The 57671-nt window shown below is 73.9% G+C and carries 48 protein-coding genes (1 of these 48 only partly in view); 32 read left to right on the top strand and 16 right to left on the bottom strand.

Annotation, left to right across the window (positions count from 1 at the left end; translation table 11 throughout):
• Positions 1-449, top strand: partial view of a glycoside hydrolase family 68 protein gene (locus AB0H75_RS33880; protein ID WP_367803541.1) — the end only. 751 nt of this gene lie to the left of the window's left edge; the window shows 449 of its 1200 coding nt (coding positions 752-1200); its start codon lies beyond the left edge, outside the window; the stop codon is at positions 447-449.
• A gap of 28 nt (positions 450-477) precedes the next feature.
• Here AB0H75_RS33880 and AB0H75_RS33875 read toward each other — a convergent pair whose 3' ends face one another.
• Positions 478-1695 (bottom strand): serine hydrolase domain-containing protein, encoded by a 1218-nt coding sequence (locus AB0H75_RS33875; protein WP_367803540.1) that lies wholly within the window; start codon positions 1693-1695, stop codon positions 478-480.
• A gap of 165 nt (positions 1696-1860) precedes the next feature.
• Here AB0H75_RS33875 and AB0H75_RS33870 point away from each other — a divergent pair, with 165 nt between their 5' ends.
• Complete coding sequence (locus tag AB0H75_RS33870) at positions 1861-3426, top strand: alpha/beta fold hydrolase (protein WP_367803539.1); 1566 nt, start codon at positions 1861-1863, stop codon at positions 3424-3426.
• Between the two features lie 164 nt (positions 3427-3590).
• The gene (locus AB0H75_RS33865) at positions 3591-3773 is read left to right on the top strand and encodes a hypothetical protein (RefSeq protein ID WP_367803538.1); all 183 of its coding nucleotides are present in this window, start codon (positions 3591-3593) and stop codon (positions 3771-3773) included.
• 18 nt (positions 3774-3791) lie between these two features.
• On the opposite strand, the gene AB0H75_RS33860 is transcribed toward AB0H75_RS33865, so the two are convergent.
• Both AB0H75_RS33860 and AB0H75_RS33855 read right to left on the bottom strand, forming a co-directional pair.
• Positions 3792-4958: a macrolide family glycosyltransferase gene (locus tag AB0H75_RS33860; protein WP_367803537.1), complete on the bottom strand. Its 1167-nt coding sequence runs from the start codon at positions 4956-4958 to the stop codon at positions 3792-3794.
• The gene (locus tag AB0H75_RS33855) at positions 4937-5242 is read right to left on the bottom strand and encodes a hypothetical protein (RefSeq protein ID WP_367803536.1); all 306 of its coding nucleotides are present in this window, start codon (positions 5240-5242) and stop codon (positions 4937-4939) included. Before AB0H75_RS33855 ends, AB0H75_RS33860 begins: the two co-directional genes overlap by 22 nt.
• 141 nt (positions 5243-5383) lie before the next feature.
• Between AB0H75_RS33855 and AB0H75_RS33850 the strand changes: the two genes are divergently transcribed.
• Positions 5384-6082, top strand: a complete 699-nt coding sequence (locus tag AB0H75_RS33850; RefSeq protein ID WP_367803535.1) for a TetR/AcrR family transcriptional regulator — start codon at positions 5384-5386, stop codon at positions 6080-6082.
• 192 nt (positions 6083-6274) lie between these two features.
• Here AB0H75_RS33850 and AB0H75_RS33845 read toward each other — a convergent pair whose 3' ends face one another.
• Entirely contained in the window at positions 6275-6871 is a 597-nt protein-coding gene (locus AB0H75_RS33845; RefSeq protein WP_367803534.1) for a TetR/AcrR family transcriptional regulator, read from the bottom strand.
• Positions 6872-6909: 38 nt separating this feature from the next.
• Between AB0H75_RS33845 and AB0H75_RS33840 the strand changes: the two genes are divergently transcribed.
• Both AB0H75_RS33840 and AB0H75_RS33835 read left to right on the top strand, forming a co-directional pair.
• Positions 6910-7884 carry a dienelactone hydrolase family protein gene (locus tag AB0H75_RS33840; protein ID WP_367803533.1) on the top strand — a complete coding sequence of 325 codons (975 nt, stop codon included), beginning with the start codon at positions 6910-6912 and terminating at the stop codon, positions 7882-7884.
• 139 nt (positions 7885-8023) lie between these two features.
• A complete protein-coding gene (locus AB0H75_RS33835) occupies positions 8024-8170 on the top strand; it encodes a hypothetical protein (protein WP_367803532.1) in 147 nt (48 codons plus the stop codon).
• A gap of 31 nt (positions 8171-8201) precedes the next feature.
• Here AB0H75_RS33835 and AB0H75_RS33830 read toward each other — a convergent pair whose 3' ends face one another.
• Positions 8202-8942 (bottom strand): alpha/beta fold hydrolase, encoded by a 741-nt coding sequence (locus AB0H75_RS33830; RefSeq protein WP_367803531.1) that lies wholly within the window; start codon positions 8940-8942, stop codon positions 8202-8204.
• A gap of 242 nt (positions 8943-9184) precedes the next feature.
• Here AB0H75_RS33830 and AB0H75_RS33825 point away from each other — a divergent pair, with 242 nt between their 5' ends.
• Positions 9185-11185, top strand: a complete 2001-nt coding sequence (locus AB0H75_RS33825; RefSeq protein ID WP_367803530.1) for a hypothetical protein — start codon at positions 9185-9187, stop codon at positions 11183-11185.
• 13 nt (positions 11186-11198) lie between these two features.
• On the opposite strand, the gene AB0H75_RS33820 is transcribed toward AB0H75_RS33825, so the two are convergent.
• The 6 genes from AB0H75_RS33820 to AB0H75_RS33795 form a co-directional block, all read right to left on the bottom strand.
• Entirely contained in the window at positions 11199-12005 is an 807-nt protein-coding gene (locus AB0H75_RS33820; RefSeq protein ID WP_367803529.1) for an NAD-dependent epimerase/dehydratase family protein, read from the bottom strand.
• Between the two features lie 166 nt (positions 12006-12171).
• Positions 12172-12945 carry a M23 family metallopeptidase gene (locus AB0H75_RS33815; RefSeq protein ID WP_367803528.1) on the bottom strand — a complete coding sequence of 258 codons (774 nt, stop codon included), beginning with the start codon at positions 12943-12945 and terminating at the stop codon, positions 12172-12174.
• Between the two features lie 371 nt (positions 12946-13316).
• On the bottom strand, positions 13317-14504 hold the full coding sequence (locus AB0H75_RS33810; RefSeq protein ID WP_367803527.1) for a sugar ABC transporter permease: 1188 nt from the start codon (positions 14502-14504) through the stop codon (positions 13317-13319).
• The gene (locus tag AB0H75_RS33805; RefSeq protein WP_367803550.1) at positions 14501-15220 is read right to left on the bottom strand and encodes an ATP-binding cassette domain-containing protein; all 720 of its coding nucleotides are present in this window, start codon (positions 15218-15220) and stop codon (positions 14501-14503) included. The genes AB0H75_RS33810 and AB0H75_RS33805 overlap by 4 nt, the downstream gene beginning before the upstream one ends.
• Before the next feature lie 11 nt (positions 15221-15231).
• The gene (locus AB0H75_RS33800) at positions 15232-16308 is read right to left on the bottom strand and encodes a sugar ABC transporter substrate-binding protein (RefSeq protein WP_367803526.1); all 1077 of its coding nucleotides are present in this window, start codon (positions 16306-16308) and stop codon (positions 15232-15234) included.
• A 30-nt stretch (positions 16309-16338) separates the two neighbouring features.
• Positions 16339-18456 carry a PIG-L family deacetylase gene (locus AB0H75_RS33795; RefSeq protein WP_367803525.1) on the bottom strand — a complete coding sequence of 706 codons (2118 nt, stop codon included), beginning with the start codon at positions 18454-18456 and terminating at the stop codon, positions 16339-16341.
• Positions 18457-18592: 136 nt separating this feature from the next.
• On the opposite strand from AB0H75_RS33795, the gene AB0H75_RS33790 reads away from it, so the two are divergent.
• Positions 18593-19738 carry an ROK family transcriptional regulator gene (locus AB0H75_RS33790; protein ID WP_367803524.1) on the top strand — a complete coding sequence of 382 codons (1146 nt, stop codon included), beginning with the start codon at positions 18593-18595 and terminating at the stop codon, positions 19736-19738.
• 57 nt (positions 19739-19795) lie between these two features.
• On the top strand, positions 19796-22513 hold the full coding sequence (locus AB0H75_RS33785) for a TIM-barrel domain-containing protein (protein WP_367803522.1): 2718 nt from the start codon (positions 19796-19798) through the stop codon (positions 22511-22513).
• Between the two features lie 42 nt (positions 22514-22555).
• On the opposite strand, the gene AB0H75_RS33780 is transcribed toward AB0H75_RS33785, so the two are convergent.
• Positions 22556-23500, bottom strand: a complete 945-nt coding sequence (locus AB0H75_RS33780) for an NADP-dependent oxidoreductase (RefSeq protein ID WP_367803520.1) — start codon at positions 23498-23500, stop codon at positions 22556-22558.
• Positions 23501-23647: 147 nt separating this feature from the next.
• Between AB0H75_RS33780 and AB0H75_RS33775 the strand changes: the two genes are divergently transcribed.
• A complete protein-coding gene (locus AB0H75_RS33775; RefSeq protein ID WP_367803518.1) occupies positions 23648-24076 on the top strand; it encodes a LysR family transcriptional regulator in 429 nt (142 codons plus the stop codon).
• A gap of 55 nt (positions 24077-24131) precedes the next feature.
• Here AB0H75_RS33775 and AB0H75_RS33770 read toward each other — a convergent pair whose 3' ends face one another.
• Together AB0H75_RS33770 and AB0H75_RS33765 are read right to left on the bottom strand one after the other, a co-directional pair.
• Positions 24132-24512, bottom strand: a complete 381-nt coding sequence (locus AB0H75_RS33770) for a VOC family protein (RefSeq protein ID WP_367803516.1) — start codon at positions 24510-24512, stop codon at positions 24132-24134.
• A 71-nt stretch (positions 24513-24583) separates the two neighbouring features.
• A complete protein-coding gene (locus AB0H75_RS33765) occupies positions 24584-25468 on the bottom strand; it encodes a hypothetical protein (protein WP_367803515.1) in 885 nt (294 codons plus the stop codon).
• A 116-nt stretch (positions 25469-25584) separates the two neighbouring features.
• On the opposite strand from AB0H75_RS33765, the gene AB0H75_RS33760 reads away from it, so the two are divergent.
• From AB0H75_RS33760 to AB0H75_RS33670, 19 genes are read left to right on the top strand one after another with little or no spacing between them, the layout of a single operon-like run.
• Complete coding sequence (locus AB0H75_RS33760; RefSeq protein WP_367803513.1) at positions 25585-26181, top strand: DUF4255 domain-containing protein; 597 nt, start codon at positions 25585-25587, stop codon at positions 26179-26181.
• Positions 26178-27095, top strand: coding sequence for a carboxypeptidase-like regulatory domain-containing protein (locus AB0H75_RS33755; RefSeq protein WP_367803511.1), 918 nt, complete (start codon positions 26178-26180; stop codon positions 27093-27095). The genes AB0H75_RS33760 and AB0H75_RS33755 overlap by 4 nt, the downstream gene beginning before the upstream one ends.
• Before the next feature lie 22 nt (positions 27096-27117).
• Positions 27118-28956 carry a phage tail sheath family protein gene (locus AB0H75_RS33750; protein WP_367803509.1) on the top strand — a complete coding sequence of 613 codons (1839 nt, stop codon included), beginning with the start codon at positions 27118-27120 and terminating at the stop codon, positions 28954-28956.
• 31 nt (positions 28957-28987) lie between these two features.
• Positions 28988-29446: a phage tail protein gene (locus AB0H75_RS33745; RefSeq protein WP_367803507.1), complete on the top strand. Its 459-nt coding sequence runs from the start codon at positions 28988-28990 to the stop codon at positions 29444-29446.
• On the top strand, positions 29443-31314 hold the full coding sequence (locus AB0H75_RS33740; RefSeq protein ID WP_367803505.1) for a phage tail sheath family protein: 1872 nt from the start codon (positions 29443-29445) through the stop codon (positions 31312-31314). Before AB0H75_RS33745 ends, AB0H75_RS33740 begins: the two co-directional genes overlap by 4 nt.
• A complete protein-coding gene (locus AB0H75_RS33735; protein WP_367803503.1) occupies positions 31301-31813 on the top strand; it encodes a phage tail protein in 513 nt (170 codons plus the stop codon). Before AB0H75_RS33740 ends, AB0H75_RS33735 begins: the two co-directional genes overlap by 14 nt.
• The gene (locus tag AB0H75_RS33730) at positions 31810-33138 is read left to right on the top strand and encodes a hypothetical protein (protein ID WP_367803501.1); all 1329 of its coding nucleotides are present in this window, start codon (positions 31810-31812) and stop codon (positions 33136-33138) included. The genes AB0H75_RS33735 and AB0H75_RS33730 overlap by 4 nt, the downstream gene beginning before the upstream one ends.
• 58 nt (positions 33139-33196) lie before the next feature.
• Positions 33197-33367 carry a hypothetical protein gene (locus AB0H75_RS33725; RefSeq protein WP_367803499.1) on the top strand — a complete coding sequence of 57 codons (171 nt, stop codon included), beginning with the start codon at positions 33197-33199 and terminating at the stop codon, positions 33365-33367.
• 7 nt (positions 33368-33374) lie between these two features.
• A complete protein-coding gene (locus AB0H75_RS33720) occupies positions 33375-34460 on the top strand; it encodes a phage late control D family protein (RefSeq protein ID WP_367803497.1) in 1086 nt (361 codons plus the stop codon).
• The gene (locus AB0H75_RS33715; protein ID WP_367803495.1) at positions 34460-35113 is read left to right on the top strand and encodes a phage baseplate assembly protein V; all 654 of its coding nucleotides are present in this window, start codon (positions 34460-34462) and stop codon (positions 35111-35113) included. The genes AB0H75_RS33720 and AB0H75_RS33715 overlap by 1 nt, the downstream gene beginning before the upstream one ends.
• Positions 35114-35119: 6 nt before the next feature.
• A complete protein-coding gene (locus AB0H75_RS33710) occupies positions 35120-36697 on the top strand; it encodes a hypothetical protein (protein ID WP_367803493.1) in 1578 nt (525 codons plus the stop codon).
• The gene (locus AB0H75_RS33705; RefSeq protein WP_367803491.1) at positions 36694-40104 is read left to right on the top strand and encodes a hypothetical protein; all 3411 of its coding nucleotides are present in this window, start codon (positions 36694-36696) and stop codon (positions 40102-40104) included. The genes AB0H75_RS33710 and AB0H75_RS33705 overlap by 4 nt, the downstream gene beginning before the upstream one ends.
• 46 nt (positions 40105-40150) lie before the next feature.
• Entirely contained in the window at positions 40151-40537 is a 387-nt protein-coding gene (locus AB0H75_RS33700) for a GPW/gp25 family protein (RefSeq protein ID WP_367803489.1), read from the top strand.
• 10 nt (positions 40538-40547) lie between these two features.
• Positions 40548-42686 carry a putative baseplate assembly protein gene (locus AB0H75_RS33695; RefSeq protein WP_367803487.1) on the top strand — a complete coding sequence of 713 codons (2139 nt, stop codon included), beginning with the start codon at positions 40548-40550 and terminating at the stop codon, positions 42684-42686.
• A complete protein-coding gene (locus tag AB0H75_RS33690) occupies positions 42686-44761 on the top strand; it encodes a phage tail protein (protein WP_367803485.1) in 2076 nt (691 codons plus the stop codon). The genes AB0H75_RS33695 and AB0H75_RS33690 overlap by 1 nt, the downstream gene beginning before the upstream one ends.
• Positions 44761-46491, top strand: a complete 1731-nt coding sequence (locus tag AB0H75_RS33685; RefSeq protein ID WP_367803483.1) for a hypothetical protein — start codon at positions 44761-44763, stop codon at positions 46489-46491. The genes AB0H75_RS33690 and AB0H75_RS33685 overlap by 1 nt, the downstream gene beginning before the upstream one ends.
• Entirely contained in the window at positions 46484-48586 is a 2103-nt protein-coding gene (locus AB0H75_RS33680; protein ID WP_367803481.1) for an AAA family ATPase, read from the top strand. Before AB0H75_RS33685 ends, AB0H75_RS33680 begins: the two co-directional genes overlap by 8 nt.
• Entirely contained in the window at positions 48583-49974 is a 1392-nt protein-coding gene (locus AB0H75_RS33675) for a hypothetical protein (protein ID WP_367803479.1), read from the top strand. The genes AB0H75_RS33680 and AB0H75_RS33675 overlap by 4 nt, the downstream gene beginning before the upstream one ends.
• Positions 49971-51584 (top strand): hypothetical protein, encoded by a 1614-nt coding sequence (locus tag AB0H75_RS33670; protein WP_367803477.1) that lies wholly within the window; start codon positions 49971-49973, stop codon positions 51582-51584. The genes AB0H75_RS33675 and AB0H75_RS33670 overlap by 4 nt, the downstream gene beginning before the upstream one ends.
• An 80-nt stretch (positions 51585-51664) precedes the next feature.
• On the opposite strand, the gene AB0H75_RS33665 is transcribed toward AB0H75_RS33670, so the two are convergent.
• Together AB0H75_RS33665 and AB0H75_RS33660 are read right to left on the bottom strand one after the other, a co-directional pair.
• A complete protein-coding gene (locus AB0H75_RS33665) occupies positions 51665-52447 on the bottom strand; it encodes a BTAD domain-containing putative transcriptional regulator (RefSeq protein ID WP_367803475.1) in 783 nt (260 codons plus the stop codon).
• 79 nt (positions 52448-52526) lie between these two features.
• Complete coding sequence (locus AB0H75_RS33660) at positions 52527-52736, bottom strand: hypothetical protein (protein ID WP_367803473.1); 210 nt, start codon at positions 52734-52736, stop codon at positions 52527-52529.
• 158 nt (positions 52737-52894) lie between these two features.
• Here AB0H75_RS33660 and AB0H75_RS33655 point away from each other — a divergent pair, with 158 nt between their 5' ends.
• The 3 genes from AB0H75_RS33655 to AB0H75_RS33645 all read left to right on the top strand — a co-directional run.
• Positions 52895-56044: a BTAD domain-containing putative transcriptional regulator gene (locus AB0H75_RS33655; protein ID WP_367803471.1), complete on the top strand. Its 3150-nt coding sequence runs from the start codon at positions 52895-52897 to the stop codon at positions 56042-56044.
• Positions 56045-56105: 61 nt separating this feature from the next.
• Positions 56106-56765, top strand: coding sequence for a M15 family metallopeptidase (locus AB0H75_RS33650; protein WP_367803469.1), 660 nt, complete (start codon positions 56106-56108; stop codon positions 56763-56765).
• A gap of 162 nt (positions 56766-56927) precedes the next feature.
• A partial coding sequence (locus tag AB0H75_RS33645; RefSeq protein ID WP_367803467.1) for a CHAP domain-containing protein occupies positions 56928-57671 on the top strand: 744 nt, incomplete at its 3' end.

Below are 57671 nucleotides of genomic sequence, written 5' to 3'. Positions count from 1 at the left end.
AGCTCGAACGCCCGCACGTCATCGTCCACGACTCCTGGTACTACCTGTTCTTCTGCACCCAGCGCCACGCCTTCCACCCGGCCGGCCGCGCGCCCACCGGCCTGTACGGCTTCGCCGCGCCCGCCCTGACCGGACCGTACGAGCCGCTCAACGGCTCCGGGCTCGTGATCGCGAACCCCTCCGGCCGGCCCGACCAGGCCTATGCCTGGCTGGTGCTGCCGGATCTGCACGTGGTCAGCTTCGCCAACTACCGATCACCCCAGGGCCTGGACCTCCGGTACGCGCAGGCCGCGCAGGCGCGGGCCGGCTTCGGCGGCACCATCGCCCCGGCACTCAAGCTGACCCTGGACGGCCTGAGCACCTCCGTCGTCCCGGTGGCGGAGGATCCCGGAGCCCAGCTCCCAGGGGTCCGGGAGAAGAAGCCGAGCGCGACACCGCTCACCACCTGAGGCGGCGGAGCCGTTGTCCCCCGCCGTCTCATCCGCCCTTCGGGCAGAAGACCGCTTCGGCGGCCTTCACCAGGAGCGCATCCAGCGACGGGTCGGTGTTGGAGATGGCCAGGGTGGCCGACAGGGCGAACTGCGTCCGGCCGTCGGGCGAGACGAAGGTGACCGCGTTGAAGCCGGGGGCGCTGCCCTTGAGCGACATGATCGCCGGCTGGCCCCCGCACGGCTGCGCGGGCGGCTGCTGCTGGCCGCCCCCGCCCTCGGACGGCTGTCCCGACGGCTGTCCTGAGGGCTGCCCCGACGGCTGCCCCGAGGGCTGCGGCGCGCTTCTCGGCGGTCCCATGAGCACCCTCTTCAGCTCTTCTGGCAGCAGCCGGTTCTGGGCGAAGGCCCGCTGGAAGGCGCTGATGTCGTGCGCGGTGGAGATGACGCCGCCGGCCGCGTAGCCGTAGCTCATGTTGAGCCGGTCCACATCGCGCAGCTTGCCCGTGCTGTCGGGGAAGTAGCCGTGGCCGTGCGGGCCCTTGATGCCGCCGGGGAACTTGGTGGGCAGGTAGGAGTCGTCCATGCCGACGGGATCGAAGACGCGCCGCTCGAACTCGTCGGCCAGGGTGTGCTTGGTGTACCTCTCGATGATCAGGCCCAGCAGCAGGTAGTTGGTGTTGGAGTAGGAGAACTTCTCTCCCGGCTCCTGGGTCCGGGGCAGGGTGCGGGACTTCTTCACCAGCTCCATCGGCGGGTAGTAGGTGGTGAAGTCGAAGGTGTCGACCAGCTTGTCGTCGAAGAAGTTGGGGACGCCGGAGGTGTGCTGGATGAGCTGCTGCAGGGTGATCTCGCCGGCCCGCTCCACCAGGTCCTTCTCGGCGACCTCCGGGAGCAGGTCGCTGAGCTTGTCGTCGAGCTTGAGCTTGCCCTCCTTGACCAGTTGCAGCACCACGACGCCGGTCATCTGTTTGGTCTGGGAGCCGACCCGGAAGCGCGCGCCGGTCGGGATCCTGCCACCCTTGCCGTTCAACAGGCGGGTGCCGGCCGAGCCCTTGCCGACGCGCTTGCCGTCCACGTAGACCTCGCCGATGGCGCCCACCACCTCGGGCGTCTTGGCCAACTCCTCCAGCGCCCTCTGCACGTCCCCCGGACGGGGCCGGCTCGCGGTGGGCGCGGCGGTGGACGCGGCCGCGGCGGGCAGGCTGCTCAGCGCCAGCACGACGCATGCCAGTCCGGTGACGCCGGCTACTGTCGCACGATTCACGAAAAGAATCCTTCCTTCAGGCAGTCATCACGACCGGCGGGTTCCGCCGGCCACGACGTTCAAGGTCATGCCTAGACCAGGCGAGGTTTCCTGCCTGTTTCCGCGTTCGCTCCGCGCCTCGGAGCAAACCGGGAGGAAACATTCGCCGGTGTAGGGATGACGGTCATGACCTTCTCCGAGACACCGCTACGCCGGCTGACCGCCCTGGCGTGCCTGACGTTCCTCGCGGCGGCGGGGCCCGCGGGCCCGTCACCCGCCGTGGCCGCCACCGCCGCGGGCCGTTCCGCTCCCGTCGTCGAGTGGAAGCCCTGTCCCGCCTACAGCGACGAGGTGGCCCGCGGCATGGGCGTGACCGCCGAGCAACTGCCGGCCTTTCGCGCTCACATGGAGCGGCTCCAGTGCGGGACGGTCAGCGTCCCGCTGGACCATGACCGCCCCGACGGGCGGAAGATCAGCATCGCGGTGACCCGCCTGCCCGCCACCGACACGGGACGGCGGCTCGGCGCCACCGTGATCCTGCCCGGCGGGCCCGGCAACAGCGGATACCTCGATCCCGTCCTGCGCGTCAGGCTCAGGAACGAGGAGATCGCCAAGCTCAACCAGCGCTACGACGTCATCGGCTTCGACCCCCGCGGGGTGGGCGCCAGCACCAAGGTCGCCTGCCCGCCCGAGCAGGGCCCCCGGCCGGAGCCCGGACCGCTCACCCAGGAGACGGCCCGCGAGCTGTACCAAGCCCAGGCGGCCGCCAACGACGCCTGCGGGCGCTCCGACCCGTCCTTCCTCGGCGCGCTCACCACCGAGAACGTCGCCGCGGACCTCGACCTGATCAGGACGGCGCTCGGCGAGCGCCGCCTCAACCTGCTCGGCGTGTCCTGGGGCACCCACCTCGGCATGGTGTACCGCGGAAACTACCCCCGCAACACCGGCCGGGTCTTCCTGGACAGCACCGCGCCGCCGTGGACCCGCCAGGACGACCATCTCGCAGGCAGCGCCGCCGCCGCCGAGCGCGACTTCGGCCGCATGGCGACCTGGCTGGCCCGCAACGACGGGATCTACGGCCTGGGATCCACCGCGCGGCAGGTCCGTGACACGGTGCTGAAGCTGGTGCGCGACCACGACAAGACACCCAGGACGTTCACCGACCTTCAGCGGCCCATCGACGGCGCGGCCGTGGCCGACCTGGCCCGCCGCAACTCCACCGAATGGGCGCGAGCGGGCAAGGCCCTGGCCGAGCTGCGGGACGCGACCGGCACCACCGCCCCGCCCACCGTCAAGGAGCTCTTCGGCCCGCCCGGGGGAGCACCCGTGCCCGGCATGCCCGAGACGCTGAACCTGACCATGAACCGCGCGGTCAAGTGCAACGAGGACGCCAGCCGGCCCACCTTCGCCGCCGCCTGGAACGCCTACCAGGAGCGGATCAGGCGCCATCCGGTCACCGGCCGGGCCTGGGGCCTGGGAGCGGAGTGTCCCGGCTGGCCGCTGCCCGTACAGGAAAGCCCGGTCAAGCGCGCCAAGGGCTCGCTGGTGCTGTCCGGGCACCTGTACGAGTACATGTCGGCGTACGAGTGGACGCTGCAGACGCAGCGCGCCATCGGCGGCACCGTCTACACCGTCCGCGACGACGTCCACGGCTCCGTCACCCGCGTGCCGCAGTGCGCCGCCGACGTGGTCGGGTACTTCACCACCGGCCGGATCGACCGCGGCTGCGAAGGCAGCCCCCTCCCGAGCTGACAGCCCGGCACACCGGCACCGGCCCGCGGCTCGGCCGCGGGCGGACGTCGCGCGCGGACACGGCCGCCACCCTGACCAGGGACCTCGGCCTGGCCCACCCGGCCTGGGGAGCCACTGGGGGCCGCTCCGCCATTACTGGGTGGCGGTCAAACTGGGTCCTGCTCGTGGCCGTCATCTGCGTGGGCATGTTCCTGTCCGGCCCCGAGGGAATGGCCGCCACCGCGGGCGCCGGGCGGGCCGTCGCGGCTCGCCGGCGGGGCCAGGTCGCGGTGCTGGGCGCACAGATCGCCATGCTGCTGATCGCGACCGTGCTCTCGGTGTTCAAACCCCGATGGGGACTCCGGTGACCGGCTGGGCCGCCGGCGCTACCGGAGCCCCCTGGGCAGGCGGGCCTCGATCGCGTCGGCGGCGCGGAGCGCGCCGCCCGCCGCGCGCACGTCGTCCTGCATGGCGCGGAGCCGCCGCCGCACGGCGGGCTCGCCGAGCAGGCCGCGGACGGCTTCGCGCAGGCGCTCGGCGGTCACGTCGGTGGGAACGAGGACCGAGCCGAGGCCGAGGGCGGCGAGGCGGTCGGCGGTGGTCCGCTGCTCGGGGGTGTGGGGGACGGCCACCATCGGCACGGCCGCCGCCAGGGCCTCCATCGTGGAGTTCATGCCGGCGTGGGTGACGAAGGCGTCGGCGTGCGCGAGCACGGCGGGCTGCGGGACGTGCTGGTGGGCCTCGATGTTCGCGGGCAGCGGCCCGAGCTCGGCGGGGTCGACGCCGCGGCCCACGGACATCACGACGTGGTACGGCTCGCCGGCGAACGCCTGGACGCAGGCGCGGAAGAAGTCCGGGCGGCTGATGATCGTGCCCAGCGACACCAGGACCAGCGGGCGTGCCGGGGGCGTCCAGTCCTGCGCGGCGGGCAGCCGGGTGGGGCCGACGAACGCGTAGCGGTCGTCGAAGGTCTCGTTGTGCACGTGGAAGGACCTGGGCTGGTAGACGAGGTTGAACTCGGCGGGCCTGTAGAAATCGTGCAGCCGGAGCGGGGGGATGCCGTGCCGGCTGAGGACGGCGGCGAACAGGGTGTCGAACTCGGCCTTGACGGAGCCGGCGGCGGCGAACATGCCGGCGATGAACTCCCCGAAGTCGTAGCCTTCGCCGGCGGCGTGGGCGGACCAGGACTGGATCCTGGGCAGGCGCCATTTGGCGGCGAGCATGGGGCCGGCCCAGGCGAGCCAGTCGTTGACGATCAGATCCGGCCGGTCGCCGGCGTATCCGGTCTCGATCTGCGGCAGGACGTGCTCCAGTTGCCGGAGCACGGCGAGGGTGGCGCGTGCGGCGGCGTCCATGCTGTCGATCACGATGGCCTCGACGGGGCGGGGCTCGTAGGAGATGATCTCGGCTCCGGTCGGGCCGATGCGTTCGGCCATCCACGCGTCGGCGGGAAAGGTGACACGGTGGCCGCGCTCGACCAGCTCCTGGGCGATCGGCAGGAGGGGGTTGAGGTGACCGGCCTCGGCGAGGCTCATGAAGGCGAGGTGGGCCATGACGGATCTCCTTGACGACGAGGGTCGGGCCGCCCGATATGGAGGGCGGGATCCCTGCCGGGCGGGCCCAGGCGGAGCGCGGCACAGGCGAGGAAGGCGCCGATCACCCGGGGAACCGCGTGGGCGATCGAGTGGCCCTCCACCAGCGGCAGCACGATCGCCATCAGGCACGGCGCGAGGATCAGGTTGCCGGCCACTCTCCGCACCGCGCGGGCGGAGATCAACCGACCCGGGCCGGAGGAGGCGGCGGCGGGCTCGGCCCCTCGGTCACGCGCAGGGGACATGACCACTCCTTCTGGAGACCACGCCCGGCTCTCGGGCGACAGCGCCGAACCAGTTGCCCGTAAGGCAGTATCAATTCGCAAACTGGAATAGTCAAACGAGTATTTGATTAGCTCCTGCGGCCGTGTGACAGGATCAAGGGCATGACCTCACAGCACCCGTCCCCGGACCGGGAACCGGCCGGGCGGCAGCGGACCAGGCGATCGCCCGCCCCGCACGAGCGGCTGCGCGACGCTGAGCGCACCAAGGCACGCATCCTCGATGCCGCCGTGGAGGTCTTCTCCGCCAAGGGCTTCGACCGTGCCAGGGTCGCCGACATCGCCGCACGTGCCGGCGTGAACCAGCAGCTCATCTCCTACTACTTCGGCAGCAAGCGAGGGCTGTACCGGGAGATCGGCCGCCGCTGGCGGGCCTACGAGGCCGAGGCGATCCCCGAGGGGCTGGAGTTCGCCGAACAGATCAAGCGCGGCGTGCGGGCGAGCGTCGACCCCCGCTTCGGCGGGCGCCTGCTCGCCTGGGACGGCCTCTACGACACCGGCGAGGACGACGAGGGCGACGAGGAGACGCGGGAACGCAACGCCCAGCTCCAGCGCGAGGTGCGGGCGCTGCGCGAGCGGCAGCGCGCCGGTGAGCTCGACGATCGTTTCGACCCGGCCGCGCTGATCCTCATCGGCCTGAGCGCGGGCAACGCCCTCGCGGTCTACCCGCACCTGGCCCGCGGCCTGTTCGGCACCGACACGATCTCGCCCGAGCTGGTCGAGCACTACGCCGAACAACTCGCCCGGGTGATCAGCTCCCTGCCGGCAGCGGCTCCGCCCCGCGTGCCGGACTCTTCCGAGTGAGCACGAACAGGACGGTGACTCATCCCCCGGCGCCGCCACGACCTCATCCCGACCCGTGGCGTCCTGCGGCGTCCCGTGGCGTCCCGTGGCGTTCCAGTGGCACCGCCGTGCCGACCCGCCCGCCCCGTGAACCGGTGGACGACCGGGCCTCGACGGGTCCGCCTGCTCGGCTGCGCCTCCTGAGATCTCCCGTCAGCAGTCCCGCATCGCGGCGCGGGTCTGCGGGATCGACATGGGCGGCACCGGCAAGGGGTGGGCTGCGACGGCACGCAGGCCGTCCAGGGTCAGGGCCAGGTGCCGGCGCCAGGCGCCGGGCGCCGACCCGCGAGTGGCTCTGACGGTCGCCGCCACCCCCCAGACGACGAAGGCCATGTCGGCGAGGCTGACATCGGGCCGCAACTGTCCCGATCGCTGGGCGCGTTCGAGAAGCTCTCCCATCAGGCCGTATCCGCGGTCCTCGCCCACGGGAGCCGTTCGCGCGGCCAGGTCGTTGTAACCGTGGTCGGCCGCCTGGAGCTCGCACACGCTGGTGAGGAACGTGACGAACCCCTCCCAGGCGTCGTTCATGGCCAAGGACTGCTCGGCCAGCGCGGTCACCGCGGCGACCCGGTCCTCGAAAACCGCCTCCACCAGGGCCTCCCTCGTGGGGAAGCGGTTGTAGAGCGTCCCGATGCTCACCCCGGCCGCACGTGCGATCTCTTCGAGCGGCACGTCGAGCCCCTGATCCGCGAACAGTCGCCGTGCCGCGTGCAGAAGCCGCTCACGGTTCCGCATGGCGTCCTTGCGCATGCCCGCCAGTGTAGCTAACTTGAGGGAAGCCTCAATCTATGGATCGCCCGATCGTGACCTGTGGCGCTACGAGCGGCATCGGGGCGCGGCAGCGCATCGAACTCTTTCACGCGCGATATCCGTGGTCTTTCAAGAAGGGCTCGCGCGGACCTGCGGGCTCGTTCTTCACTGGATTGCTGCATGCATATGGACAACCGAAATCTGTGTCGCCTCCGATACGGTCATCACAGGGATCGGCGCCGACACCCCATTCGACTGAACCGGGAGCTTCTATGCCGCACGTACAAGTGTCCGTCGACACTCACGATGGAGTGTGCGCGGCCACCCTGCACACCCCTTCGGACGTGGGGGCCTGGCCGGGAGTCATCCTCTATCCCGATGCCGGCGGAGTACGCGGGACCTTCGCCGCGATGGCCGACCGGCTGGCCGGCATGGGATATTCCGTGTTGCTGCCCGATGTCTACTACCGGACCGAATGGGCTCCCTTCGACATCGCCACCGTATTCGACGACCCCTCGGAGCGTGAGAGGCTGGCCGCGCTCTCGGTGAGCGTCGACGCGGATATGGTGGTCCGCGACGCAGGGGCTTTTCTCGCGTATCTGGCGCGTCATCCCGCGGTCGCCGGAACCAGGGTGGGCACGGTGGGTTACTGCATGGGAGGACGTATGTCGCTCACGGCGGCCGCGCATCACGCGGATCGCATCGCGGCCGCGGCGTCGTTTCACGGTGGCGAGCTCGCCGCGGCCGGCGACCCGGACAGCCCGCACCTGCTGGCGCATCTCATGCGGGGCACGATTTACGTCGCGGCGGCCCAGGACGACAAAGTCTTCCCCGCCGACCAGCACGAACGGCTGCGATCGGCCCTCTCCGGCGCCGGGGTGCGATATACCCTGGAAACCTACGCGGCCGCGCATGGATTCGCCGTTCCGGACATTCCGCCGCACGATGCCGACGCTGAACGGCGACACTGGGACGCGTTGGCGAGATTGTACGGCGAAAACCTGTCCGGTTGATCGCCCGGCCGAATCCAGGACCGCGAAGGCATCTCGGAAGAGGAATATCGTGTTGATAGGGCACGGCCGGCGCGGACAGGATGTCGTGCGTGCGCGCTGACGTGACACTGCGACGCCTCAGGAAACCACGTACGCCATCGTGGTCGGCACGACAGCCGGCAATCTCGCCGCGCAACGCGTCCTCACCGCCCTGGGCGTTCCTCTGACCCGCGAGGATGACGAGGTGACGGGCTGGGCGGACCTCGGCCTGCCCCGTGGACAAGGGCCGGTCACGGCGGCCGACTGACGAATCAGGGGCACGGTCGGCCGAACGGGCATCAGGAGTCCGGCGCCCCGGGGTGGTCGTCGAGAAAGGCGCTGGTCACGCGCCAGAACTCCTCGGGCCTCTGGGAATGGACGCGATGCCCGGCGTCCGGAACCGTCACGAGCCGGCAATCCGCGATGATCTGGTTCATGCGGGTCAGGGCGTCCAGTGATACGTGGCTGGTCGGCCCGCCGCTGACGAGCAGCGTACGGGCGCTGATCGTCCTCAGACGTTCCCACCAGTCCGGTCGCGGAGTCCGGAACTCCGTGATGATCGGTTCGAGCGAGCGCCAGTCGAACGGCAACGGCTCGGACGGTTCGGCCACCGGCGCGGCCTCCACGCTCACCGGCTCCCGCGGCGGCGGGGGAGTGTCCTCGACGACCAGACGCCGAACGCGTTCCGGCTGACGTTGCGCCACCAGGACGGCGACCGCGCCGCCCATCGAGTGCCCGACCAGGTCGACGTGACCGATGCCGCAGGCGTCGAGGAATCCGATCACGTCGTCGCGCATCAGCTCCATCGAATACGTCCCGGTCCACGTGCTACCGCCGTGCCCCCGCAGGTCCGGGGCGAGCACGTGACGCCCCCGGCCCGCCAGCCGGATCGCGAAGCGCTCCCAGGTGCCGGCATCGCTCCCCAGCGCGTGCAGCAGCATGACCGGCAGGCCGCCGGGCGCGCCGGCTTCGCGGTAGGCGATCGTCACGCCGTCGAGCGCGACCGTGCCGTGCCGGAGCTCCGGCGTCACCGATGTCATGTCGAGATCGTACGGCCGCCCGGCCGCCCGGCCGGCCCGTCCTGTGGGCCGCGCCTGACCTGGTTCGAGCCCCTGAACCGAGGCCCCTGCGCCGCCATGAGCGCGGCGTCTCGGCCTCGGCCTTGCCGGAATCCGGTGGTGATTGGCCGCAAGAGAGCTGGATCGATCGGACTGCGCTTGGCCAGAATGCTCGCCTGGCCGTGCCGGGCCGGGGCCGGAACGATCGAATGGGTTGGAGTGACGTGGGGATTCGTTCGAGCATCGTGGTGCTCTCGCTGCTGGCGCTGACGGCGACGTCCGTCGCGGACGCCGCCGCCCGGCCCGCACCAGCGGCGGCGGCGGAGGCGGCGACGGTGACGACGATGGCGGCGGCTGCGGCCGGCTGTGACGGGGTGGCCGTCGGGCCGGAGGAGGTCGTCGTCTCCGCCGCGACCCGGGACCGCCTCGGGCTGAAGGGCTGGCCGGACAGCGCCATCAGCGCGGAGCGAACGTCCGACGGCCGCTTGCTCTTCCACGCCCCGGACGCGTTCGGCGGCCCCGCGGGCGGGCCGGCGCAGCGGAACGTGGTCACCGCCGGCGACCTGGAGGATCCGGTCTCGGGAGGGATCGTCAAGGCGGCACCCGTGCGGAACGCGCCGGACGGCTACGCATGGATCGGCGGCGGCCCGATCTGGAAGGCGCCGGACGGCACGGTGTTGAAGGTCCTGCACCTGGAGAAGTACAACGCGGCCGGAAACCTCTTCTACGCGGAGCTGCACCTGGGCAGGCACGACCCCGCGACCGGCGTCACCACCTACCTGGGGCCGGTGGCCAGGCCCGACAACGACCTCCGGACCGCGTTCGGGCTGAACCAGATCGCCGACATGGGGATGTCCAGCCTCACCCGCCGCGGCGACCACCTGTACGTGTACTTCCCCGACTTCACCGTGGACTCGCGGGGGCGTCCGGCCAGCACCGCGCTCTCCGTGGCGCGGGCTCCCGTCGCCGAGGTGCTGGCCGCCGCCGCCGCGGGCAAGGCCACGACGTGGAACAAGTACCACGACGGCGGCTGGGACTCACCGGCCTACGGGGACGCCGCCACCGGCGCGGGCCCCTCCACCGACCTGCAGCCGGGCCTGTCCATGGCATGGGCCCCGCACGTGGCCCGCCTTGCCTCCGGCGGCGTGCTCATGGCGGCCGCGGTCAGTACGCGCGAGATCGTCATCTCCACCTCGCCGGACGGGGTGCGCGACTGGTCGGCCCGCGTGCCGCTGTTCCGCGAGGCCGAGGACCGCCACGTCGCCTACGTGTCGGTCGTCGGCACCGGTGCCGACCCCGCGACCGTCGGACGCAGCTTCTACGTCTACTACACGCAGTGGCTGAGCCCGAACCCCGACTGGACCAGGGCCCAGCTCGTCCGCAGGCATGTCCGCTGCACCGCCACCCTGGCCGCCGAGGCCGTGCCGCTGATCCGGCACCTGAACGCCGGTCATCACCGCGTCACCACCAGCCTGCTCGCCGAGGCCGGCACCTACCCGCAGTTCGGCGGCATCTGGGGGCTGCTGTCCGCGCGACGTCCCGGCACCCGGCCGTTGTACGAGTGCCGCGCCGGCGCACACGACTTCTTCGTCTCCAAGGACGCGGCCTGTGACGCCCCGGGCAACGCCATCGTCCAGACGCTGGGCTGGATCCACACCGCCAGGCCCGCCGCGCCTTCGACACCGCTGTACAGGTGCGACCAACCCGGCAAGGGCCACCATTTCGTCTCCATCACCGCCGACTGCGAGGGCGACGGCACCCCCGAGGGCCTGCTGGGATACGCCCTGTCCACCACCCGGACCCCCTTCGTGCGCTACTACAACGGCTGGGAGCACCGCGAGACCACCGACAGCGTGACCTCCTCCTACAAGCGCGAGAAGCAGACCTGGTACCTGGAGAACGCCGAGCGTCCCGGCACGATCCCGCTGTACGGGTGCTCCTACGCCGTGCCGCGGGGGATCAACCACTTCGTCTCGGTGACCGCCGACTGCGAGGGACTGACGCGGGTGCGCAAGGAGGGCTACCTCCACACGCAGCCGCCGTCGAGCGACTACCGGCCGCTCTACCGCTGTTTCTGGCCCGCCAACCACGACCACTTCCTGTCCACGGAGGCGGACTGCGAAGGGGTGCAGGGCGGGGCACGGGAAGGCCGGCTGGGCTATGTCGCCACCAGCCCCGGCTTCACGGACGACGCGGCGGCGGCCTCGCCCGCCGGACGGGGTTGAACGCCCGCCCAGGTCAGCTTCGCGCGCGCAGCCAGTCGAGGAGGGAGGTGTGGGCGGGGTTCCAGCCGAGCCGGTTCCTCGTCTTGGTGGCGGAGATCTGCTGGTCCAGGACGAACAGGTCGGCGATGCCGCCGATCTCGGCCCGTGCCTCCTCCAGCGGCCAGGAGACGGTACGGCCGTCGCCGAGGACCGCCGCGAGTTCGTCCAGGCGGACGGTCTCGCTCATGCCGTGCCAGATCCCTGGGCCGGTCCTGTCGAGGACGGCGACGTACAGGCCGGCCAGGTCCTCGGCGTGCACGACCGGCCAGCGCACGCCGGGCTCGCCGATGTAGACGCCGGCGCCTCGCTCGGCGGCCTTGGGCGCCAGCAGGCCGGCGACGAGCCCTCCGCCGTTGCCGTACACCATGCCTGGCCTGACCACCTGGCCGCCCGCGGCGAGGACGCGTCGCTCGGCCTCCGCCCGCCAGCGGATCAGCGGGTGCGGGTCGGGGTCGCTGTCCTCGTCCGACGGCTCGCTGCCCAGGACGGCCGCGCCGGTCGTGTAGACGACCGGGACGCCGGCCGCCGTCAGGGCGTCCACGCCTGCCAGGTCGGTCTCCTCGCCGAGCGGCGGCCCGACGTGGACCACCCGGTCGAACCCCTTGGCGACGGCCGTCAGGGACGCCGGGTCGGCCAGGTCGCCGTCCACGGCCCGCACGCCTTCCGGCAAGGGGTGGCCGCCGGGATGGCGCAGGCCGGCGACCTCGTGACCCGCACGCCGAGCGGCGGCGGCGACGGCGCGGCCGATGTACCCGGTGACCCCGATGATCAGAACGTTCATGCCGGCTCCTTGTCCACAGTGCCCGACCCCGTCGGCGTCGGTGCGTGGGGAAACAGGAGAAGGGCCCGGCGTATTTCCGGCCGCGGCGTCCTCGTTCTCCACCTGGGCGCGGGCGCCCGGCGCCGTTGCCGGGACCACGTGAAGGCCGGCCGCACGGCGAGCGGCGTCACGAGCACGCCGGGATGTCGTTGCCGTTGTTGTCCTTGGCCTCGTCGTCGCCCCAGCGCGACAGGTAGTAGGCCGACACCCACTGGTTCTGCCAGGGGCTGCCCGAGTCCAGGTCGGTCTTCAGCCACCAGTGGTTGTAGGAGCCTCCGGACTCGACGACGGGACCCCAGACCCGGCAGTAGACGTAGTTCGTGCCCCGGTTGAGCGTCCCGGTACGGGTGCCGCCAGGGGTGCTGTAGCCCGGCGCGTCGGCGAAGGTGTCGACCCAGTACCTGCCGGGCGTGCTTCCGCCGCAGTTGTTGCTGGTCTCGAAGTGCTGGTTGTAGGACCAGGTCACGGGGACGCTGTGCCCGTCGATGGTGGCCTGCACGACGGCGCCGTTCAGCCGCTGCTCGTAGTGCAGGTGCGCGCCGGTCGTGGCGCTGCCCGTGTTGCCGACGGCGCCGATCTGCTGGCCCTGGGCGACGAAGGCCCCGACGCCGACCGCGCGTTCGGCCAGATGGAGGTAGCGCGTCACCCAGCCGCCTCCGTGGTCGACCACGATGGTGTTGCCCGCGTCGCTGAAGTAGGTCGAGGTCACCACGGTGCCGGCGGCGGAGGCCAGAGCCGGGGTTCCGTAGGTGGCACCGCTGGTCGAGACCATGTCCACCATGTACTGGCTGGCGTGCCCGGAATGGGTGGAGGTCGTCCAGCGCTGGCCGCAGGGCACGGGGAGCTGGAACGGCGGGACGGCGGCGCTGGCGCTGGTGCTGGTGACGAGTACGCCGGCCACGATGACCGCCAGAAGCGTCAGGGTTCGCGATAAGCAGGAAGGGAGGGAGGATTTCATGGTGATTCCCTGAACGAATCGAATTCTGGTGATGGGATCAGGCCGAAGGCCCGAAGGGGCCCGGCGGCAGGAGCGCGGACGGGATCCGCGAAGGGGCACGTGACGTGGCCCTTTGACGTCGTCGAGCTCGTGCCCCGGGGCTCCCGCCGCTCGCGACCATCGGACTCGCCAGGCGGTCGCCGTCCGGACGGCGACCGTCGCCTTGACTGTCCTCGTGAGGAAATCGGACGATACCGCGTCATCGTGTCGCGCCGTGCCGACCCTGTAAAGGGCGATTTCCTGCCATTTTTCGGCTTCTTGCGGAGTGGCGCGCGTCAGCCGGGCCGCCCGCGGCGGGCCGTGGCGTCAACGGCGACGGCGACAGCCAGGACGGCACCTGTCACCATGAGCCGGACGGACGAGTCGACGTTGAGAAGCAACATGCCGTTGGCCACCGACTGGATCACCAGGATGCCGAACAGCGCGGCATAGGCACGCCCCCGCCCGCCGAACAAGCTGGTGCCGCCGATGACGGCCGCGGCGATCGCGTTCAGCAGGATGTCACTGCCGCCACTGCTCTGGTTGACGGCGGCCAGCCGGGAAGCGGCCAGGACGCCTCCGGTGGCGGCCAGCGCCGAGGCGACGGCGAACACCGCGACACGGATCCTCGTGACGTTGATCCCCGCCCGGCGCGCCGCTTCGGCGTTGCCGCCGACCGCGTACACGCGGCGGCCGAACACCGTGCGGCGCAGCAGCAGATCGCATCCGATGACCAGGGCGCAGAAGATCAGGAACGGCAGCGGCACGCCCCGGTCCGCGCTCAAGACGGCGACCGCCGCCGCCAGCAGTCCCGCGAGCGCGACGGCTCGGCTCGCGACCCGGGCGATCGAGGGCGCCTCCAGGCCCGCCTGGAGGCGCCGCCACCGCCGGCTCAGGGCGGCCGACAGGTGAGCCACGACGAGTCCTGCCGCGAGAAGCCAGCTCAGCCACGCCGGCAGCCACACGCCGCTGAGCACGGCCAGCCCGTGTTCGAAGGGAAGGTTGAGCGTGCCGTCCGGCTTGAGCAGGTACAACATCAGCCCCAGCCAGCCGATGAGGCCGGCGAGCGTCACCACGAAGCTCGGCATGTGCAGGAGGGCTGACAACAAGCCGTGCAGGGCGCCGATGGCCGCCGCGACCCCGATGGCGACCGCTACGGCGACGAGCGGATGCCAGTCCTGGCGGACGTAGAGCGTGGTCGTCACGACGGCGGCCAGGCCGCTGATCGAACCGGCCGACAGGTCGATCTCACCCAGGAGCAGGACCAGCACCAGGCCGAGGGCGATGGTCCCGGTGGAGACCATCTGCAAGGCCAGGTTGGTGAGGTTCTCTGCGGTCAGGAAGTGCGCGTTCATGGACTGGAACACCACGGCGATCAGCACCAGCCCGATCGCCACCGGTGCCTGGCCCATGTCGCCGTGACGTAGCCGTTCCCGGGTCGCTCCCAGCGCGCCGAGGGTGCTCCTGATCGGCCATGCGGTCATTGATCGGCTCCCGTGATCGAGGCCACGATGGCGTCCTGCGTGGAGTCGGCGGTGACGAACTCGCCCGCGTTGCGGCCTCTGCGGAGCACCACCACGCGGTCGCTCACCGCGCGTACGTCGGACAGATTGTGCGAGACGAGCACGACGGCCAGCCCGCGGTCGCGGAGCCGCTTGACCAGGGCGAGCACCTGCGCGGTCTGTTCCACGCCCAGCGCCGCGGTCGGCTCGTCGAGGATCACCACGCGCGGGTCCCCGAGCAGGGCCCGTGCGATGGCGACCGACTGGCGTTGCCCGCCGGACAGCGCGGCCACGGGGGCCCGCAGGTCACGGATCCGCACGCCCAGGGAGGCGAGCAGGTCGAGGGCCGACCGCTCCATCGCCACCTCGTCCAGCACGCTCCTGCGGCGGATCTCGGTGCCGAGGTACAGGTTGGCGACCACGTCGAGGTTCTCCGCCAGGGCCAGGTCCTGGAACACCGTCGTGATCCCGAGCGAGCGCGCGTCGTTGGGCCGGCTGATGCGCGCGGGCCGCCCGGCCACTTCGATCGTCCCCTGATCGGCCTGGACGGCCCCGGAAAGGATCTTGACGAGGGTCGACTTGCCGGCTCCGTTGTCGCCCATCAGGGCGACGATCTCGCCGGCGTTCAGGTCGATGCGGGCGTCGCTCAGCGCCTGCACCGCGCCGTAGCGCTTGGTGATGTCGCGCGCCGACACCATCGGACGGCTGTTCACCGCAGGCCCGCCTCTTCGCACGCCTTCTCGAAGTCGGACGTGCAGATCTGCTCCACCGTGTAGAAGCCGTCCTTGACGATGGTGTCCTTGATCCGGTCCCTGCCCACCGGAACGGGTTCGAGCAGGAAGGCGGGGATCTGGGCGGTGCCGTTGTCGGCCGTCGTGGGCGCGGCCGGCTTCTGCCCGCGCACCAGTCCCACCGCCAGCTCCGCGGACTTCTCCGCCTGGGCGCGGATGTCGAGGTAAACGGTCATGCTCTGCTCGCCCGTGAGGATGCGCTGAACGGCGGCCAGCTCGGCGTCCTGGCCGGTGACGGGCGGGAGCGTCTGGTAGCCGGCTCGCTTCATCGCGGCGATCACCCCGCCGGCCATCCCGTCGTTCGCCGAGTAGACCCCGACGATCTGGTCCTTGCCGAGGGCGGTGATGGCCTGTTCCATCTGCTGCTGCGCCTTGTCGGGGCTCCAGTCGGGGGTGTCGAACTCGCGCCCGATCGTCACCTGCCCGTCGAGCGCCTGGTGCGCGCCCTTCTTGTAGTCACCGGCACTGGGATCCGTCGGCGATCCATTGATCATCACGACCTTCCCCTCGCCCCTGGTCCCGCGTTTGTCCAGCTCCTCCAGCAGGGCCCTGCCCTGGGTCTCACCCACCTTTACGTTGTCGAACGAGACGAAGTAGTCGTACGCGATGCCCGAGATGAGCCGGTCGTAGGCGATCACCGGCACGTTCTTCTGCCGGGCCTGGTGAACCGAGGCCGCGACCGCGGCCGCGTCGACCGCGTCCAGCACCAGGACGTCGGCGCCTTGGGTGAGAGCCGACTCGATCTGGCTCTGCTGCTTGGCCGCGTCCTGGTCGGCGTTCGCGTACAAGACCGCGCACTCGCCGCACAACTGCTTGACCTTGGCTTCGAACAGCGGCCTGTCGAAGGACTCGTAACGGGTCGTCTTGGACTCGGGCAGGAGAAGAGCGATCGTCTTCTCGTCGTCATCCGGGCCGGCACCGCCGCCGGTGCCGCCGCCGCACCCCACGGCGCAGGCCAGGAGCATGGACGCGGCCGCCAACCATCCTCGATGCATCAGTGCCCTCTTTCTTCCATGGTGCTCGGCTCAGGTGCCGACCACGCGCCACTCGGTGAAGGGCAGGCCACCGCCGGGACCGGTCTGCTCCTTGACCAGGAGCCTGCCGTCGCCCGAGATCGCGAGGACCGCGATCGATCCGTTCGCGGCGCTGACCACCGCGGGCTGGTCGGCGATCAGACCTCCGGTGTCTGCCCAAATGGTGTCGAACACATCGGATGCGGCCCCGCTCTGTCGGGTCATGCTCACGCCTCCGGCGCGGTTGCGTACGACCATGACGATGCGGGGATCGGAGACGGCCGCGACACCGTCGCGCGGATGGGGGGCGTTGGCGACGGCCACCGGGCCGATCCCGCCGTGTCCCGCGATCGGAGGCAGTCTGGTGAAGGAGCCGCCCACGCGCGTTTGCTTGGTGTGCCCGATCTCCTCGGCGTGGTCGCCGTCGCGGCCGTCGGCGAGCCGGTAGAACACCGACAACCGTCCGTCGGCGTTGGTGGCCACCGTGGGCGGGCCGGCGGCGTCCCACGCGGGCAGGGACGCCGGGGCGGCGAACCGGGAGCTGTTCGGGGCGAGCTGGGACCACTGTGTGATGGAGCCGAGGCCGGTGCTCGCGACCGAGTGGGCGAACAGTTCGATCTCGCCTTCGGGAGTGGTCGTGGCCGCCAGGCCGTCCTGGACTCCGGGACCGCCGCCCAGGTCGGCCCACCCGGAGAAGGCGTCATTCACCCTGAGCTGGACGGCGGTGCTGACGCCACCGCCGCCGTTCCTGACGAAGATCTGGATGCGCCTGTCCTGGTTGAGGGCGGCCGCGGGTTGTCCCACGTTCCGGGCGGCCGGGGTCGTGCCGTTGGGATTGCCCAGGCCGTCCCAGTGGCCGACCCAGTCTCCCTTCGACGTCTCGTAGGTGGTGACGACTTCGAAGGTGTCCAGGCGGGTGGCGAAGACCTCGAGCCTGCCGTCGGCGTTACGGGCTGTGGTCACTCCAGGGGCCAGCGGGCCGCCGGGATCGCCCCAGTCATGTGGTCCCTGCCAGGCACCGCCGGCGTCCTGCTCCCAGGTGAGCAGGCGACCGCTCTGCACGGCGAAGGCCTGCAGGCGCCCGTGAAGGTTGCGATCCGCCCACCGGGTCCCGGCCCAGAAGCGGGGGTAGAGCCGCTTGGACCAGGCCCCGTAGCCGGGATGGGTGTCGAAGTCCAGGGGGATGTCCTGGTCCATGGCGACATAGGAGGCGAAGGCCGAGCGCTTGCCGTCGCGCTCGGGGGCCGCCAGGTTCACGGGGCTCGTGCTGGTGTTGTAGTTGCGGTAGTGAACCAGCTGCAGGCGGGACGAGTATCCGCCACCCTGCACCGCTGCGGCGGTCAGGCGTGCGGTGATCACGTGGTCGCTGTGGTCGTGCAGCCAGTCGGGATTCTCGTACCGAGGGTCGGGCTCGGGATCCTGGGTGCGGACGACGGTGGGCTGGAACAGGCGGAAGAGGCCATTGAGCAGCGCGAGGACGTCACCACGGTTGTACTGCTGCCGGACGGTGACCTTCCCTCCGGCCGGGATGATCGTATGACGCGTGCTGTTCTCGGCCCAGATGTGGTACAGCGACGCGTCGTTGCCGGTCGGGTCGTTGCGAGGGTCGAACTTGGTGTCCGCGTTGCCGTCGGCCCAGTCGGGCAGGTTGACGAAGACAAGGCCGGCTTTCCGGTCACCCCTGGTCAGGGTGTTCACTTCCACCTGGCGGGCGAAGCCGCCGGGCGCGGTCACGCTTACCGCTCGAACGTCCCATGAGGGACGCTCACCCTCCTGGTAGCCCAGCATCTTCTCCCAGGCGCGCCGGACGCCGAGCATCCTGCACCCCGCGTACTGCTCGCGGCCCAGGTCCTGCGCGGGCCGGCAGGAGGCGGGCGGAGTGTGCGGGTCCCCGCCGACAGCCTTGTAGCCCTCTCCCGCCGTCAGGTAGACGGTGGTGACCGGCCGTCCGGCCTCCAGCGAGTGGGCCATGTCCGGGTTCATGAACAGGATGTCGTCGTCTTGATGGGCCACCACCTGCAGATAGGCTCCGGCCGGGGCGATGGTGGTGAGCGCCGCGCTCGTCGCGGGAGTGACGAGGGCGAGGGTCGTCGCGGCTGACGCCGCCAGGGAAATCAGCCTGGACTTCATCGGCACCTCCGCTGAGGGGGTATGACGTAAGTTAAGCAGCCTTACTAATGACCCGGCAAGATGTAGTGAGAACCTAGACAGACGCCCATTTTGGGGCGCACTTTAGTTAAGTCACTTTCCTCTACATGGGATGCGCATGACCAGTGAGATCCGCGTGCTCGACACTCTGCTACGAGATCGGGCCGTGACCAGGCCGCAGATCGCCGCGACCACCCAGTTGTCCAAGCCTGCTGTCTCCGAGGCGATCCGGCGCCTCGAGCAGATGCGGATCGTCCGCGCCATCGGCACCCGGCGCGGGGACAGGGGCCGGTCGGCGGTCGCCTACGAGCTGTCCAGCGACATCGGAGCAGTCGTCGGGATGGACCTGGGAGGCATGAACATCAGGGTGCGGATCGCGAACCCGCACGGGGATCCATTGGCCGAGGCCACGGAAGCCACCCGCCGGCTGGGCGCGCCGGAGGTGGCCGAGCAGGCGATCGCGTTGATGTTCCGCACGCTGGCCGACCACGCGCTGGAGGGCCTTCCGCTGCTGGCCCTGGGCATCTCCACGCCGGGAGTGGTCGATCCCGTGACACACCGGGTCACGCTCGGCTACAACATCGACGCCAACGGCACGTTCGACCTGCTGCCGCTGATCGCCGACCGCTTCCCGGGCATGGCGGCGGTCGACAACAACGTCAACTGCGCCGCCAGGGCCGAGCAGCGCCGAGGTCACGCCCGAGACGTCCCCACCTTCGCGTTCGTCTCCGTGGGAGCCGGCATCGGCATGGGGGTGGTGTACGAGGGGACACTTCTGCGCGGGCGCCGCGGTGCCGCCGGAGAGATCGCGTACATGCCGCTGGCCGTCGATCCCTTCTCGCCGGAGCACCGCCGGCGGGGCGCGCTGGAGGACGACGCGTCGGCCGCCGGCATGCTCGACGCGGCGGCACGCCGCATCGGCTGGCCCAGCGGCCCCCCGCAGACGGTGGAACAACTCTTCGCGCTCGCGGCGAGCGGCGTGCTCGCCGCGCAGGAAGTGATAGATCGCGAGGCGAAGCTGCTCGCGATGGCGATCTCCGGCGTCTGCACGGTGATCGACCCCGACCTCGTGGTGCTGGGTGGCGGGATAGGAGCCAACCCGCACCTGCTGCCCGCGGTCACGAAAGGAGTCGACCTTCTGCTGCCCGTTCCACCACGCATCATGACCACGGCACTCGGCGCACAAGCCAGCGTCGTGGGCGCGACCGAGCTGGCACTCGACCTCGCCCATGACGAACTGCGCCGCAGAGCGTCGCCGAGCTGAGATCCCCACCCCCCAGGAGACAGCATGAAACGTGCTTCACTCAGACGCTTACCCGTCATGACAGCCGCCTTCGTCCTGGTCCTCGAGATGGTCGTCGTCATCCGACCGGCACAAGCGGCCGCCGGAGTCGTCATCGACGGCCAGGCCCGCTTCCAGGTGCTCACCCCGACCCTCATCAGGCTCGAATACGCCCAGGACGGCACCTTCGAAGACCGCCCCACCTTCAACGCGGTCGTCCGGGACTTCCCCCCGCCGTCCTACACCACCGGCGTCGAGAACGGTTCGCGGGTCATCCGGACCGGCAAGCTGACCCTCCGGTACCGGCAGAACTCCGGTCCCTTCACCCCGGACAACCTCACCGTCGACCTCCAGGCCGGTACCCAGGCCGTCACGGCGAGACCCACGTGGCCACTGGCCGGTCACTGCGGGCCGTCCACCGTCTGTGAGGCGGAGACGGCGGTGTTGTCCGGCGGCGCCGAGGGCATGAACGACGAGCCCGGCTACGCCGGCCCCGGCTTCGTCGCCGGTATGTGGAACGTCGGCGCGCAGCTGTCGTGGACGCAGCGCGGCATCAACGCGGCCGGCCAGTACCGGGTGCACCTCCGTTACTCGAGCGCCCCCGGCAACGGCGTGCAGCAGTCCGTCACGCTGACCGCAGGGAACCAGCGCAAGGTCCTGAGACTGCCCGCCACGGCGACCTGGGGAACGTGGGCCACCACCAGCACGCTGATCGACCTGCCCGCGGGGGACTCGACGCTGTCGCTCCGATGCGAGGTCGCTGACCAGTGCCACTTCAACGTCGACCACGTCGCGGTGACGCCTCCCGCGGCCGGCTACCCCACCCATGTGGCGGCGGCCCACCAGGCCGCGAACCTGGGCGGCTGGCGGCGCAGCCTGGACACGGTGGAGGCCGAGGACGGCCGGCCCCTCCCGGTCATGATGCACGAGGGCCTTCTCAGCAGGGACGGCTGGTACCTGCTCAACGACACCGAAACCGCCGTGACCGATCAGAGCGGCACGACGACACCGCGACCTCGGCGCACCTCGCCCTACCAGGACGGGTACTTCTTCGGTTACGGACACGACTACAAGCGCGGGCTGCAGGACCTGCGAGCCCTCACCGGACCGCCCGTCATGCTGCCGCGCTACGCGTTCGGCGTGTGGTGGTCGGAGTACGCCGAGTTCGACGAGGCGTTCTACCGTGACACCCTGCTCCCGCTGTTCCGCTCCGAACGGGTCCCCCTGGACGTCCTGGTGGTCGACACCGACTTCAAGTCCCCGAACAAATGGAACGGCTGGTCCTGGGACAGGAACCTGTTCCCTGACCCGGCGCGGTTCCTGTCATGGGCCCGCAGCGAGGGCATGCAGGTCGCACTCAACATCCATCCCAGCATCACCACCCAGGACCCGCGGTACGCGGAGGTGCGGGCCAGGCTGAACCGCGATCTCGCGCGAGGCGAGTGCGGGCCGCTCGGCGCCGGTCTGGACTGCCGGGTGTTCAACATGAGCGATCCCGCCGAGGCCGAAGCCTACTTCGCCCTGCACGACGGACTGGAGAAAGGCCCCGTTCTCTGGTGGCTGGACTCCTGCTGCGACTCCAGCCGCGCCCGGCCGGACGGCATCTCACCCGACACGTTGTTCAACGCGCTCTACGCGCGGCGTGCCGACGCCCAGGGCCGGCGCGGCTTCTCCTGGAACCGCAGCGGCAGCGGGTACACCGGTTACGGCGGAGGCAACCAGCTGTACCCGGCCGGACCGTGGGCCGAGCACCGGTACACCGTGGACACCTCGATGGACACCACGTCCACCTGGAACATGCTGGGCTTCGCCTCCACCTACACCATCCGGCGCGGCAACATCGGCATGCCCTACGAGTCGCACGACATAGGCGGGCACAACTACGACGGCGACGCCTCGAACCTGCTGCCCCCCGATCTGTACGCCCGGTGGGTGCAACTCGGTGCCTTCCAGCCGATCCTGCGGCTGCACTCCAATCATGGGTACCGGCTGCCCTGGGACTACCCCGAGCCGGCCCGCTCGGCCGCGGCGGCCTTCCTCAGGCTGCGTGAGGCCCTGCTTCCCTACACCTACAGTCTCGCGCGGGAAGCCCACGAGACCGGCCTGCCCATGAACCGCGGGATGTACCTCAACTATCCGGAGCACAACGAGGCCTACACCTACGACAAGCAGTTCCTCTACGGTGACGACGTGCTCGTGGCCCCGGTCAGCACTCCTGGCACGGGGACGGTGCAGACACAGGTGTGGATCCCGCCGGGCACCTGGATCGACTACTTCACGGGCCGGGCGCTGACCGGACCGGCTGTGCACGACGTCAGCACCACTCTGGCGACCATGCCGGTCCTCCTGCGCGCCGGCGGCATTCTGCCCATCCGCACGGACTACGTCGATCACCACGCGCAGCGTCCCCTCGCTCAGGTGACCCTGGAGGTCGCCGCAGGAGGCGCCGGGTCGTTCAGCCTCTACGAGGATGAGGGCGAGGGCCACGGCCACCGCGACGGGCAGGCCGCCCGCACCCGGATCACCTACGAGCAGTCCAGCCGCAGCCTCACCATCGCCGCCCGGGCCGGCACCTTCCCGGGGGCGGTGAGCACCCGGACCTGGACGGCGCGCTTCCGCAACGTCGCGCAACCGGCGGGCGTCCAGATCGACGGCCGGCCCGTGTCCGGCTGGACGTACGAGCCGGCCACCAGGACCCTCACCGTCCGTACGTCCGCGCTGCCCGTCACCGCCCCCGTGACCATCACCTATTCCTGACGACGCCACAGATCGGGGCGAAGCCGGACATCCGGCTGAGCGTCACGCTGCCGGACCCGCGGCGGGCATCTCCAGGATGACCTTGCCGCGGGTGCGGCCCCGCTCTGCGTGAGCGTGCGCGGCCGCGGCCCGCCCGAGAGGGAACCCCTTGTCGACGGCGATGGTCAGGTCACCGGCGGCCAGCAGCTCCGCGATGCGCGCGAGCTGGCGGCCTTCCGGGTGGACCAGCACCGTACGCGTACGGAACCCCCGTTCCCGCAGGTGTCCGAGCTGGGCGGAGACGATCGAGACGAAGGTGCCCCGCGGCCGCAGAAGCGCCGCCAGGCCGGCCTCGGCCCCGCCGTGCGTGTCGACCACTAGGTCGACCTTGTCGGCGCCGGCCTGCGCGGCGAGGTCTCGCGCGCGATCCAGGACCCGCGCGGCGCCGAGTCCTTCGACGAAGGGGTGATGACCGGCGGACGCGACACCGACGACCTCGGCGCCGGCCCAGCGGGCCAGCTGGACGGCGACGTGCCCGACACCGCCCGCCGCCGCGTTGACCAGCACCTTCTGCCCGGCTTTCAGAGAGCCGGCGGTGAACAGCGCCTGCCAGGCGGTCAGCGCGGCCAGCGGCGCCCCGCCGGCGGCCCTGAACGGGACGCGGTCCGGCAGCGCCGCGAGATCGTTGACGTGCGCCGTCACGTACTCGGCGTACGCCCCGGCCAGGCGCGGGAAGGCGGGCATGCCGAAGACCCGGTCACCGACGGCGAAGGCGTGCACCCCGAACCCGGTCGCGGTGACCGTGCCGGCCACGTCCCACCCCAGGATCGCGGGAAAGCGCGGCACGTAGGCGGCGTTCAGCCCTTGGCGGGTCTTCCAGTCGGCCGGGTTCACCCCGGCCACCGCCATCCTGACCTGGACCTCGCCCGGCCCGGGCTCCGGCCGGGGGACCCGCGCCACACGCAGCACGTCGCTGCCGCCGTAACCGTCGAAGATCACGGCTGTCATGTCAGACACCGACCGAACCGACATACGTCCTCCTCCGCCCTGCCTGCCTGCCGGACAGTCTCGGACCGGGAGAACGCGCAGATCAACGCCGATTCGCAGGACGATCGTGCGGTCACGCGAAACGATCCATGACTAAGGTGAGCGAGTATGGACATGCGGGAGATCGAGGCTTTCCTCGCCGTCGCCGAGGAGCTGCACTTCGGCCGGGCCGCCCGACGCCTGCGGCTCTCCACCTCACGGGTCAGCGGCCTCGTCCGGACGCTGGAGCGGCGGGTCGGCGCACCTCTGTTCGAACGGACCAGCCGCCGCGTGCACCTGACGGCCAAGGGGGAGCTCTTCCTCGCCGAGGTCCGTCCGGCCTACCGGCGGCTGAACCAGGCCCTGCACTCCGCTCGCGACCCGCGGTCCCGCTGCACGTCACGGCTCGTCGTCGAGATCACGCCGATCGAGGCCGGTACCGTGCCCCCGAGCGACCAGCTGTACCGCATGCGAGCGCTCGACGACCCCGGCAAGCCCGAGCTGTGCTTCACCGGCGGCCAATGGGACACGTTCGTACGCGACGCCACCCGCTCGTGAGCCCGGGCCCCTGGTGACCTCGGTGCGGCCGGCGTTCCGGCCGCCCGTGGCGGGGCTACGGCCAGACGCGGGAGTGCGCCGCGAAGAACTCGGGATCGCTGTGGATCGGGACGACGCACAGCAGGTGGCCGCCGGGAGCGCGCAGCACCCGGCACTCCAGCCACCGCGCCACCTCGCTCGCCCCGAGCGCGAGCAGCCGCGCCGTCTCGGCCTCCACGTCGTCGGTCTCGATGTCCAGGTGGTATCTGGGCGCGTCGTCCACGGCCTGGACCACGGCGGCCAGGCCCGGCAGCGCCCCGTGCAGGATGGTGAACTGGTCCTCGTCGGGGTCCGGCTCGGCCGGGACGCCGAGCGCCGAGGACCAGAACGCGGCGGCCCGCTCCGCCTCGGCGGCCGGCGCGTCGATCAGGAGGGCGTAGACACGAGTGCGATGCATGCCGCCACACTACTGATCACCACTGACCACTACGGATCACTACTGACCACTGCTCCTGACCGCACGCCGCGTCACTCGCCGTCCTCGTCCGAGCGTTCCAGCTTGGCGTAGTGGGTCAGGACGTCGTCCACGGGGTTCTCGCGCAGGCGCTTGCAGTAGGCCTTGTGCGCCTCCTGGCGGCACTTCTGCGCCGCGATGGCGCCGCCGAGCACGGCGAGCGCCCGGTGCCCGCGCAGCGAGCAGGTCAGCCCCTTGCACAGGCAGTCCATGAAGGCGTGCACGTTCGCGAAGCCCCGCCAGATCTGGGCCTCGCGCAGCTCGTAGGCGGCCACCACGGCCCTGACGTACAGCCGGTGCAGCTCCTCCTTGGTCTTGGTCTCGCCGCCGAGGTCGCTCTCGATGGCGGCGATCCTGGTCTGCAGGCCGGTCACCCGCAGGGGCAGCGCCGTGGGCTCCTCGGCGACCTCCTTGAAGCACTCGGCCGCCGTGTCGGTGCGGCGCTTGACGTCGGCCTCGCGCTCGACCAGGACCTTCAGCGGCACGCCCTCGACCTCCAGGTCGAAGTCGCAGGGGTCGTGGACGCAGCACCCGGTCAGCCCGGGGCAGTCGGCGAGATCCTGGGCGACCCGCTTCCACGCCTGGTCCAGCCGCCTGATCTCGTGCTCCTCCAGCAGGCACCGGATCTTGTTGATCAGGTTGGCGGCCTTCTTGGTGAGCTCCTGGACGACCGGCGCCGCCTCGCCCCGGGCCTTGACGTAGGAGGAACGCGCGCCGTCGTACTTCTGGCGGAACTGCTGCAACGTCTCGGCGGCCGCCTGCGTCAGCTCGGCCTGGCGGATGACGCCCTGGGTGCGGCAGTTGAGGTCGTCCAGCTCCTCGAGCCCGCACTCGGCGCAGGGCCTGCCCGTCGTCTGCTCCTGCTCGGGTTCCGGCTCGGTGCGGTAAGCGGCCGCCATCGTTCCTCCTGCTGTCGTCGCCGTCGCGAGGAGTGTCCGGCGCGCGGCGTCACCTCGCCGTCGCCGGGCCCGCCGCCGGAGACGGCACGGTGACGGCGCCCGCCGAGCATCGCCTCATGGCCGGGTTCCAGGCGCTCGCGGCGGCGGGCCGCAGCATCAAGACGCTGCTCAATCTCCGCATCGGCGAGGAGCTGGGCGCCGCGCGCCGGCCGACCGCCGTGCTCGTCGGCAGCACCGACCTCGACGAGGTGGGCAAGGTGGGCGGGGTGATCCAGTTCCCCGCCATCTCGGTGTTCTGCTACCGGCTGTCCATCGACAGGGAGACCAGGGCCGGCTGGTCGGCGGTGGCCAGCGCCGACGGCATCCCCCGGCTCCCGCTGCGCATGCACATGCTGATCTCCGCCTGGGACGACAACGTGGAGTTCGAGCTGGAGTGGCTCGGCCTGGCGGTGCGCATCCTGGAGAGCGAGCCGACGCTCACCGGCCCGCTGCTGCACCCGAGCGGCGGCTGGGACCAGGGCGACGCCATCCACGTGGTGCCCGACGAGCTGGCCCTCGACTCCATCAGCGACGCCTTCCAGGCGCTGACCGCCGACTTCCGGTTGTGCCTGCCGTACGTGACGCGGGTCATCCGCGTCGACGGGCGTCGCGAGCCGGTCGCCGGGCGGGTCGGCACCGTCGGGGTGCGGCAGGGGACGGCGGCGCGGCCATGACGATGCGGCTGAGGTTCGTGGAGACGAGGACGGCGCACCGGCTCGCGCTCGGCGTCGAGCCCGTCGACGCCGTGACCGGCCGCCCCAGCGGCCACCCGGTCCAGGCCGGCCTGCCCCTCCCCGCCCCGCCGGAGCCCGCCGGCCTCCCCGGCGGGCTCCCCGGCGGGCTCCGCGGCGACCTTCCCGCCGGCCTCCCCGGGGCGCTCCCCGACGACCTTCCCGCCGGGCACCACGACGTCCTCCCCGACGGGCCGGTCCTGGCGCTCGACGGGATCGGGAACGGGCGGTTCACGCTGCGGCACGGCGCGCAGCGCGACCCCTGGCCCACCCCGCGCGCGGCCGAGCTGCGGATCCTGCTGCGCGACCCGTGGCGCCGCTACGTCCCGCGCCTGCTGGCGGTCTCCCTGTGGCGGCGGCGCGAGCTGGAGGACGCCGAGGCGGCGGGCACCCCCGTCCCGGTCCTGGCCCGCACGCTGCGCCCCTGGCTGCTGCCCGGCAGCGCCTACCCGCTGCCGCGCGGCACCACCGCCGTGCGCGGGACCGTACGCACCCCGGCGGGCGCGCCCGTCCCCTGGGCCCGCGTCGAGGCGGTGGTCGCCGGCACGGCCACCGTCGCGGGCCGGGCGCACGGCGACGAACGGGGCGAGTTCCTGCTCGTCGTCGCCGGCCTGGGCGACGCGGGCCTGAACGTCGAGAACCTGCCGGTGATCACCATCGACGTGACGGTGCGCGCGCGCCGGCCGCCGCCGCGGGGCGTGCCGGAGGAGGCCGTCCCGCGCGCGGAGCCGCCCGACACGCCGCTGTCGCGAGGGCAGACCCCTCCTCCCGGGTACGAGGCCGCGCCGCCGCGGACCCTGCAGATCCCCGTGGCACGGCTGCACGCCGAACCGCTGCCGTTCCCGTTCCCCGCCTGACCGTGACCGAGGAGGTCCGCGCATGCCCGAGTACCTGACGCCCGGCGTCTACGTGGAGGAGACCAGTTTCCGGTCGAGATCGATCGAAGGCGTCCCCACCAGCACGTTCGGCATGGCCGGGTCCACCCGCTACGGTCCCGTGTCCTACGTCCTGCCGGCCGTCGCCGACGCCGTGCTGGTCACGCCTCCGCTCGTCACCAGCCACACCGAGTTCGAGCGGGCCTTCGGCGACCTCGGCCGCCTCGGTGGCCAGGTCAACTACACGGCCCACGCCGCCCGCTGCTTCTTCGCCAACGGCGGCAGGCGCCTGTACGTCTCGCGCGTCTTCCCCTGGCCCCGCGACGCCTCGGGGCAGATCGACCCCGACGGGCAGGAGTCCTGCTTCGCCCGCCTCGACGTCGGCGACCCCGCGCTGGCCCGCTGGCGGGCCCGCTGGCCGGGCGCCTTCGGCCGGGAGATCAGCGTCCAGGTGGAGTTCCGGCGGGGCCGCGACATCGTCCGCGACCGCACGCTCACCGGCGTGCGGCCCGGCTGCCTGGTCGAGATCGGCCCCGCCGGCCCGCCGCCTCCCGACGCCACGCCGCCCGTGGAGGGCAACGTGCGCCTCGTGGCGGAGCGCGACGGGCGGCTCGGCCTGACCCCGCGCAGGGGAGGCCCCTTCGAGCCGGTCGCCGCCGGGCAGGCGGTCTACCGCATCCGCCTGGCCGTGACCGTCCGCGCGGGCACCCGCGCCGACGTCTACAACGAGCTGGAGCTGGACGAGAGCCACCCCCGCTCGATCTTCACCGTGCTGCAGGCGCGCGACCCCGCCGACGAGTTCTCGCTCGTCTGCCTGCTGCCCGTGCCGCCCGCGGCGGGCCGGCAGCCGCCCACGGCCGGGCAGCTGCTGACCCGGCTGATCGGCGGTCCCGCGTTCCTGTCCGGCGGCTCCGACGGCGCCGCGCTGACGGCCGCCGACCTCGTCGGCAAGGAGGCCGACCCCGCCGACGCCCGCCGGCCCGCCGCCGGCCTGGAGGCGCTCGGCGAGATCGACGACATCGCCATCGTGGCCATGCCGGACGCCGCCACGCTGGCCGAGGACGAGCGGACGACCGCCGTCTCCGGCCTGCTCGGCCACTGCGAGCGGCTGCGCTACCGGATGGCCGTCGTCGACCCGCCCCCGGAGTCGTCGATCTCGGAGGTGCGGCAGTTCCGGGCCGGCTTCGACAGCAAGTACGGTGCCCTGTACTACCCGTGGATCGAGATCGTCGACCCGGACGCTCCGGTCGAGCCCGGCGCGCCGCCGCCCCGGCTGCTGCTGCCGCCCTCCGGCACGGTCGCGGGCATCTACGCCCGCAGCGACATCGAGCGCGGCGTGCACAAGGCCCCCGCCAACGAGGTGCTGCGCGGCCTCGCGCGGTTCGAGCGCAACGTCACCGACGGCCAGCAGTCGGTGCTCAACCCCGAGGGCGTCAACGTCATGCGCTTCTTCGACGGGCGCGGCAACCGCGTGTGGGGCGCGCGGACGATGAGCTCCGACCCCGAGTGGAAGTACGTCAACGTCCGGCGGCTGTTCATCTACCTGGAGCACTCCATCGACAAGGCCACCCAGTGGGCGGTGTTCGAGCCGAACAACGAGCGGCTGTGGGCCTCGGTCCGCCAGACCATCGAGGACTTCCTGCTGGTCACCTGGCGCACGGGCGCGCTGCTGGGCACCCGTCCCGAGGAGGCCTACTTCGTGCGCTGCGACCGCACCACCATGACGCAGAACGACCTGGACAACGGCCGGCTCGTCTGCCTGATCGGGGTGGCGCCCACCTACCCCGCCGAGTTCGTCATCTTCCGCATCGGCCAGTGGACCGCCGATGCCCAGCGCAGCTGATCAATGCAGCTGATCGATACGGAGGCGGAGCATGGCCCAGCGCGACAACCCCTACGGCGCGTTCAACTTCCTGGTGAAGCTCGGCGACGCCTGGGACGAGACCCAGATCTCCGGCGGCTTCTCCGACGTGAGCGGCCTCGGCAACGAGGTGAAGTTCTCCGAGTACCGCTCCGGCAACGACGCCGCCAACCACGTCAGGAAGGTGGCCAACGTCAACTCCACCGACGACGTCACGCTCAAACGCGGCCTCATCGGCGACACCCGGCTGTTCGACTGGCTGCGCGAGACCCGCAACGGCAGCTTCGACCCGCGTACCGTGACCATCGCCCTGCAGGACGAGGCCCGCACCGGCACCGTGTGCCAATGGGTGCTGGAGAGCGCGCAGCCCAAGAAGTGGGTCGGGCCCACCCTCGTCGCCAAGGGCGGCGGCGAGGTCGTCATGGAGGAGCTGCACCTGGTGGCCGAGAGCATCGAGTTCAGGTCACCGTGACGATCGGGCTGCGGCTGGGCGCGCCCGGCCTGTACCGCGCGGCGGAGCCGTCCCGCCCGGCGCCGGCCGGCGTGCGCATGGACATCGCCGGGTTCGCCGGCATCGCGCCCCGGGGCCCGGTCGACGAGCCGGTGCCCGTCACGAGCTGGACCGCCTACCGCCTGCGGTTCGGCGGGTTCGAGGGGCCGGGGCTGCTGCCGTACGCGGTGTCCGCCTTCTTCGAGCAGGGCGGCGAGCGCGCCTACGTGCTGCGCGCCGGCCCGCGCGACCCCGCCGGGCGGGCGCTGTTCGAGCTGGACGGCGGCGCCCGGTTCACCGCGCGCGACTGGGGCACGTGGGGCGACCACCTGTCGGTGCGCCTGGAGTACGTGCCCGGCGCGCGGTTCCTGGCCGCCGCGCGGGGCGAGCGCGTCCCCGTCGAGGCGGGCGTGCCGCTGCGCCGGGGGACCCTGCTGCGGGTGCGCGGCCCCGGGCTCGGCCCGTACGGGGAGCTGCGCTGGGTACGCGAGATCGACCGGCGCACGGCGGTGCTCGACCGGCCACTGCCCGGACCCGTCCAGGCCGAGGTCGTGACGGCCACGCTCGCCGTGGACGACGGCGACCACGGCTTCCCGCGCTCCGAGCGCTTCACCGGCCTCGCCCTGACCCCCGAAGGCGGCCGGGACGTCGCGGGGGTCGCCGAGGCGGAGTCGCTGCTGATCGTCCCGGTGGGGACGTGGCACGACCACCCGACGGCTCCCGCCGGGCCGCTGCTCGAACCCCGCGTCGCGCGGCTCGTCACGCCGGGCGCCGACCGCTACGCGGAGATCGGCCGCGCGTCCTTCTTCGACGACGGGGCCTTCGACGGGGCCTTCGACGGCGGCGAGGCCGGCGGCTTCGGGCCGGCCGACCCGCAGGAGCACCGGGGCGTCGCCCGGCTGGCCGCCGTGGCCGAGCTGGGGCTGCTGGCGGTGCCCGACCTGCTCTGGTCCCACACCGACGAGACGACGGAGATCGAGCTGACCTCCGGCTCCGGCGGGTGCGCCGACCCGGTGCTGACCGCCCAGCGACGGCCCCGGCGGCCGGCGCCGCTGCTGGATCCCGCCGACCCCGAGGTCGGCGAGCGGCAGTCCCGGCTGGTGGCGCTGGCCGAGCGGCACCGGCGCTGCACCGCGCTCCTGGACGTCCCGCCGGGCCTCGACGCGCGTGCCATCGTTCGCTGGCGGGCCGCGTACGGCTCCGCCTTCGCCGCCGCCTACCATCCGTGGCTCATGGTCCGGGGCCAGGAAGGGCGCGGCGTGCCCGTGCCGCCCTCGGCGTTCGCCGCCGGCATCATCGCCGCCCGCGAACGCCGCCGCGGCCTGCTGTGGGGCCCGGCCAACGAGCTCGCCCTGGGGGCCGTGCTGGGGCTGGACCAGGTGACGGACGCCGAGCACGACCTGCTGTTCGAGCAGGGCGTCAACGTGTTCAGGCAGGAACGCGACGGCTTCCGGCTCACCTCCGCCCGCACCCTCGACACCGGCCACGAGTACCGCCAGCTCAGCGTGCGCAGGCTGCTCACCATGCTGCGGCTGTCGATCGAGCGCCAGGCCCAGTTCCTGGTCTTCGAGCCCAACACGGCCGAGCTGCGGGCCCTGCTCGGCGACGTGCTCGACACGTTCCTGCGCGGGCTGTTCAGGGCCGGGGCGTTCGCCGGTCCGACCGAGCGGGAGTCGTACTTCGTCCGCTCGGGCGACGAGCTCAACCCCCGGCAGTCGGTGGAGCTGGGGCGGCTGGTGACCGAGATCGGGGTCGCGCCGGCCGAGCCGATGGAGTTCCTGGTGCTGCGCCTGTCGCGCGACGGCGACGGCGGCGTCCGCGTGGAGGAGGTCCCCGATGCCGGCGCCTGACCCGTTCCACGCCGGGGTCGTGCGGGCCTTCTGGTTCGACGTCGCCCTCTACCGCAGCGCCGCGGACGGGCCGGGCGGCACCGCCGACCGGCTGTGCGACGGCGCCTTCCAGGAGTGCTCCGGCCTGGAGCTGGCCGCCGAGATCAAGGAGTACGCCGAGGGCGGCCGCAACGACGGCGTGGTCCAGCGGGTCGGCCGGGTCAAGCTGCAGCCGATCGTGTTCAAGCGCGGCATGTTCACCAGGAACGGCGACGGCCAGGTCCGGTCCGAGCTGTGGGACTGGTTGCAGGGCATGGTCGCGGGCGTGCGCCCGGTGCCCCGCTACAACGGGCGCATCGAGGTCCGCGCCGGGTACGGCAGGCCCGTCCAGGCGGTCTGGACGTTCGAGCGCGGCCTGCCGCTCAAGGTGCTCGGGCCCGCGCTGCACGCCAGGACCGGCGAGATCGCCATCGAGGAGATGCACATCGCGCACGAGGGACTACGGCTGGTGACCCGGTGACCGAACCCGCCAAGGCCAGGCTCTACCCGCTGACCAAGAAGGGCGAGGGCCCCGGCGGCCGGCCCGTCTACCGCCGCGAGGAGGCCGGGTCCGTCACCGTGCAGTTCAACCCGGCCACGCTGACCCTTCAGCACCCCAACAGCAAGGACGAGGGCGGCAGGACCACCGGCACGCAGAAGCGGCAGCACCCGTCCGTCAACCCGGCGACGCTCGGCTTCTCCCTGGAGTTCGACACCGCCGAGCTGGCCGACGGCGGCGGCCCCGACGGCGTGCGCGAGCTCACCATGCCGGTCCTGGCCTTCGCCCGCCCCGACAAGAGCGGCAACTCGCCGCCGCCGATGTCGTTCGTGTGGGGCACCTTCGAGTTCAGCGGCATCGTCACGCAGATCACCGAGGAGATCGACTTCTTCGACGCCCAGGGCGTGCCGCTGCGGGCCAAGCTCACCCTGGCGATCACCGAGCAGAACCTCGACTTCGAGGCCGGCGCCAACGGCCCCGCCCGCCGGACCCAGCGGGGCGCCACCCCGCCCGGCGGCACGGGGGCGGCCCCCGGCCGCAGCGGCAGCGCGGCCCCCGACTCCGTGATCGAGGCCCTGGACGGCGAGAGCGCCCAGCAGCTCGCCGCCCGGGCCGGCGGGGACCCCGCCGCCTGGCGGTCGGTGATGAACGGCCTGGCCTCGCCGCTCGGCCTGCGCGCGGGGACCGCCGTGCAGCTCGGGCCCGAGCTGCACGCGAACGGGTCGCCGGGGCGGGCGACCGGCTTCGCGGCGGCTCCGCCCGACGCCCTCGCCGGGCCGGTGCCGGCCGACGCCGCCGAGGCCGCCGGGTTCGCGCTCACACAAGCGGGCGGGCTCGGCCGCGCCGCCGCCAGAAACGCCCGGGACCGCGCCGAGCAGGCGGCCGACGCGGCCCGCGCCGCTTTCGGCGTCGCCCGCCCCCGGCCCCCGGCGGTCGGCCCGGGTGGCTCCGGTGCGGGTGGCGTCGGCCCGGGTGGAGGCGGCCCGAGTAGCGCCGGTTCGGGTGGCGCTGGTTCGGGTGGCGTCGGTTCGGGTGGCGTCGGTCCGGGCGGGGCCGGTTCGGGTGGCGCCGGTCCGGGTGGCGCCGGTCCGGGTGGGAGCTCGCGGTTCGGCGCGTCACCCGGGTCGCTGTCTGATTCGCTGCCCGATCCGAGGGCGCTGACGTACGGGCTCGCCGTGCCGCTGCGGGCCCGCGTGCGCACCCCTGTGCCCGCCGAACCGGACGCGTCCTGCCACCCAGGCGCGTCCCGCTGCCCGGGCGCGCCGTGCGCCTGCGGGCGGCGCGCCCGGGGAGCAACGCCCGCGTGACGCCCGGCCGGGCAGCATCGCGTCAGGAATCGCGTCAGGAGACGAGAGGAGGCGCGTCATGAGCGTGCACATCGAGGAGCTGCACTCCGACATCGTGCCGGTGGAGCGCGCGCAGGCCGGGGGAGGGCCGCCGGAGAGCCCGTGGGCGGCCGAGGAACGCTGGCGCGAGCTGCGCGGGCGGGCCGAGCGCCTGGCCGAGCGCGTGCGCGCCACGGACTTCACGGACTGACCCGCCGATGACCGAGCCGCTGTTCGCCACCGCCTCACCCGTCTTCACCGTGGACGACGGCCTCGTGCGTGAGCTCGCCCGCGACTGCGTGCGGCTGGAGATCAGCGAGGACGTCCGCGGCCTGCGGACGCTGCGCGGCCACTTCACCGCCGTCGGCGGCCCGGCCACCGGCCCGCCGGGGGAGCTGCTCTACCTCGACGGCGACCGCGCCGACTTCGGCCGGCGGCTGCGCGTCAGCGTCGGGGCGCCGGGGGTGCAGCGCTACGTCTTCGACGGCGTCGTCTCGGCCATCGAGGTGGAGCTGGGCGACGGTGAGCCGCCCCTGGTCGTGCTCCACGCCGAGGACGCCCTGATGCGGCTGCGGATGACCCGCCGGATGCGTACTTATCGCGACATGACCGACGCCGACCTCGCCAGGGAGGTCGCCGACGCGCACGGCCTGAAGGCCGACGTGGCCGCCGAGGGCCCCCGCTACGACGTCGTCCAGCAGCTCAACCAGAGCGACCTGGCCTTCCTGCGCGAGCGCGCCCGCCTCGTCCAGGCCGAGCTGTGGTGCACCGGCGACGAGCTGCACTTCCGCACCCGCGCCCGCCGCGAGGGCACCTCGCTCACCCTCGTGTACGGCGACCACCTGCTGTCGGCCCGCCTGTGCGCCGACCTCGCCCACCAGCGTGACTCCGTCGTCGTCACCGGCTACGACGCCGCGCGCGAAGGCGGCCTCCAGGAGCGGGCCGGCCCCGAAGCCGTCGAGGCCGAGGTCACCGGCGGGCGCACCGGCCCCCGCCTCGTCGCCCGCGCGCTCGGCGGCAGCGTCTCCTACCGGGTCCGCGAGGCCGCGCTGACCAGCGAGGAGGCCGCGTCCTGGGCCCGCGCCGAGATGCTGCGCCGCGCGCGCCGCTTCGTGACCGTCGCCGGCCTCACCCGGGGCTCGCCCGACATGGTCGTCGGCAGCCGCCTCACCCTGCGGCGGGTCGGCGCCCCCTTCGAAGGCCAGGGCTACTACGTCACCCGCGTCACCCATGCCTTCGACAACGTCCACGGCCTGCGCACCCGCTTCGAGGCGGAGCGGGCCACACTCAACGAGGTGAGCTGATGGCAGTGCCCGACGGTTCGGCGCCGTCCTACTTCGGCGTCTACCCGGCGATCGTCACCGACCTGGTCGATCCCGACCGGCTCGGCCGCGTCGAGGTGCGCTTCCCCTGGCTCGGCGACGACGGCGACCGCGACGTGCGTGCCTGGGCCACCCTGTGCAGCCCCTACGCCGACGACCGGCAGGGGCTGCAGATCATGCCGGAGGTCGGCAGCCAGGTGGTGGTCGGCTTCGAGGCGGGCAACGCGCGGCGCCCGTACGTGCTGGGCTCGGCCTGGAACGGCCGCGCCGACACCCCCGAGCCGCCCGCCCGCGCCAACGACCTGCGCCTGCTGCGCTCGCGCGCGGGCTCGGTGCTGGAGTTCGACGACGGCCCCCGGCCCAAGGTACGCATCACCATGGAGGCCGGGCACCAGGTCGTCCTCGACGCCGCGGCCCAGGAGGTCACCGTCCGGCACGGTCTGGGCTGCGTCATCAAGCTCACCGCCACCTCCGTCGAGATCACCGGCACCACCGACGTCACCGTCGAGGCGGCCATGGTCAACGTGAACGCGGCGGTCTCCACCTTCAGCGGCATGGTGAAGTGCACGACCCTGATCGCCGACACCATGGTCATGTCGCCCGCGTACACGCCCGGCGCGGGCAACATCTGGTGACCGGCCATGACCTACGTCCTGCGCACCCCCTGGTACGAGCTGGCACGCCGGCGCCGTGACCCGCTCGGCCCGGACTCCGGCGTGCCGCTCGTCCAGATGTACGACACCCCGGGCTTCGTCGAGCGCCTGACCCGCGACCCGCGCGACTCGCTCGCGATGGGCGAGGCCGACGAGTTCAGCGTGCCGGTGCCCGCGCTGAGGTCGTCCGGCACCGGTCACCGTATGGAGGGCACCGGCACGCGCAAGCTCTACCAGCCCAGCCACGACCGCTTCTACGCCCTGGTCGTCGAGCTGTTCTGCGACCGGCCGGGCCTGCCGCTGCCGGGGGCCGGGCCGCCCGGCGTCGAGGTCGGCTTCGTGGTACGCCGCCTCAGCACGACCGTCGGCGACGCACGTGCCCTGCGCCGCCTGGCTCGCGCCCTCGCCGGTCGCCCCCGCCCCGGCGGCGCCGGCCGGAACCGGCCCGCCGGGCCGTCCGCCAACGGGGACGCCGGTCTGGGTCGGCTCGCCGGGCCGTCCGCCGCCGGGGACGCCGGTCCGGGTCGGCTCGCTGGGTCGTTCGCCGCCGAGGACGCCGACCTCGATCAGCTCGCCTGGCGGGCCCGCCGGCGCGACCTGTCGCCCGACGAGCGGCGGCTGCTCGACCGGGCGGATCTGACCACGGCGGAGCAGGCGTGGGTCACGGCCGCCGGCGGGCGCGGCGCCTGGACGCCCGTCGCCGACCCGCGGGCGCTGCTGCCCGGCGAGCAGGAACACCGGATGTGGCGGCTGCCGCCGTCGGAGGAGGGCTGCGCGGCCGGCCGGGCCAGGTCGTTGTGGTTCGGCGTGGTGCCCACGCTGTCGGCCGACCTGGACGGGACGGGGGCGCCCAAACTCGACGACCAGTCGCTCTACCTGCTGCGCTGCTTCGTCCGGATCCCGCGCCCCGCCCCCTGCCCGCCCCTGTACCGCTGGAGCGAGGCCACCGACCCCCACCGGCTGGCCGCCTTCTACGACCCGCAGGGCACCAGGAACCGGAGGGTCTCCATCACCACCCCCGACTTCCGCGCCACCGCCGCCCAGGCCGGCCGGCCGTACGGACCGGGCGGCGTCGAGTTCGTGCAGCCACCCCGGTCGCGGCTGTCCTTCCGCAAGGGCAAGACCCTGCCCGACACCGGCGTCCAGACCGGCGAGGGCGTCCAGCACTGCACCTACGCCATCGAGCTGCTGTCGATCGTGGCGTTCTTCGTCTTCAGCGTGTTCCTGCCCGTCGTGACGTTCGTCTTCGGCCTGTGGTGGCTGCTCCTCCTGCGGTTCTGCTGGCCGTCGGCGTCGGACGCGCTGACCACGGTCATGGGGCACCTCAAGGCCGGCGGCACGATCGCGAGCACGTCCGGCGGCACGCGCGACGCGATGGACGAGGTGCTCGGCGGGGAAGGCGCCACCGACCTGGTGGTCGCCGCGCTGCCCGACGTGACGGGCGACAGCGGGCGCTCGCAGGAGCTGGTCACCTCCCTGCACCGCGACACCGCGCCGCCCCTCATCTCGCCGCCCCCGCTGGACAAGCCGCCCGACCCGATCTGCCGGACGGGGGAGACATCGTGACGCCCGAGCACGCGACCCCGCGCCCGCGCCGGGCCCCGGCGAAACCGGCACCGGCCGCCCGGACGTCGCCTCCGGAAGCCGCCACCTCGAAGTCGCCTCCGGAAGCGGCCACCCCGAAGTCCTCCCCGGCACCCGCCGCCCTGGCGAGGGCCTCACAGGCCGCCCGTGCCGCCCGCGGCAACGCGGCGCCGCAGGCCGCGCCGGGCGGCCTGGCGCGCGAGCTCGCCCGCACCCTCCCCGGCGAACCGGCGCAGGCCGCCCCCGCTGAACAGGCCGTCCCCGCTGAACAGGCCGCCCCCACCGAGGAGGTCGATCTCGCCGGGTCGGGCACCTTCGAGCCGCCGGAGCCCGTGGCCGCCTACCTCGACGGCCAGGGGGACAAGGGCGGGCTGATCAAGGTGCGACTGGGCACCCTCGCCCGTGGCCGCCTGCACGTACGCAAGACCCCGGGCGGCTACTCGTCGGGCCCGTCCCACCAGCCGCTCGACCTCACCGTCCCCGTGCTGGAGCCGCTGCGGACGGCCGGGCTCGACCCCGTACTCGCCGTCCGGATCAGCGACGGCGCGGTCGGCGGGTACGCCTCGGTGCACCCGGGCGGCGAGGCCCTGCCGCGCGTCGACGCGCTGCGCGAGGCCATCGGCGAGCACAGCGCCGCCCTCGGCTGGTTCGGGCTCGACCGCCTCCGGCTGCCGCGGCCGGTCAACAAGCTGGAAGGCGGCGTGCTGACGTTCGAGGTGCCCGAGCTCACCTTCAGCGTGGGAGGGTTCCTCGACGGGTCCGGCCGCTTCGGCTTCGTCGGCGAGCAGGTCACCTTCGAGGCCGCTGCCAGGGGCACGGTACGCGGCATCGGCGCGATCGAGCTGCCGATCCGGCGCGGGCCCGACGGCGTGCTGGCCGGGTCGGCCCGGGTCACGGTGTCGCTGCCCAGGTTCGCCGGTGAGATGCTCGCCGCGTTCGCGGGCGGCGCCGTGGACGTGACCGGCACCGTCCGGTACACCACCGAGAAGCTCAGCGGCGAGCTCACCATGGTCGCCACCGACGCGGAGACGGCGCGGGGGCTCGCCCGCGAGCGACTCGGCCTCGGCGAGCCCGCCGCCACCGGTGCCGCCACCGGTGCCGCCGCCGGTTCTGCCGGCTCCGGGGCCGCGCCGGGCGAGCAGGCCCCGGCGGCCAGGCCGAAACCCGGGCCGCGCGTCCTCGCGGGCTGGGGCGAGCTGGACTTCCGCTTCACCGAGTGGCTGACCGGCAAGGCCAAGGTCGTCGTGGACGACAAGCCCGACGTCACCGTCGTCGGCGAGATCACCCCCCAGAAGACCGTCGAGCTGTTCCCGCAGCGCGACCTCGTCCGGTCGCTGCCCCCGCTCGAAGCCCGGGCCATGTACGGCGTGCCGCTGGTCGGCAACGTGTTCGTCTTCGTCGGCGTGCGGCTGGAGGCACTGGCCAAGCTGGGGCCGGGCACGCTGAGCGACATCCGCGTCCTCGGCCAGTACTCCACCGACCCCGAGGTGGGCAAGGACTTCAGCATCACGGGCACCCTCACCATCTCGGCCTTCGCCGGGCTGCGGCTGCGCGGCGAGGGCGGGGCGGGCGTCGAGATCCTCGACCACGACATCAAGGCGGGCGTCGGCCTGAGCGCGCTGGCGGGCGTGCGCGGCTACGTGGAGGCCACGCCGACCATCGGCTACCGCGAGGTGGGCGACCCCGCGGCGGGCAGGAAGGGCGAGTTCTTCCTGAAAGGCCATCTGGAGCTGGCCGCGCAGCCCTTCCTGGGTCTGGGCGGCGACCTGTTCGTCGAGCTCGACAGCCCCTGGTGGTCGCCCGCCCCCGACAAGCGCTGGACGTGGCCGCTGGCGCAGCTCGAGTACCCGCTGCCCGGCCAGTTCGGCATCGGCGCGGACCTCGACTACGCCGTCGGCTCCGGGAAGCTGCCCGACGTCACCTTCTCCCCGGTCGAGTTCAACCCCGACCGGTTCATGACGGACCTGCTCGACGATCACGTGCCCGCCAGGTCCAAGGGCGAGCAGGAGATCAGGGGCACCTGGCAGGAGGGCCCGCCCCGTGCCCCCGGAGCGGCGGCCCCCGGGCCCGCGACCTCCGGAACCGCGGCTCCCGGGACCGCAGCCTCCGGGACCGCAGCCTCCGGAGCCCCGGCCGCCCGGCCCCCGGCTCCCGGCCGGCGCCCACCCGGGTCTCGTTCGTCCGGCGCTCCTTCACCCGGGTCTCGTTCGCCCGGCCCTGGCGCGAACGGCCCGGCCGGCCCGCGCCCGGCCGGCACCCCCGCCGCCGCAACCCCCGCCGTCCGTGGCGGGCCGCCGCGCAAGGACTCCAAGGCGCCCGCCCGGCCGGGCACCCCGGACCGGCCCGGCGGTGCCGCGGCGTCCGGCGGGCCCCAGGGTCGCGGGCCCGCCAGGGGCCGGCAGGAGAAGACCGACGGCGACGTGCCCCGTCCGGACGTCCAGCAACGCTGGGTGGCGGGCATGCGCGCGGTCGGCGAGCTCGTCCAGCGCTCCCACCGGAGCCCGCTCACGGCGCTCGACATCGACGCGGCCCTGAAGTCCATCCGCCGCAAGCACGGCTTCAAGCGGCTCCACGCGGAACGGGCGGGCGAGTACTGGCACATCCACGCCGAGATGAACCCCTCGACCAAGGACCATCCCGCGGTGGCGAAAGCGGCCCCCGACCCCGCCCCCGCGACCGGACCCGCCGCGGCCCAGCAGAGCGCGGCCCAGCAGAGCGCGGCCCAGCGTCCGCAGGACCTGCACAGTCTGCATCCCGGCATGCGCGTCGTGGTCGGCGGCTCGGCGGAGGGCTGGTTCAGGCGCCTGATCCAGCGGGACGGCACCTGGATGGTCCTCTACCGGCCCCTGCGCGCCCGCAACGACAAGAGCGACAAGACCGTGCCCGCCATCCTGCCCAGCGGCCAGCAGAACGTCGTCAGGAAACACGGCCCCGGCATGGAGATCGAGCGCTCACCCGACGGCGAGAAGGCCGGATGGGTCCTGGCCTACCCGCTGCAGCTCACCGCCTACCAGCCGCCCCGGACGGCCCCCGTCGGCTGGGACCAGCTGAAGAACAAGAAGGGCAACTGGGTGCAGGCCCACCTCCTCAACGGCAAGCTCGGCGGTCCCGGCGAGAAGTGGAACATGGTGCCGGCGCCGGTCTCGGTCAACAACGCGATGAACCGGGGGCACGAGGAGCACCTGAGGGAGCGGGCGCCGAAGGAGCCGATCATGTTCGAGGCGAAGGTCACCTACCACCAGCCCGTCCCCGGTGACCACCCCAGGCTCGCCGACTTCCCGAGCCTCATCGAGGTGTCCTGGGACTACCTGGAGACCGGCGTCCACCGCAAGAAGCCCTATCCGGTCCGGCCCCCGAGGCCGGACGAGCTCAAGCCCCAGCAGCCGTGAAGCGCCGGCGACGAGCCGGTGACGGATGCCGGGCGATGGTGTCCGCATGACGTTGGAGGCGTGGACAGGCAGAGGGCCGCGGTTCCCGTGGCGGCCGGGCGTCCGTGGCGGGTTCGAGTACGCCGGCGGCGAAGAGCTCATCCGCCAGTCGATCGAGGCCATCCTCGACACCGAGCCCGGCGAGCGCGTCATGCTGCCGGGCTTCGGCTGCGGCCTGCGCCGCTACCTGATGGAGCCCAACTCGGTCGCGACCCGGGCCGCCATGCGCCGCGACATCGAAGGCGCCCTGCGCCGCTGGGAGCCGCGCATCGAGACCACGAACGTGTCGGTGACGGCGGGGGAGGAGGCTTCGCTGGTGTGGATCGACATCGCGTACAGACGGCTCGCGGACCGGCGCGAGGACAACCTGGTCTACCCGTTCTACCTGCGGTGAGGGCCGGACGATGACCTTGATCGGGCCGATACTCGACGACCGCACCTACGACCGGCTGCGCGAGGAGCTGATCCGGCGCATCCCCGTCCACACGCCGGAGTGGACGGACGTCAACGAGAGCGACCCCGGCGTCGTGCTGCTGGAGCTGCTGGCGTTCCTCGGCGAGTCGCTGCTGTACCGGTTCAACCAGATCCCGGACGCGACGAAGGTGGCGTTCCTGCGGCTGCTGGACGTGCCGGTCAGGCCGGCCGCGGCGGCGCGCGTCCTGGTGACCGCCGAGACGCGGGCGGCGCGCGGCGTCCAGGTGCTGCCCGGGCGGGAGCTGCGCGCGGGCTCGATCGCCTTCGAGACGCGCGACGAGCTGTACGCCTGGCCCCTGGAGTGCCTCGGCGTGGGCAAGGTCCGGGCGCCGGAGCCCGATCCGTGCGACGCCTACGAGCACGCCCGCCGCGAGGAGGCGGCCCGCAGGCTCGGCGACCGGGCGCAGGTCGCCTTCTACGAGCCCGTGGTCCTGCCCGCCGACCCGCTCGCCCCCGGCGCCGCCTCCCTCGACCTCGACACCACCCTCGACCGGGCGCTGTGGATCGCGCTGCTGACCACGCCCGCCACCGACCTCGCCGAGCTGCGCGGGCGCACGGTCTTCCTCGGCGTCGAGCCGGAGGAGAGCGTCACGGCCCCGTTCACCGCTCCGGGGCAGGCGGGCCGCTACCACTCGGCCGGCCTCGGGCAGCCGGGGCCGGGCGTGCGCTGGCAGCTCTGGCGCGGCGGCCCGGCCGGCCCGTTCCTGCCGCTGGAGGTCGTCAGGGACGGCACCGGCGGCCTCCGTCAGGGCGGCGTGGTCGCCCTGACGCTGCCCAGGGAGCTGCCGCCGCCGCCGGCCGAGCCCGGCACCGCGCGCACCGACCCGCCCCGCCTCGAAGACCCGGAGCAGGCCGCCAGGGTCGCCGCCTGGCTGCGCGTCACCCGGCCGCCCGGCGCCGCCGAAGGGCTGGGACGCGTGCGCTGGACGGGCGTCAACGCCGTCGAGGCCGTGCAGGAACGCACCGCCGCGCAGGCCGAGCTGCTCGGCACCGGCACGGGCGAGGCCGGGCAGACCTACCGGCTCACCCAGCAGAACGTGCGGCCGGGCACCGTGGAGCTGGAGGTCGAGGAGGCGGGCGGCTGGGAGCGCTGGCAGGAGGCAGACGACTTCACCCGCACCCGCGACGGCGACCGCCACTTCGTCGTCGACCGGGCCGACGGCCTGGTGCGGTTCGGCCCGGGTGGGCGGCAGGGCCGCGTCCCGCAGATCGGCGAGCGCGTCCGGGTGCGCTCCTACCGCTACGGCGGCGGGGCGGCGGGCAACGTCCCGGCCGGCGCCGTCACCACGCTGACCGGCGGCGGCCCCCGGGTGGTCAACCCGCTGCCCGCGACGGGCGGCGAGGACGCCGAGCGGCTCGACGCCGCGCTCGACCGCATCCCGGCCGAGGTGCACCGCAGAGACCGCGCCGTCACCGCGGCCGACTTCCGCGACCTGGCCGCCCGCCTGCCCGAGGTCGCCAGGGCCGAGGCGCTGCCGCTGTTCCACCCGGCCACGCCCGCCGTGCCCACGCCCGGGGCCGTCAGCGTCGTCGTCTTCCCCCGGCACGACCCGCGCGACCCGGGCGCGCCGGTGCCCGACCGCGGGCTGCTGCGCCAGGTCGCCCACGAGCTCGACGCGCGCAGGCTGATCACCACCGAGCTGTACGTGCTGCCGCCCGACTACGTGCCCGTCGCGGTCTCGGCCGGCGTCGCCGTGCGCGACGGCCATCCGGTCGACGCCGTGCGGCGCTGGGTGGAGCTCATCCTGCGCCAGTTCCTCGCCCCGGTCCCGCCGTTCGGGCCGGAGGGCGGCGGCTGGCCGCTCGGCCGGGTGATCCGGCGGGCCGAGCTGGAGGCCGTGGCCGTGCAGGTGGAGGGCGTCGACTACCTGGAGGGGGTGCTGCTGGCCGAGCGGGTGGGCGGCGCCTGGGTGCGCCGCGACCTCATCACCCCCGCCGCCTGGCAGGTGCCCAGGCTCGCCGAGGTCACCGTGGTGGCCGGGCCGCCCCTCGAACCCGGGGCCGCGCACCCCGAGCCGCCCCCCTCGGGGCCGGTCGCGTACCTGCCGCTGCCGCGGGAGGTGTGCTGATGGACGGCGACCGCGGCCTGAGCCTGCTGGCCGACCCCGACCAGTGGGCGCGCTGCGCGCACCAGGGCGTGGCTCTGGTGCCCACCGGCGGCGTCCAGCTCACCTGGCACGACGACCCCGCGCCGGTCCCCGGCCTGCGGGGCGAGCCGGGCGGGCTGGCGTTCGACCGGCAGGGGTTCGCCTACCGGTCGCGGACCGGCGGCGGGCGCGTCGAGGTCCACCGGCCGGGCGGCGGCGAGCCGGTCCCGGCGCCGGGCGGGCCGTACGACGAGCCCCGGGCGCTGGCGATCGACGACGCGCGCTCCCTCTACGTCGCCACCCGCCACGCGGTCGCCGTGACCTCGCTGGACGCCGCCGAACGGCTGACCGACCTGCCGGTGAACGCCGTCGATCTCGCCGTCCACGACGACCTCGTGTACGCCCTCACCGCCGGCGGCATCGTGCTCCTGCGGGGCTGCCGCGACCCCCGGCCGGGCCTGGAGCTGGTCCCGCCGCGCTGCCACGGCCCGCTGCGGCCGTACCGGCTGGCGGTCGGCGCGGACGGCCCGCCGCTGGTCCTGTGGGTCTCCCCGCACGACGAGCACGCCGTGCTGGCGACCCCGTCGGGCGAGGTGGCCGTCGCGGCCCCGGGCGCGACCGACCTGACCATGACGCCGGGCGGCACCCTGGTCGTCGCCCGCGAGCCGGGCCGCTCCTTCCTGCGCTTCGAGCGGCACGACGGCGCCTGGCTGGAGCTGGAGCCGGTGAGCGCGGCCGGCTACGACGGCGGCGCGATCGCCAACCATCCGGGCGACCGGGCCCACGGCCGCGGCACGGCGGGCGCGGGCCGGGTGACCGGCTTCACGACGGCCTCGGGCGTGGCCGCCACCGGCGGCGTCGCCGGCCCTTACCGCACGTCGGGGCGGACGGTGACGTACCGCCTCGACAGCGGCGTCTACCGCACCCGCTGGGGCCGCGCGTTCCTCGACGCGTGCCTGCCGCGCGGCACCGCCGTACGGCTGCGCTTCGTCACCGGCGACGACGACGACCCGCCGCCCGACGCGTTGCGCTGGACTCCCGCCGACCGCAACGGCCGGGTGATCCGCCGCCCCGACCTCACCCCGCCCCTGCCGTCCGCCCTCGCCCTCGACACCGCCGTGCCCTCCCCGGCCCCGTTCAGGCGGCCCACCGGCCGCGAGACCCTGGGGGCGCCGGCCGCCCGCGACGACCGGTTCGAGACCTACGAGCTGCCGGTCGGCGCGCCTCCCGGCCGCTACCTGTGGCTCGCCCTCGACCTGACCGGCACCGCGGCGGCGACGCCGAGGATCCGCGCCGTACGGGTGGAGCGTCCCGGCCACGAGCTGCTTCGCAAGCTGCCCCGATCCTGGTCGCGCGACGAGGGCGACGCCGACTTCCTGCACCGGTGGCTGACCCCGCCCGAGGGGCTGCTGCACGAGCTCGACGAGCGCGCCGCCCGCCGCGACGTCCTGCTCGACCCGGAGACCACGCCGCGCGAGACGCTGGAGTGGCTGGCCGGGTTCGCCGGGCTCGCCCTCGACCGCCGCTGGCCGGAGCCGGCCCGGCGTGCCCTGGTCGGCAACGCGTACCGGCTCTTCCGCGGCAGGGGCACACTCGCCTCGCTGCGCGAGCTGCTCGGCATCTACCTCGGCTGGGAGCCGGTGCTCGTGGAGCGGTGGCGCACCCGGGGCGTCCCCGGCGGGCTGCTCGGCCGGTCGCCCGAGGGCGCCACCGGCGCGGACGCGGTCGTCGGCCGCATGCGCGTCGGCGCCCCGCCCGGCCGCGACGCCGCCGCGCACCGGTTCAGCGTCCTCGTGCCCGTCGCTCTCACCCCCGAGCAGGCGGACGTGCTCCGCTCCATCCTCGATCTGCACAAACCCGCGCACACCAGCTACGACATCTGCGAGACCGGCCCCGGCATGCGGGTCGGGCGCCGGCTGCACGCCGGCCTGACCTCCGTCGTCGGCCCGGCCGCCGGCTGGCGGCCGGTCGTACTGGGCCGGGTCCCGCTGGGCGCGGACGCCGTCCTCGGCGTGGCCTCCCCGAAGGCGCTGCGACGGCCCGGCGAGGCGCCGTGATGACCGACGTGACCATCCGCCGGCTCAGCGTGACGACGCACGGCACCCCGCAGGACGGCGTCCTCGTGGGACGCCTGCTGTCCGACCTGGCCGCCGAGCGGCTGGAGCGCGCGTTGCGCGAGATCACGCTGCCGGACGGCATCTGGTGCGTGCGGCGCGTCGACGTACGCGTCCCGCTCGACCTCGACCGCACCGAGCCCGGTCTCGCGGAGGAGTGGGCGGCGGCGCTGGCCCGCTCCCTGCCGCAGGCGCTCGCCGCGGGCGCCGGCGTCGTCCGCTACGCCCACCTCGGCGCCGCGCTGGCCGACCTGGTGCGCGGGGCGGCCACCGGGCAGGTGTCGCGCGGGTGGGCGTGGCGGCAGGCCGGGGCGCTGCGTGCCGGCGACCCCCGGCCGGAGGCGGAGCCGGCGGCGGCCGTGCTCGCGGCCCTGAGCCGGCACCGGGCCGCGGTGCCGGCCGTGCTGACCGCCGCCGTCCTCGACGCCGGGCTGCCCGCCCTGCACCGGTTGCTGGGCGACGCCGGCTGGCAGGCCGTGGCCCGGCTGCTTCCGGTGCCCGCGGGCGGGTTCGCGCCGCCCGGCGAGCCCGGCCCGGCACATCCCGCGGGCCCGGTCTCCCGGCCCGGCGCCGGTGACGGGCAGGCCCCGCCGCCCGATGGGTCCTCGCCGGCCCCGGCGGGTGGTCACGCTCCGCCGCCCGCCCCGGCCGTGCCTCCCGCGGCCCCCGCGGACGAGGCCGGGGTGCGCGCGCTGGCCGAACGCCTGCTCGCCCTGTCCCCGCTGACCGAGCCGATCCGCCGGTCGGGGCTGCGGCCGTCGGCGCCGACCCTGGACGTGTGGGCGCTCCTGGCCGTGCTGGCCGCCGACCCGTCCCTCGCCACCGGCTCCGGGGGTCCGGTGTCCGGGGGCGCGGTGTCCGGGCGCGCGGTGCGGGCGGTCGTCGCGGCGGCGGCCGCCCTGCTCGCCGGGGGCTCGCCGCAGTCCCGCCCGGCTCCCGTCCCCGGACGGACGCCGCCCTCATCCGGTGCCTGCCCGCCGCGCGGGCGGGTGGCCGGGGAACCGCTGGAGCCCGGCCCGCCCGCCGCGGACGACCCGGCCGGCTCCGGCCACCGCACCCGCTGGGCCGGCCTGCTGTTCCTGCTCGCCACGGCACGCGCGGCCGGCCTCCCCGAGGCGGTGCTCGCCGACCCGGTGCTCGCCACCCGTCCGCTGCCGTGGGCGTTGCAGGGCCTCGCGCTCCGGCTGGTCCCGGCCGCCGCCGCCACCGACCCGGCCGTGGCCGCCCTCGCGGGGTGCGACCCGGCCCGTGCCGCCCCCTGGCACCTCGGCCCCGCCGCCACCCCGCCCGAGCGGCAGCGCCTCGACGTCCTGGCCGGCCACTGGGCGACGGTGACCGCCGCCGCCCTCGGCATGGCGTACGGCGAGGGTGAGGTGCACGGCGAGGACGTGGCGTACGGCGAGGGCGTGGCGTACGGCGAGGGCGTGGCGTACGGCGAGGAGGTGGCGTACGGCGAGGGCATGGTGCACGGCGAGGGCGGAGCGCACGGAGAGGCGCGGGCGGTGGTGAATGCGCTCGCCCGGCGCGGCGGCGTGATCCACTACGCGCCGGGCTGGATCGAGGCGCGGCTGGACCTGTCGGAGGTGGACGTCGACGTGCGGCGGGCCGGTCTCGACCTCGATCCCGGCTGGGTGCCCTGGCTGGGCGCGGTGGTGAGGTTCGTCTATGGCTGATCTGCGGGTGAGCCTGGCCCTGTCCGCCCGGGCGGCGGGGCAGGCGCAGCGTGTCGCCGCGCTGCTGTCCGCCTCCTGCTCACCGGGCTCGTCCGGGCACGCCGCCGCGGCCTTCCTGCACCGATGGGCGGCCTCGGTGGTCGCCGCCGCGCCCGACGGCCCGGCCGCGCCCGACGGCCCCGCCGCGTCTGACGGTCCTGCCGCGTCTGACGGTCTGGCTGCGTCCGAGGGCCCCGCCGCGTCTGATGGTCTGGTTGCGTCCGAGGGCCCCGCCGCGTCTGATGGTCCGGCTGCGTCTGACGGCCCGGCCGGGCGCGCGCGGCCGGACCCGTTGACGGTGCTGGCGACGGTCTTCGGGCTCGACCCCGTGGAGGTCGACCTGTTGCTGCTCGCCGGGCTGCCCGAGGAGCACGAAGGGCTGGCCGACACGTTCAGGACGATGAACCCGTGCTCGGAACCCGTCCCCACCGTGGGCCTGGCCGCGCTGCTGACCGGCGACCGGGCGGGGCTGCGGCGGCTGCTCGCCGAGGGACCGGCCGTGCGGCACGGGCTGCTGCGGCTCACCGACGGCCCCACCTTCCACGAGCGCGGCCTGGCCGTCGCCGACCGGCTGTGGGACGCGCTGGCCGGGCACGACGCCTGGCCGCGGCAACTGCGCAGGATCGACGCCGGCGCCGTGCCGCCCGGGCTCGACGGCTGGCTCGCCCTGCCCCAGGTGCGGCACGCCGTCCGCGCGCTGCGCCGTCCCGAGGCCCGGACGCTGCTCGTGTCCGCCGACGACGAGACGATCGCGCTCAGCCGGTGCGCCGCCCTCGCGAGCGGCGCCGGCCGCCGCCTCGTCGGGGCCAGGGCCGCCGCCGACGACCAGGCCGCTCTCGCCATGCTCGTGGCGCACGCCGCCGCGCGCGGCGCGGTCCCCCTGCTGGTCGCCGAGGCCGTGCAGGGCGAGACCGTCCGGCTGGAGCTGTCCGGCGTCCCCGGGCCGGTGCTCGTCTGGGGGCCGCCGGGGGCGCTGCGGCCGGTGGGGCCGCGTCCCCTGCTCGGCGTCCCGTCGGGACCGGTGCCCGCAGCGGACCGGCGCGCGGCGTGGCGCGCGGCCCTGCCCGGCCCGCCCGGCCAGGACGCCGTGCTGGCCGCCCGCCACCCCCTCGATCCCGCGCTGACCGCCGCCGTGGCCGCCGACGTGCACAGCCTGTCCCGACTGTCGGGCGTGGCCGCCGGCCCGCGGGAGGCCACCGAGACCATCCGGTGCAGGGCGGGCGCCGAGCTGCCCGCCGGTGTCCGGCTGCTCAGCCCGGCCGCCGGCTGGGAGCGGCTGGTGCTGCCCGCGGAGCCGGCCGCGCAACTGCGCGACGCGGTCGCCCGGCTCGAGCACGCCGCGCTGGTGCTCGACGAGTGGGGGCTGCGCGAGCGGGCCCGGGCGGCACACGGCGTCCGGCTCCTGCTCACCGGCCCGCCGGGCACCGGCAAGTCGCTGGCCGCCGAGGTGATCGCCACAGCCGCGGGCACCGACCTGATGGTCGTGGACGTGTCCCAGGTGGTGTCGAAGTGGCTGGGCGAGACGGAGAAGAACCTCGCGGCGATCTTCGAGGCGGCCGAGCGCGTCCAGGCGGTGCTGCTGCTCGACGAGGCGGACGCGCTGTTCGCCGCCCGTACCGCGATCTCCGGCGCGCACGACCGCTGGGCCAACCTGGAGACCGCCTACCTGCTGCAGCGCATGGACCGCTTCGACGGCATGGCCGTGCTCACCAGCAACCTGCGCGCCAACATCGACCCGGCGTTCCTGCGGCGGATGGACTTCGTGGTGGAGTTCCCGCTGCCCGACGAGGCCCGCCGCCGCGAGCTGTGGCGCCTGCACCTGCCCGAACGGCTCATCGCCGGCGGCGGCCTCGACCTGCTGGCGACCGTCTACCCGGTGCCCGGCGCGTGGATCCGCAACGCGGCCGTCGCGGCGGCCTTCCTCGCCGCCCAGGACGGCACCGCCGTCAGCCCCGCCCACCTGGCCAAGGCGCTGGCCCGCGAGTACGCCAAGGCCGGCCGGCCCTTCCCCGGAGTCCCCGCCGGAATCGCCGGCCACCGAGAGGAGCAGCCATGACGACGCCGACCACCCCGGCTCTGGCCGAGCCGCCCGCCGACCCGTTCCTCGCGCTGCGGGTCAGCTACGGCATGTTGCTCGGGGTGAGCGACTTCGCCGTCCTGACCGGGTACCCGCGCGGCAAGCACATGCTGCACGCCGCCTGGCTGCACGGCAGCGGCACCGTGCGCGGGTTCGCGGTCAGCGGGCGCGACCCCCACACGGTGCTGGTGGGGCGCGGCCTCGCCCTCGACGGGTGGGGCAGGGAGCTGCACCACCCGGACGAGACCTGCCTCGACGTGCGCGAACTCGCCCGGCGGCTGACGTTCCCCGGCGGCGGGCGGCGCGCGGCGAGCGCCTGGCTGGCGGCGGCGTACCTGCCGTGCCCGTCGCACCCGGTGCCGGCGCTCGCGGACCCGTGCGACGTCAGCCGGCAGAACCGCGAGTTCTCCAGGACCACGGAGGGCGTGAGCTTCCTCCTGCTGGACGAGCCGCCGCGGCCGGCGGCCGGTTATCCGCGGCTCGCCGAGCTGTTCCGCGCGGGCGAGGTGACGCCGGAGTCGTTCGCCCGGGCCGCCGCCCAGGACAGCGTCGAGCTGGGCGCGGGCCGCGGGTCGTTCCCCGGCGACGGGCCCGCGCCCGTCGTGCTCGCGCGGCTGGAGCTGCGCCTGGGGGAGGGCGGCGGGGTCGAGGCCGTCACGGGGATCGATCAGGCCGCCCGGCAGGTACTGCTGCCGACCGCGCTGATCCAGTCCCTGCTGACGACCCGGCCCGGCACGCCACCCGCCATCCCGTTCGGCACTCGGCCCGGTACCCCGCCCGGCGCCCTCCACGGGAACCCGCCCGGTGAATCGCACGGCGAGCCGGGCAAGGGTGGGCCGGGCAAGGGCGGGCCGGGCGACGGCAGGTCAGGCGACGGTGCGCCGGGTGACGGCGGGTCGGACGGCGGTGGGCCGGGCGGTGGTTCGGGTGACGGTGGGTCGGACGATGGCGGGCCGGGTAATGGCGGGCCGGGTGGTGGTGGGCCGCGTGTCGATCCCGGGTCCCTGCGCTGGCGGGAGTCGGGGCCGGCCGTCGTCTTCACCGTGACCAGGCCGCTGCTGGCGCGTTCCGTCGGCCGGCGCACGCTCGCCGCCGCCTGCCTGGACGAGGACGGCTGGCGCGACCTGGAGATCGCCGGCACCGGCTACGACCCCGTCCGGCAGGCGATCACCGTGCTGCTCGACCCGCCGCCGCCCGGCTCGCCCGTACGGCTGGTCGTGCGCGGCCGGGGCATCGTCTGCGTCCTCGGCGAGGACGGAGCACCGCTCGCGGGGCTCACCACAGGACCGCCCGGCGGCGTGCCGGAGGGCGACGACGCGGTGCTGACCACCGTCGCGCCCCGCTACGAACAGGAGGACACCCGATGACCGACCCCGGCTCGCGGCCGGAACGGGGCAGCCTCGCCAGGCTGCACCCGATCGACGGCATGCTGCTGCGCTCCACGCACCTCGACCGCATCCAGGGGTACGCGGCCTCCCTGTCCACGGCGCTGGGCCGGGCGGGCGGGCACGGGGTGGTGAGCGGGTACCGGGTGCGCCTCGACCCCGGCAGAGCCGCGATCACGGTCGATCCGGGGCTGGCGGTGAACGGCGACGGACGTCCCCTGCTGCTGGAGACGACCGCGACGGTGGACCTGTCGGGGCTGAGCCCGGGCCCCGGCGACCTGCGCCTCGTCGTGGCCACCTACGCCGAGGTGCCGTTCGGCCAGGAGGAGGTCTACGGCGAGCTGTGCGGCGACCCGTCCGCCGCACCGGCACCCCAGCACGCCTACGTGTCGGAGTCGGCGCGCGTCGAGGTGCGCCCGGTGTCGGTGGGCTCCGTCGACACCGCCGACCTGACCCGCCGCTCGCAGGTGGCCGACGCCTGGTTCGAGCGGGAACGCCAGGAGGCCCACCCCTGGATCGGCGCCGACGCCACGCCCCTGACCGCCCGCGACTGGGCCGACCCGCCCGCCGAGCCGCGCCCGGCCGAGGTCGCGCTGGCGTTGCTGCTGTGGACGTCCAAGGGCTGGGTGCTGGACACCTGGACGGTGCGCCGCGAGCGCGTGGACCCGCCCGCGCGGCGCGGCTGGGAGAGCCGGCTCGGCCTGCGCCCGTGGAGCGTGTTCCTGGCGCAGCTCCTGCAGTTCGAGGACATGCTGGCGGACGCCCTGGATCACGCGGCGCCGCGTGACGCCACCGACGAGTACGTCCTCGGCCGGCTCAGGACGGCGCGGAGCCGGCTGAGGAGGGGCCGCTCCGCGAGCCTGCGGGACGTGAACGAGGCGATGGACGCCCTGCAGGCCGTGCAGGCGACCCAACTGCGCGACCTCGGCATCGCCGAGCTGCCACCGGCCGGGTTCCTGCCCGTCGTGCCGTGCCGGGGGTCCGTCGAGCAGCAGGTGACGCGCTTGTTCGGCGATTCGGCGACGCTGCGCTTCCGCCGCTGCCCGGCCGACGCGGTGCCGGAGGCCGTGGAGGAGGCCCGGCACCGGGACCGGATCGCCTTGTCGGGCGCCGGGGCGGTCGTCGAGATCCTCGTCCCGCACGCCGGCGAGTCGGAGCCGAGCTGGGTCGGTTTCCGCCGGTGGGCCGAGTGCACGTCCGGCGAGCCGTCCTGCTCGCACTCCGACGTCGTGGACGTCTACCTGTGCACGGTGGACGACGTGTCCGAGTTCGTGTCGACCTTCCTCGCCGCGCCGGAGCTGCCGCCGACGCCGTCGGCCACCCTGCGCGAGGTCACCTATCCGCCCGGCGGCTGGGCGCTGCCCGAGGGCCAGGAGGAGATCGAGAGCTGGCGCAGCCCGGCCGGCGGGATGACCGCCGTCGCGCTGACGCCGAGCGCCGGGCGGCTGCCGCTCGTCGCGGGCCGCGCCGTGATGCTGCTCCATCCGTTCGGCGGCGCTTCCGCGGCGACCGTGCCCGAGTACCGCACCCGCGTGTGGAACGAGCTGGACCACGATGTGATCGTGCTGGTCAAGCCGACGGGGCTCAGCTGATCGGGGCTCGACTGACCGGGGGCTCGGCTGACCGGGGCTTGACCGCCGGGGCTCAACTGGCGGGGCTCAACTGGCGGGGCTCAACCGGCGACGGGCATCGCGCGCTCGTCGCCCAAGCCCCGGACGGGCCGCCGCAGCAGCGCGGCGAGCTCGCTGGACGGCCACGCGCCCAGCTCGCGGCTGAGTGTGCGGGCATAGCGCTCGAAACTGTGGCGGGCCTCGTTCCAGTTGCCCTCGCTGAGGTGCGCCTCCATCAGCACCCGCTGGGCGCTCTCCCGCAGCGGATCGGCGAGCACCGCCACCATCGCCACGTCGACCGCGTCGCCGTGGCGCCCCGCCCTGGTCAGGCCACGGCACTGGGCCTCCAGGGCGTGCAGCAGCCGCTGCCTGATGCGCTCGCGCTCCATCAGCGCCCAGTCGTCGTACCAGCCGGGCAGCAGGTCGAGGTCGCTGACGTCGCGCAGCGGCATGCTCAGGTCGTCGGCGTGGGCCCGGCCGCCGATCACCCGCCCAGCCCATGCCGTCACCAGGTCGAGATCGACCAGGACGTCCGGGTGCAGCGCCAGCGAGTGCTGGTCGACGGCCAGCAGGTTGACCCCGGCCTTGCCGAGCCGCCACAGCGCCGAACGCAGGTTGCCGGCCGCCCGGCTGTCGTCGCCGACGGGCCACAGGGCACCGGCGGCATGGCGGCGCTCCACGGGCCCGTGACGCAGCGCGACGAACACGAGGAGCCGCTTGCTGCCTTCGGGGACGTCGATCCTGCGCGTGCCGAGGGACACGTAAGGGCCGCTGAACAAATGGAGGATCGGCTGCTCCACCCTGGTGTGCCGACGGACCAGACTTTGCACGATGTCCGGGAACATCACAGCCACCCTTCCCGTGGAGCACACGCCGATCCCGGCGACGGTAACGGGAAGACCGTCACCAGGTCGTCACACTACGTCATTCCGTTTCGGCTCGGCCACTGTCCGTAAAGGCAGTCAGAAAGGCGTGGACGGTGTCCAGGGCTTCCTCCACCCCTGAAACGGTGACCACTCGCTCGGCCGACGTCTGGCTGATGTCGTGCGTGAGGCGAATGGTGATGATGACGCCGTTCGTATGAGCTTCCGCCCGTATCAAACAGATGCCGGTCCGGTTCGGTTTGGAGTGCATGCGTGCCAGGCTGCCACCCAGGTGTCACCGGACCGTCGGCGCTCGCGGCCGCCGCCGCGCCCGGTCCCCGGCCCGTACGGCACGCGCCGCGGCTGGAGCGCGCCGGGCCGGGCGGGCACAATGGTGATCCCTGCCGTCGGCGCGCGCGAGGGAGTTCCGTGGAGTTTCGCCTGCTCGGTCCCGTCGAGGCGGTCTCGGCCGACCGCCCCGTCCCGCTGGGCGGGCCGAAGCCCCGTGCGCTCCTCGTCGTCCTGCTCTTGCAGGCCGGGCGAGTGGTCTCCACCGACCGCCTGGTGGACGTGCTGTGGGGGGAGGAGCCGCCGAGGAGCGCGCACGCGCTGGTCCAGACCTACGTGTACGGCCTGCGCCGCGCCCTCGCCGCCGCCGGCGATCCGGTGATCGAGACCCGCCCGCCCGGCTACGCGGCCAGGATCGAGCCCGGCCGGCTCGACGTCGAGTCCTTCCACCGCCTGGTCACGGACGGCCGGCGGCAGGCCGGGCAGGGCCGGTGGGAGGACGCGGCGAAGGGGTTCCGCGCGGCGCTGGACCTGTGGCGCGGCAGCGCCCTCGGCGGCGTGGCCCACCTGCTGCCCGGCGAGGCGGAGCGGCTGGAGGAGGCGAGGCTCGCGGCCGTCGAGGAGTGGATCGAGGCCGAGCTGGCGCTGGGCAGGGAGGGCGAGCGCGTGGGCGACCTCGCCGAGCTGGTCCGCGCCCACCCCGCCAGAGAACGATTACGCGGCCAGCTCATGCGCGCCCTGTACCGGCTGGGCCGGCAGGCCGACGCGCTGGCGGTGTTCCACGAGGGGCGGCAGGCGCTGGCCGAGGAGCTGGGCGTGGACCCGGCCCCGGAGCTGCGCGAGCTGTACGAGGCGATGCTCCGCGCCGACCCGTCCCTGTCCCGGCCCGCACCCGCTGCCTCTTCCCCCGCTCCTGCCGCCGGCCCAGCCCCCGCCGCCGGCCCAGCCCCCGCCACCGGCCCAGCCCCCGCCGCCGGCCCAGCCCCCGCCGCCGGCCCAGCCCCCGCCACCGACTCCGCCCTCGCCACCGGCCCCGCGCCGGCGCCGCCGCAGTCGGTGCCCGCGCAGCTCCCGCGCGGCATCGCCGACTTCACCGGCCGCGACAAGCAGCTCGTGGCGCTGGCGGGCACGCTCACCGACGACCGCGACACGATGCCGGTCTGCGTCATCTCCGGCAAGGGCGGCGTCGGCAAGTCCACGCTCGCCGTCAAGCTGGCGTACGCGGTCGCTCACGCCTTCCCCGACGGGCAGCTCTACGCGGCGCTGCGCGGCGTGAGCGACTCGCCCGCCTCGCCGCTGGAGGTGCTCACCCGGTTCCTGCGCGGGCTCGGCGTCCCGCCCGCGGCCGTGCCGGAGAGCCTGGCCGAGTGCGCCGACCTCTACCGCAGCCTGCTCAGCGGCCGGCGGATCCTCGTGGTGCTGGACGACGCGGCCGACGAGGGGCAGGTCCGGCCGCTGCTGCCGGGCAGCCCGTCGTGCGCGGTGCTGGTCACCGCCAGGCGCAGGCTCGTCGGGCTGGACGGCGTGCACCTCACCGACCTCGACATCTTCGACACGCCCACCGCGCTCGACCTGCTCACCCGCATCGCCGGCGCGGACCGGGTCGGCGGCGAGCCGGAAGCGGCCGAACGCATCGTGGCGCTGTGCGGCCGGCTGCCGCTGGCCCTGCGCACGGCCGGCGCGCGGCTGGCGGCCCGCCCGCACTGGCCGCTCGCCCGGCTCGCCGACCGCCTGGCCGACGAGCGCCGCCGCCTCGACGAGCTGACCGCCGGCGACCTGGAGGTACGTACCAGCGTCGCGCTCAGCTACCGCGGGCTGGACGAGGTCGCCAAGCGGGCCTTCCGCCTGCTGGGCATGCTCGGCACTCCAGACGTGACGGCCTGGATGGTCGCCGCGCTCCTCGACGCCCCCGACGCCGACGGCGAGGAGGCGGTCGAGCGGCTGGTCGACGCCCAGCTCCTCGACCACGTCGCGGAGGCCGACGCCGCCCGGAGCCGCTACCGGGTACACGACCTGCTGCGGGTGTTCGCGGCCGAGCGCGCCGAGGCCGAGGAGCCGCCCGGGGAGCGGGCCGCGGCGGTCGTCCGCGTCCTGCGCGGCTGGTTGTGGCTCATCGAGAACGCCACCGCCGCCCGCCCGCCGGGCACGCTCGCGTTGCGCCTCGACCGGCCCCAGGTCAGGCCCGTCGGGGCACAGCCGCCGGCCGACCTCCACACGTGGTTCGGCACGGAGGGGCCGGCGATCGTCACCGCGGTGGAGCGGGCCGCCGCGATGGGGCTGCACGAGGTGGTCTGTGACCTCGCGGCGGCGCTGTCCGCCTCGGCGTTCTCGGTGGACGCCAGGTTCGAGGAGTGGCGGCGTACCCATGAGGCGGCGCTGCGGGCCGCGCGGCGGGCCGGCGACGCGCACGCCGAGGCGATCGTGCTGCTCGGGCTCGGCCAGCTCCGCTCCCGCCAGGACCGCTACACCGAAGGGCAGGAGCTCTTCACCCAGGCGCTGCCGCTGCTCGCGGCCTCCGGCGACACCTACGGCCAGGCGGTCGCGCTGGCCGGCATCGGCACCGCCTGCCGGGAGCGGGGCGAGCTGCCCGAGGCGCTGACGCACCTGCAAGAGGCGAGCCGGATCTTCAGGTCGCTCGGCTACGACTCCGGCATCGCGCACGTCGGCCGCCTGACCGGCGCCGTCCTGCTCGAACGGGGGGAGTTCGAGCAGGCCAAGGCCGCGCTCGACGACGCGCTGGCCGTCTTCCGCCGCATGGGCAGCAAGCGCGGCGAAGGGCTGGTGCTGCGCTCCCTCGGGCTGGTGCACCGGGCGCTCGGCGAGGCGGAGCGGGCGCGGGAGCTGAGCGCGCAGGCCCTCGACCGGCTGCGCGAGGCGGGCGACCCGCTGATGGCGGCGTACGCGGTGCAAGCCCTTGCCAAGGCGGGCATCCGGTGCGGCGACCCCGGCTCCTTCCTGGACGAACTGCGCGCCGCCATGACGGTGTGCGAGCGGCACGGCGACCGGTTCGGCGTGGCGCTGATCGAGCGCACGTTCGGCGAGCACCACCTCGCCGCCGGGTGCGCCGCCGCGGCCCGCGAGCACCTCGACAGGTCGGTCGCGCTCTGGAACCGGCTCGGGCTGCCGCTGTTCAGGGCCCGCACGCTGCGCGACCTGGCCGCCGTCCACGAGCTGGAGGGCGACCACGCCGGCGCGGCCCGCCTGCGCGGGGAGGCGCTCGCCGTCTTCGCCCGCTTCGGCACGAGGGAGTACGCCGAGCTGGGCGGTCCGCCTGGTGAGCATTTGGAGTGAAATTGGAGCGCCACTGCCGATCATGCGAGAACCACCGTTCTTCCATGGTCAGGAGGCCCCCATGCCGGACATCATCCTCATGGCGGACGCGCGCGTCAGCGCGGTGCCCGTCGAGGAGAGCGGCGAACCCCTGGTGGACCTGCGCGAGGTCCCCAGCGTCAGGCTGGACCCGCGGTTGGCCGACGACGAGGGCGCGTACGCGCACGTGCGCAGCGGGCACGTCGAACGGCTCCGCCACGCCCAGAGCCTGCTCCCCGACGGGCTGCGACTGCTCGTCGTGGAGGCGTTCCGCCCGCTCGCGCTCCAGGAGCACTATTACCACGCGCACGCCGACCGGCTGCGGGCCGCGCACCCCGACTGGCCGGAGGAGCGGGTGCACGTCCAGACCAGCCGCTCGCTGTCGCCGCCCCCGATCGGCCCGCACGTGTGCGGCGCCGCGATCGACCTCACACTGTGCACCGAGGACGGGCAGGAGCTGGACATGGGCACGCCCGTCAACGCCGACCCCGAGGAGACCGACGACGCCTGCTACACGGACTCCGCCGACGTCTCCGCCGAGGCCCGCGGCAACCGTCGGCTCCTCGGCGACGCGCTGACCGCCGCCGGGTTCGTCAACTATCCGACCGAGTGGTGGCACTGGTCGTACGGCGACCGCTACTGGGCCCTGATGACAGGCGCCCCCGCCGCGCTGCACGGCCTGGTCGACTGGTCCTCCCGCTGACGTCCTTCCCATCCCCCGGGCCCCGGACGGCGCACGCCGTCCGGGGCCTTCCGTCTTCTCGAACGCCTATAGAAGGCCCTGGAGCGCATTTCTAGAGCAGTTGAAGCGCGGCGGCGAATTCTCTTCCCCAGAGACCGACATACCTGGAGAAAGGGACTCGCCATGAACGACAGGATCTCCCCGGCACCGGCGCCCCGCAGCCTTGCCCGCCTCGGCGCGGCAGCCGCCGCCACGGTGCTCCTGGCCACGGCGCTGGCCGCCGCGACCAGCGCGCCCGCCGCCGCCGCGACCCGCGCGGACATCGTCGCGGTCGCGCAGAGCCAGCTCGGCAACGCCAGCCGCAACCAGGAGCAGCCGGCGGGCAGCGGCTGCAACTACTACACCGGGTACTTCCGGTCCTGGAAGCCCGCGGGCGGCTGCCCCGCCACCGACGGCGTGCAGTGGCGCAACAGCGACTGGTGCGCCGACTTCGCCAAGTACGTGTGGAAGAACGCCGGGGTGAGCGACGCCGACGTCCCCGAGACCAGCGGCGGCGTCCTCACCGGCTGGGCCAGCTCCTTCAAGGACTACGGCACCAAGCACGGCACCTGGCAGGCCCGCTCCAGCGGCTACAAGCCGCAGCCCGGCGACGCGGTCGTCTTCGACTGGACGCAGAACGGCGAGATCGACCACGTCGGCATCGTGAAGTCCGCGACCGACACCACCGTCTACACCATCGAGGGCAACAGCGGTAACCGCATCAAGGAGAACAGCTACTCGCGCTCGGACGCCGACATCGTCGGCTACTCCGCGCCGGTCGGCGTCGGCTCCGGGACGCCCGGCACCTCGGGCGACGAGGGGAGCGGCGACAGCGACGTGCGCGCCGACTTCAACGGCGACGGGCTGACCGACGTGGCCGCGTTCTCG

Origin of the sequence: Nonomuraea sp. NPDC050783 (genome assembly GCF_040802095.1) — a bacterium.
In the GTDB taxonomy this organism is placed as follows: domain Bacteria; phylum Actinomycetota; class Actinomycetes; order Streptosporangiales; family Streptosporangiaceae; genus Nonomuraea.
This window is presented reverse-complemented; position numbering and strand designations above follow the sequence as displayed.

Coding starts and splice junctions, on each gene's coding strand:
- AB0H75_RS33870 (WP_367803539.1), top strand. CDS start 1,861: ATGACCTTCTCCGAGACACCGCTACGCCGGCTGACCGCCCTGGCGTGC.
- AB0H75_RS33860 (WP_367803537.1), bottom strand. CDS start 4,958: ATGGCCCACCTCGCCTTCATGAGCCTCGCCGAGGCCGGTCACCTCAAC.
- AB0H75_RS33855 (WP_367803536.1), bottom strand. CDS start 5,242: ATGTCCCCTGCGCGTGACCGAGGGGCCGAGCCCGCCGCCGCCTCCTCC.
- AB0H75_RS33850 (WP_367803535.1), top strand. CDS start 5,384: ATGACCTCACAGCACCCGTCCCCGGACCGGGAACCGGCCGGGCGGCAG.
- AB0H75_RS33845 (WP_367803534.1), bottom strand. CDS start 6,871: ATGCGCAAGGACGCCATGCGGAACCGTGAGCGGCTTCTGCACGCGGCA.
- AB0H75_RS33840 (WP_367803533.1), top strand. CDS start 6,910: ATGGATCGCCCGATCGTGACCTGTGGCGCTACGAGCGGCATCGGGGCG.
- AB0H75_RS33830 (WP_367803531.1), bottom strand. CDS start 8,942: ATGACATCGGTGACGCCGGAGCTCCGGCACGGCACGGTCGCGCTCGAC.
- AB0H75_RS33820 (WP_367803529.1), bottom strand. CDS start 12,005: ATGAACGTTCTGATCATCGGGGTCACCGGGTACATCGGCCGCGCCGTC.
- AB0H75_RS33810 (WP_367803527.1), bottom strand. CDS start 14,504: ATGACCGCATGGCCGATCAGGAGCACCCTCGGCGCGCTGGGAGCGACC.
- AB0H75_RS33805 (WP_367803550.1), bottom strand. CDS start 15,220: ATGGTGTCGGCGCGCGACATCACCAAGCGCTACGGCGCGGTGCAGGCG.
- AB0H75_RS33800 (WP_367803526.1), bottom strand. CDS start 16,308: ATGCATCGAGGATGGTTGGCGGCCGCGTCCATGCTCCTGGCCTGCGCC.
- AB0H75_RS33795 (WP_367803525.1), bottom strand. CDS start 18,456: ATGAAGTCCAGGCTGATTTCCCTGGCGGCGTCAGCCGCGACGACCCTC.
- AB0H75_RS33790 (WP_367803524.1), top strand. CDS start 18,593: ATGACCAGTGAGATCCGCGTGCTCGACACTCTGCTACGAGATCGGGCC.
- AB0H75_RS33785 (WP_367803522.1), top strand. CDS start 19,796: ATGACAGCCGCCTTCGTCCTGGTCCTCGAGATGGTCGTCGTCATCCGA.
- AB0H75_RS33780 (WP_367803520.1), bottom strand. CDS start 23,500: ATGACAGCCGTGATCTTCGACGGTTACGGCGGCAGCGACGTGCTGCGT.
- AB0H75_RS33775 (WP_367803518.1), top strand. CDS start 23,648: ATGGACATGCGGGAGATCGAGGCTTTCCTCGCCGTCGCCGAGGAGCTG.
- AB0H75_RS33770 (WP_367803516.1), bottom strand. CDS start 24,512: ATGCATCGCACTCGTGTCTACGCCCTCCTGATCGACGCGCCGGCCGCC.
- AB0H75_RS33765 (WP_367803515.1), bottom strand. CDS start 25,468: ATGGCGGCCGCTTACCGCACCGAGCCGGAACCCGAGCAGGAGCAGACG.
- AB0H75_RS33760 (WP_367803513.1), top strand. CDS start 25,585: ATGGCCGGGTTCCAGGCGCTCGCGGCGGCGGGCCGCAGCATCAAGACG.
- AB0H75_RS33755 (WP_367803511.1), top strand. CDS start 26,178: ATGACGATGCGGCTGAGGTTCGTGGAGACGAGGACGGCGCACCGGCTC.
- AB0H75_RS33750 (WP_367803509.1), top strand. CDS start 27,118: ATGCCCGAGTACCTGACGCCCGGCGTCTACGTGGAGGAGACCAGTTTC.
- AB0H75_RS33745 (WP_367803507.1), top strand. CDS start 28,988: ATGGCCCAGCGCGACAACCCCTACGGCGCGTTCAACTTCCTGGTGAAG.
- AB0H75_RS33735 (WP_367803503.1), top strand. CDS start 31,301: ATGCCGGCGCCTGACCCGTTCCACGCCGGGGTCGTGCGGGCCTTCTGG.
- AB0H75_RS33725 (WP_367803499.1), top strand. CDS start 33,197: ATGAGCGTGCACATCGAGGAGCTGCACTCCGACATCGTGCCGGTGGAG.
- AB0H75_RS33720 (WP_367803497.1), top strand. CDS start 33,375: ATGACCGAGCCGCTGTTCGCCACCGCCTCACCCGTCTTCACCGTGGAC.
- AB0H75_RS33715 (WP_367803495.1), top strand. CDS start 34,460: ATGGCAGTGCCCGACGGTTCGGCGCCGTCCTACTTCGGCGTCTACCCG.
- AB0H75_RS33710 (WP_367803493.1), top strand. CDS start 35,120: ATGACCTACGTCCTGCGCACCCCCTGGTACGAGCTGGCACGCCGGCGC.
- AB0H75_RS33700 (WP_367803489.1), top strand. CDS start 40,151: ATGACGTTGGAGGCGTGGACAGGCAGAGGGCCGCGGTTCCCGTGGCGG.
- AB0H75_RS33695 (WP_367803487.1), top strand. CDS start 40,548: ATGACCTTGATCGGGCCGATACTCGACGACCGCACCTACGACCGGCTG.
- AB0H75_RS33690 (WP_367803485.1), top strand. CDS start 42,686: ATGGACGGCGACCGCGGCCTGAGCCTGCTGGCCGACCCCGACCAGTGG.
- AB0H75_RS33685 (WP_367803483.1), top strand. CDS start 44,761: ATGACCGACGTGACCATCCGCCGGCTCAGCGTGACGACGCACGGCACC.
- AB0H75_RS33680 (WP_367803481.1), top strand. CDS start 46,484: ATGGCTGATCTGCGGGTGAGCCTGGCCCTGTCCGCCCGGGCGGCGGGG.
- AB0H75_RS33675 (WP_367803479.1), top strand. CDS start 48,583: ATGACGACGCCGACCACCCCGGCTCTGGCCGAGCCGCCCGCCGACCCG.
- AB0H75_RS33670 (WP_367803477.1), top strand. CDS start 49,971: ATGACCGACCCCGGCTCGCGGCCGGAACGGGGCAGCCTCGCCAGGCTG.
- AB0H75_RS33665 (WP_367803475.1), bottom strand. CDS start 52,447: ATGTTCCCGGACATCGTGCAAAGTCTGGTCCGTCGGCACACCAGGGTG.
- AB0H75_RS33660 (WP_367803473.1), bottom strand. CDS start 52,736: ATGCACTCCAAACCGAACCGGACCGGCATCTGTTTGATACGGGCGGAA.
- AB0H75_RS33650 (WP_367803469.1), top strand. CDS start 56,106: ATGCCGGACATCATCCTCATGGCGGACGCGCGCGTCAGCGCGGTGCCC.